The sequence below is a fragment of the Protofrankia sp. CiP1_Cm_nod3 genome, assembly GCF_982290655.1.
This window is the reverse complement of record NZ_CEVIVD010000001.1, coordinates 79605-122475: the sequence shown is the minus strand read 5'-3', so window position 1 is coordinate 122475 and position 42871 is coordinate 79605. Positions and strand designations below refer to the sequence as shown.

Genomic DNA, 42871 nt, shown 5'->3' with positions numbered 1-42871 from the left:
CCGGCCCAACCGGTACGGCGGGGACCACCGCGACGAACCAGGCGTCGCGTGTCCCCGCCGCGTTCCCGCCGGGCTTCCGCCGGCGGGGATCGTTCCTACCGGACGAGCTCGGCGGGTACGTCGATGTGGCGAGAACGTACGTACTCGCCGAAGCCCTTCGCCTGCGGGTCGGGGCGGGTCGCCGAGGCGACCCCCTCCCCCAGCAGCCCGACGACGACGAAGTTGAGCGCGCGCAGGTTCGCCAGCTCGTACCTGTGCACCTGAAGGCCGGCGGCCTCCGGGACCAGCTCGACGAACTTCCGTGTGGTCAGCTCGGCGGCGAGCCAGGCGTAGGTGGCGTCGTCCCGGGCCCAGATGCCCACGTTCGCGTTGCCGCCCTTGTCCCCGGAGCGGGCGCCGGCCAGCCGCCCGAGCGGGACCCGCACCCGTCCGCCCGTGCCCGCCGCGGGGGTGGCTGTCGCGCCCACCGGCTCCTCCTGCGCGGCCGGGGGCTGCGGCGCCGACGGGCTGTGCTCGATGACGAGCTCGGAGCCGTCATCGAGCACGACACGCTGGGTGACGACATCCCGGGAGACGAGCGCGGGCCAGTAGACGCCGTACGCGCTCTCGCCGGTGGGCGGTGTCGTGGTGTGGAAGCCGGCGTAGCCCCCCAGCGGGAGGGCCATGGTCGCGTTCGAGAAGGAGCGCCCGACGCGTGCCGGGTCCCGGTCCTTGACCGTGACCTGCAGGTGCGCGGCCGCCAGCGCGTTGGTCTCGGCGTTGTCGTGGTCGAAACGCAGCAGCCGCACGTCGACGGCGTCGAAGGAGTCCTCGCCGCCGAGGATGTCGAACAGCTCCTGGCGGGCCCAGGCGGCCTTCTCCTCGATGTCGAGACCGGTGATGACCAGGGTCATCGTGTTGCGGTAGCCGCCGAGGTAGTTCACGGCGACCTTCAGCTTGTCCGACGGGGCGCTGCCGCGGGTGCCGCTCAGCAGCACCCGGTCCGGGCCCTGCTGCGTCAGCTCGGCGGTGTCGAAGTGGGCGACGACGTCGGGGTTGGCGTACGCGGGGCCGGCGATCTCGTAGAGCAGCTGGGCCGTGACCGTGCCGACCGAGACCAGGCCGCCGGTGTCGGCGTGCTTGGTGATGACGCTGCTGCCGTCGGCGGCCACCTCCGCGATGGGGAACCCCGGGTAGCGCCGGTCGGTGACCTCCGACAGGAACGCGTAGTTGCCGCCGCAGGCCTGCGGGCCGCACTCGATCACATGGCCGGCCGCGACCGCTCCGGCGAGCTGGTCCCAGTCGGTGCGTTCCCAGCCGTGCCACCAGGCCGCGGGGCCGACCACGAGGGACGCGTCGGTCACCCGGGGTGTCACGACGATGTCGGCGCCCGCCTCCAGCGCGGCGGCGATGCCCCAGCCGCCGAGGTAGGCGTTGGCGGTCACCGGCTGCACACCCAGCTCGGCGAGCTTGCGCCCGGTGTCTATGTTGACGAACGGCTCGCCGGCCGCCTGCAGCTCGTCGATGCGGCCCACGAGATCGTCACCGGTGACGTAGGCGACGCGGGGGGACAGGCCGAGGCGCGCGGCGAGCTCGGCCACCTTCTCGGCCAGCCCCTGGGGGTTGAGGCCGCCGGCGTTGGCGACGATCCTGATGCCGCGCTCCAGGCTGGTGGCGAGCACCTGCTCGAGCTGGGTGAGGAAGGTGCGGGCGTACCCGGCCCCGGGGTCACGGCGCCGGGCCTTCCACAGGATCAGCATCGTCAGCTCGGCGAGGTAGTCGCCGGTCAGCACGTCGATCGGGCCGCCGTCGACCATCTGCTTCGCGGCGTCGATACGGTCCCCGTAGAAACCCGAGCAGTTGGCGATGCGCACCGGACGCCGCGGTGCGCCCGGCGTGGCCGGCGTGGCCGGTACAGCCGGTGTGGTCACGTGCGGCACCATCCTTCCTGCAAGGTCGACGCGGGGGCCGACGAGAGGGCCGGCGAGAGAGCCGGACCGATGAGGGGGGCCGCGGTCACGGCTTCTCCCCGCCGCGGGGACGCCCGGGGCCCGGCGGCCCGGCGAAGACCTGGGCGATCTCGAGGAAGCGGGCCGCGGTGGCCCCGGTGGCCCGCAGGCCGAGGTCCGCGTGGTGGCGGCGCTGGGTGACCAGCAGGCAGAAGTCGAGCGCCGGGCCGGTGATGACATCGGCCGCCTCCGGCGGCCCCCACTGCCAGAGCGAGCCGTCGGGGGCGGTGAGGCTGACCCGGACCGGGCTGTCGGGCGGGGGCAGCTGCCGCACGGCGAAGCTCCAGCGGATCGTGGCGACGCCGAGGTGCGCGATGTGGCGCAGCCGGGCGGTCGGCTCGCGCCGCGCCCCCAGGGCGTCGGCGACGTCCTGCCCGTGCGCCCAGGTCTCCATCAGCCGGGCGGTGGCGGAGCTCGGGGCGCTCATCGGCGGGCCGAACCAGCGCAGCTTCGTCCCGGGCTCGACCGCCCCCAGCGTGTCCAGCAGGGCGCCGCGCGCCTGCTCGAACCAGGTGAGCAGCTCACCGCCGGAACGGTCCCGGTACCACCGGGCGACGTGCGCGGCGAAGTCGTCACCGAGATCGGTCAGCTTCTTCGCCTCGGCGTCGAAGCGGTCCGGGTCGGTCGCGGCGAGCACTGTCACGTCGTCGAAGTACGCCAGGTGGCTGACCTGGTCCTTGATGTCCCAGCCGGCGGCCGGTGTCGGCGTGCGCCAGCCGGGCTCGTCAAGGCCGCGCAGCAGAGCCGTCAGTTCCTCGGTCTCGGCTGCCAGGTCGGCCAGCAGCGGGCCGATGTCGGCGGCCATCAGCGCCCGCTCCGGGCCGGCGGGCGCCGCCAGGCCACCGGCCCGTCCGGGGCGTGGGTGACGGGTGCCGTCATGGCTGCTCACCGTCGGCGGCGAGCACGGCCAGGACATGGCCGCCGTCGACGGTCTGGCCCTGGCGCGCGTTGATCTCCACCACGACGCCGTCCTGGGGCGCGGTCACCGTGTGCTCCATCTTCATCGCTTCCAGGACCAGCACCACGTCACCGGTGGTGACGGTCGCGCCCTCCTCCACGACGACGCGGACGACCGTGCCCGGCATGGGCGCGACCAGCGAGCCCGGGGCGACGTTCGCGCCCGGCTCGACGAACCGCGGAACCTCCCGCGCCACGGTCGAGGCGCCGCGGCCGTCGAGGTGGAAGACCGCCCCGTCACGGGTCACGTACACGGTCGCGCGGACATCGTCGACGGTGATGTCGACCAGGCCGGTGTCGACGCGGTGGACCAGCGCCTCCAGCGGGCGGCCGTCCACGCTGGCCTTGACCCGGTCGCCGTACTGGCGGTAGCGGACCTCGATCGCCTTGCCGGCCACCTCCAGCACGGTGCGCTGGGGCTCGGTCGGGACGTTGCGCCACCCCGGCGGCAGGGTCGGCAGCACCGCGTTCGCCCGGCGCCGGGTGGCGGCGGTGAGGGCGGCCGCCAGCAGATGGGTCGCGAGGACGTCGTCGGGCAGGGGCGGGGTGCTCAGCGCCACCGGGTCGTGGCGGTTGAGGTACCCGGTGTCGATGGCGCCGGCGCGGAACTCCTCCTCCCGCAGGATGCCCACCAGCAGCTCACGGTTGGTGGTCACGCCGTCCACCCGGGTGCGGGCGAGGGCCCGGCCGAGGCGGCGGATGGCGTCCGCCCGGGTCGGGCCATAGGCGATGATCTTGGCGAGCATCGGGTCGTAGTGCACGCCGATCACCGACCCGTCGGTGATCCCGCTGTCGACGCGGATGCCCGTGAGCGCCGGCACCTCGAAGCGGTGCACCGTCCCGGTCGCCGGCAGGAAGCCGGCCGGGACGTCCTCGGCGTACAGCCGGACCTCGATGGCGTGCCCGTTGATGCGCGCCTGGCGCAGCTCGTCGGGCAGGGGCGCGCCCTCGGCGACCAGCAGCTGGGCGCGGACCAGGTCGAGGCCGGTGATCTCCTCGGTGACCGGGTGCTCGACCTGCAGCCGGGTGTTCACCTCGAGGAAGAAGAACTGCCCCTGCTGGTCGAGGACGAACTCCACCGTCCCGGCGCCGACGTAGCCGATCGCGTTCGCGGCGGCGACCGCGGCCGAGCCGAGGCGCTCGCGCAGCTCGTCGTCGACGGCGACCGAGGGCGCCTCCTCGATGATCTTCTGGTAGCGGCGCTGGATGGAGCACTCCCGCTCGAACAGGTGCACCGCGTTGCCGTGCTGGTCGGCGAAGATCTGCACCTCGATGTGCCGGGGGCGCTCGACGTAGTGCTCCAGGAACACCGTCGCGTTGCCGAACGCCGAGGCCGCCTCGCGCTGCGCGCCGGCGACCGCCTCCGCGAGCTCGTCGACCTGGCGGACGATGCGCATGCCGCGCCCGCCACCGCCGTAGGCGGCCTTGACCAGCAGCGGGAACGCCAGGTCCGCGGCGGCCTGGGCGAGCTGGCCGCCGTCGGCGAGCAGGTCGGAGTCGATGACCAGGCCGGGCAGGACGGGCACGCCGGCCTTGTCCATCAGCTCCTTCGCCCTGGTCTTCGACCCCATCGCGTCGATGGCGTCCGGGGGCGGCCCGATGAAGGTGATGCCGGCGGCGGCGCAGGCCCGGGCGAAGTCGGCGTTCTCCGACAGGAAGCCGTAGCCGGGGTGGATCGCGTCGGCCCCGGTGCGCTGGGCGGCGGCGATCACCAGGTCGCCGCGCAGGTACGTCTCGGTCGGGGTCGCGCCGGGCAGCCGGACCGCCTCGTCGGCCTCGCGGGCGAACGGGGCGTCGGCGTCCGGGTCGGAGAAGACCGCGACCGTGGCGATGTCCAGCTCGTGGGCGGTGCGGATGATCCTCGAGGCGATCTCACCGCGGTTGGCAATCAGCAGTTTGGTGACCACAACACTCACATCCTGAAGACGCCGTAGCCGCGGCGCCCCTCGATCGGGCCCGAATGAGCGGCGGACAGGGCGATACCGAGCACGGTGCGGGTGTCACGGGGGTCGAGGACACCGTCGTCGTAGAGCTTGCCACTCATGAAGAACGAGTGTGACTCGGCGCTGATCTGGCCTTCGATCTCCTCGCGGCGCCGGTCGTCGGCCTCCTGGTCGAACGGCCGGCCGGCCGCGGCGGCCGCGGCCTTGCCGACGATCGACAGCACGCCGGCGAGCTGGGCGGCGCCCATGACGGCGCACTTGGCGCCCACCCAGGCGAACATCAGCCGCGGGTCGTACGCCCGGCCGGACATGCCGTAGTTGCCGGCGCCGAACGAGGCGGCCATGTTGACGGTCAGGTGCGGTACGCGGCTGTTGGTGACGGCGTTGATCATCTTGGCGCCGTCCTTGATGATGCCGCCCTGCTCGTAGGCCGCGCCGACCATGTAGCCGGTGGTGTTCTGCAGGAACACCAGCGGCGTGTCGGCCTGGTTGGCCAGCAGGATGAACTCCGAGGCCTTCTTGGCCTCCTCGCTGAACAGCACGCCGTTGGCATTGGCCAGCACCCCGACCGGGAAGCCGTGGATGGAGGCCCAGCCGGTCACGATGCTCGTGCCGTAGTCCGGCTTGTACTCACCGAAACGGGAGCCGTCGACGACCCGGGCGAGCACCTCGCGTGGGTCGAAGGGGACACGGAAGTCCGACGGCGCGATCCCGAGCAGTTCCTCGGGGTCGTAGAGGGGCGGGTCGGCCGGCAGGCTCGGGCCGGGGCCGAGCTTCCGCCAGTTGATCTCGGAGAGGATGCGCCGGCCGATGCGGATCGCGTCCTGCTCGTCGACGGCGAAGTGGTCGGCGAGCCCGGAGACCCGGGCGTGCATCGCGGCACCGCCGAGGTCCTCGTCGTTCGACTCCTCGCCGGTGGCCATCTTCACCAGCGGGGGGCCGCCGAGGAACACCTTGGCCTGCTGGTCCACGAGCACGGTGTAGTCACACATGCCCGGTACGTACGCACCGCCCGCGGTGGAGTTGCCGAAGACGAGCGCGATGGTCGGAATGCCCAGCGCCGAGAGCTCGGACAGGTCGTGGAAGATCTTCCCGGCCTGGACGAACAGGTCGGCCTGGTTCGGCAGGTCGGCGCCGCCGGACTCGACGAGGTTCACCACCGGCAGCCGGTTGCGCCGGGCGATCTCGAGCGCGCGCAGCGTCTTCTTCAACGAGTAGGGGTTCATCGCGCCGCCGCGCACGGTCGGATCATGTCCGAGGATCACGACCTCGACACCGGAGACCACTCCGATGCCGGTGACGACGCTTGCCCCGACAGCGAACTCACTGCCCCAGGCGGCGAGTGTGGACAGTTCCAGGAACGGGGCGTCGCGGTCGAGCAACAGCTCGATCCGCTCACGTACCAGCAGCCGGCCCCTGTCGTGGTGCCGCTGCCGGTAACGTTCTCCACCGCCTGCCCGCGCGAGATCCAACTGGTCGTCGAGCTCGGCCAGAAACTTCAGCTGGGCCGCACGGTTGGTGCGGTACAGCTCCGAGGCGGTGTCGAGGCGGGACCGCAATGGGGTGCCTTCGACTGCCCTGGGGTGGGTGGCGACGATCGTCATGTACATCCCCTCAGTACGACCGAGGAAGGCCGAGGCTGTGCTGCGCGACGTAATTGAGAATCATTTCCCGGTTGACCGGCGCGATGCGCAGAATTCGGGCCAGCCCCCACAGCGGCACCAGACCGTACTCGACGGACATGCCGTTACCACCATGGGTCTGAATAGCCTGGTCCACCGCGGCGAGCGCGGCCTCCGCGGCGGCGTACTTCGCTATGTTCGACGGTTCTCCCGCAGGCAGGCCCTGGTCGTGCGCCCAGGCGGCCTTGCGGGTCATCAGTGCGGCGAGATCGGTTTCGATCTTCGCTTTCGCCAGCGGATGCGAGATCCCCTGGTAGGTACCGATCGGCTGGTCCCACACCTGCCGGTTGCGCGCGTAGTCGACGGCCCTGCCCAGCGCGTACCGGGCGATTCCCACGCACAGCGCGGCGCCGGTGATCCGCTCCGGGTTCAGGCCGTGGAAGACCTGCCGGAACCCGTCCCCCTCGTCGCCGACAAGCGCCTCGGAGGCAACCCGGGCGTTGTCGAAGAAGAGGGTGAACTGCCGCTCGGGAACCTGCGCGGCAACCGGCAGCGGGTGGGCGGTCAGACCGGGAGTACCGGTCGGCACGACGAACAGCGACAGGCGGGCCCGGCCGCTGGCCTCGTCGGTGCCGGTACGGGCCACCACCAGTACGGCGGCGGCGTCGTCAAAACCGGAAATGTAGTACTTCTGGCCGGTGAGGAGCCAGTCGTCGCCATCCCGGACGGCCCGGGTCGAGATCCGGTGGGTGTTCGAGCCCGCGTCGGGCTCGGTGATGGCAAAGACGATCTTGTGTGCGCCCGAGGACAGGCCCGGCAGCCAGCGCTCCTTCTGGCCGGCGCTGCCGAAACGGGCGATCACCTCGCCGGAGATCGCCGACGAGACGAGCAGGAGCAGCAGCGGGCAGCCCGCCGCCGCGCTCTCCTCGCAGACGGCGGCGAGCTCCACGATGCCGCCGCCCCCGCCGCCGTACTCCTCGGGGAGGTTCACGCCTATGAAGCCCGCTTCGGCAAGCGCCGCCCATATCTCACTGGTCGGCTTTCTGGCCTGCGAACGCTCGGTGTAGTAGGTGCCACCGAACGGTTTGGAGATCGCCGCGACCGTCTCCCGCAGAGCCCGCAGCTCCGCGTCCTCACCGAAGTCCACACCGTCTCCAAGGATTGTTCGTCAGCTCGTGGCCAGGAGCAGCGTGGTCATATCCCCTGGGTCACGGACTCGTCGGCCGCCGCCACTCGCCAGCCTTCCCCGGGCAGATGTTGTGACGGGCACGAGCTTTCCCGGTAACGCCGATAGTACGTGGACCGGGAGCGGCCGACCGCGACACAGGCCGCTGTCACACCGATCTGCGGCACCAGCACGGCCATTGCGTCCGCTATCAGCCGTTCTGCTTCTGTGAGAAGGCCGGTGTACCGACGTCGCTGGGCGCGCTCCTGGACAACGTCGCCAAGAGCGCGTGCAGTTTTCCCTGGACGTCGATCACGAGCCGGGCCTTCGCCAGCTCCTTCTCCAGTCGCCCGTTCTTCGCCCGCAGTTCGGCCAGCTCGGTGTCCCGGACATCCGCCGGCGGCCGGCCGATCGGCCGGGACAGCTCCGCCAGCGCACCGGCGTCCCGGGCCCGGCGCCACACCGCGATGTGCGCGGCGTAGAGCTGCTCCCGGCGCAGAATGGCGCCCTTCGCACCCGGTGATGTCGCCGCCTCGTACTCCGCCAGGATCGCCAGTTTGTAATCGGCGCTGAACGAGCGCTTACGCGCCCTCCCCTGCTCCCGCGGACCAGGCTGCCCCACCTGGTCACCATCAGGCAGCCGGCCGTCATCGACTGCATCCGGCCTGATGCTCAGCCCCACGGACACCGACATCCACTCCTTCCATCCTGGCTTCGTTTCCCCTCAAAGGCTTCCCGCAGAGGCTTCCCTCGAAGGCTTCCCTCAAAGGCTTCCAGCCGCGCGACACAGGCTGCGGCACGAAAAACATCACGGACATGTGCCGCCGTACTGCCCGGCGGCACGGCGTCCTGCTGTACGCATGACGGCGCTGTCACACGTACAGCGGTCTTCTTCTACACTGCCGGTCTCCCCTATTCGTACGACGCGCCCGCGGCCGCCGCCCGTACCAGGGACTCCGGCGGGGTGAACCGCTCGCCGTAACGCTCGGCCAGCTCGTTCGCCCGCGCCACGAACCCGGCTGTCCCGCCCTTGTACTGGTTGATGTACTGGAACACCCCACCGGTCCACGAGGGGAAACCGATGCCGAACAACGAGCCGATGTTGGCATCGGGTATCGAGGTGATGACACCCTCGTCCCGCGCGCGGACGGCCTCCAGCGTCTCGGCGAACAGCAGCCGCTCCTTGAGATCCTCGAACGGGATCGCGCGGCCCGGCACCCGGAACGCCTCATGAAGGCCCGGCCACAGTCCCTGCCGGCGGCCGGAGCCGTCGTATTCGTAGAAACCGGCGCCGCCGGAACGGCCCGGCCGCCCGAACTCGTCGATCAGCCGGTCGATGACCGCCTCCGCCGCGTGCTCCTTCCAGACCCCGCCGGCGGCCTCGACCGCGGCCCTGGCCTCCTGGCGGATCTTCCTCGGCAGGGTCAGCGTGAGCTCGTCGATGAGCTGCAGCGCGCCGGCGGGATAGCCGGCCTGCAACGCGGCCTGCTCGATGCTGGCGGGCGCGATGCCGTCACCGACGGCCGCGACCGCCTCGTTGAGGAAGGCGATGATGACCCGGCTGGTGAAGAACCCACGGCTGTCGTTGACGACGATGGGCGTCTTGCGGATCTGCTGCACGAAGTCGAAGACCCTGGCCAGGGTGCGCTCCGAGGTGCGCTCACCCTTGATGATCTCGACCAGGGCCATCCGGTCGACCGGCGAGAAGAAGTGGATGCCGATGAAGTCCTCCGGCCGCTGGACCCCCTGCGCCAGCAGGGTGATCGGCAGGGTCGAGGTGTTCGACCCGAGGACCGCGTCCGGGTCGACGATCTCCTCGATCTCGCCGAAGACCTTGTGCTTGAGCTCGGCGCTCTCGAAGACCGCCTCGACGACGAAGTCGACCCCGGCGAAGTCGGCCGGGTCCTCCGTCGGCAGGATGCGGCCGAGTACCGCGTCCGCCTGCTCCTGCGAGGTCTTCCCCTTGGCCACCGCCCTGGAGAGGGTCTTCTCCACACCGGCCTTGCCACGCTCGGCGGCGGCGAGGCTGACGTCCTTGAGGACCACCTCGATCCCGGCCTTCGCCGCCGCGTAGGCGATGCCCGCGCCCATCATCCCGGCCCCGAGGACACCGACCTTGCGCGCCTGGAAGCGGTCGAACCCGGCCGGCCGGCTGCCACCGGCCTTGATGTGCTGGGTGTCGAAGAAGAACGCCTGGATCAGGTTCTTGGCCACCTGGCCGGTGGCCAGGTGGATCAGGTACCGGGTCTCGATCAGCGACGCCGTGTCGACGTCGACCTGCGCGCCCTCCACGGCGGCGGCGACGATGGCCCGCGGCGCCTGCAGCGGCGAGCCGCCGAGCTGGGCGCGCAGCTTGGCCGTCAGGCTGGGCAGGACTGGCGCCAGCGACGGGGAGTCCGGCGCCCCACCGGGGATCTGGAAGCCCTTGACGTCCCACGGCTGACGCGCCTCGGGGTTCTTCTGGATCCATTCCTTGGCCCGGGGGAGCAGCTCGGGGATGCTCGCCACGACCTCGTCGACCAGGCCGGCCTCGAGGGCGTCGGCCGGGCTGAACCGGGTGCCGGGCAGCAGCACCTTGTTCAGGGCGTCGACGACGCCGAGGGTGCGCACGGTCCGTACCACCCCGCCGCAGCCGGGCAGCAGCCCGAGCCCGACCTCGGGCAGGCCGATCTGGTTGCCCGGGACGTCGGCGGCGATCCGGTGGTGGGTGGCCAGCCCGAGCTCGAGGCCGCCGCCGAGGGCGGCGCCGTTGAAGGCGGCCACGACCGGCCGGTCGAAGGTCTCCAGGGCGCGCAGCAGCCCCTTGATCCGGTTGAGGTGCGCCGTGAACTCCGCGGCGTCCTCCTTGCGCAGCGCCTTGAGCTCGTTGAGGTTGCCGCCGGCGAAGAAGGTCTTCTTCGCGGACGTGAGAACGACGCCGGTGATCGTCTCCTTCTCCCGCCCGAGCCTGTCGACGGCCGCCTGCAACGACTCGACGAAGTCCCGGTTGAGGGTGTTCGCCGAAGCCTGCGGGTCATCCAGGGTCAGCACGACGACGCCGTCGGGGTCCTGCGCCCACTGGATGGTTTCTGTGTACGCCATAGTCGGTCCACCCGTATCCGTCGACATGATCACACGCGCTCGATGATCGTGGCCACGCCCATACCGCCGCCGATGCACAGCGTGATGAGCCCTCGGCGCTGCTCCCTGCGCTCGAGCTCGTCGAGCACGGTGGAGACCAGCATCCCGCCGGTGGCACCGAGCGGGTGCCCCATCGCGATCGCCCCGCCGTTGACGTTCACGTTCTCCTCGGGGATCTTCAGATCCCTGACCCACTTGAGCACCACCGACGCGAAGGCCTCGTTGAGCTCGAAGATGTCGATGTCGTCCAGGGTCAGCCCGGCGGTGGCAAGCACCTTCTCCGTCGCCGGCTTCGGCCCGGTCAGCATGATGGTCGGGTCGGAGCCGCTGATCGCGGTGGCGACGACCCTGCCGCGCGGTGTCAGGCCGAGGTCCCGGCCCGCCTGCTCGCTGCCGATGAGCAACAGCGACGCGCCGTCGACGATGCCCGAGGAGTTCCCCCCGGTGTGGACGTGGTTGATCTTCTCGACCTCGTGGTACTTCTGCAGCGCGACGGCGTCGAACCCGCCCGAGCGGCCGAGCCCCTCGAAGGACGGCTTCAGCGCGCCGAGGGACTCCACCGTCGAGCTGGGCCGGCGGTGCTCGTCGTGGTCGAGGATCACGACGCCGTTGACATCCCTGACCGGTACCACCGAGCGCGCGAAGTAGCCGTTGCGCCAGGCCGTGTCCGCGAGCTCCTGCGAGCGCACGGCGTACGCGTCCACGTCCTCGCGGCTGAAGCCCTCGATGGTGGCGATCAGGTCGGCGCCGATGCCCTGCGGGACGAAGTAGTGGTCGTAGGTCGTGACCGGGTCGTTGAACAGCGGGCCGCCGTCGGAGAGGATCCCCACCCGCGACATCGACTCGACGCCACCGGCGAGGACCAGCCGGTCCCAGCCCGAGCGTACCTTCTGGGCCGCGATGTTGGTCGCTTCCAGGCCCGAGGCGCAGAAACGGTTGACCTGTATCCCGCCCACCGTGTCCGGCAGGCCGGCGGCGATCGCCGCCGCCTTCGCGATGTCACCGCCCTGGTCCCCGATCGGGGAGACAACCCCCAGGACCACGTCGTCGACGTAGGCCGGGTCCAGCTGCGGAAGCCGCTGCTTGACCTCGTCGATGAGGCCTACTACGAGGTCCAGCGGCTTCGTGCCATGCAGCGCCCCTTTCTTTCCCTTTCCTCGAGGGGTCCGAACCGCCTCGTAGATGTACGCCTCGGCTGACACGATCAGGTTCCCTTCCTGGGATGTCGCCGGCACCGCCGACGGCAGTCACGCGTGCCGGCCTGCGCCGGCCGGGCCCGCCGTCGGCACCGGCGCGCGGTGCCGACGGGGCGCCGGCACCGCGCTGGTTCCTTCAGGCCCGTCACTTATGCGGGCGGCGTCCCGAGTACCAGGGCGAACGCCGCCCGGTTCTCCAGCCCGCCGCTGCGGTCGACCGTGATGTACTTCTGCTCGGTGTAGGCGTCGAGCGCGTTCGGGCCGCCCTCGCGTCCCAGACCGCTCTGCTTGTAGCCACCGAACGGGTAGGCCGGGTTGATCACGTGCCAGTCGTTGACGTAGACCATGCCGGCTTCCAGCTGCCGGGCCACCTCCAGCGCCCGGGACTCGTCACGCCCCCACACGCCGGCCGACAGGCCGTAGTTCGTGTCGTTGGCGATCTTGACGGCCTCGTCCACGGAGTCGTAGGTCAGCACCGTCAGCACCGGGCCGAAGACCTCTTCGCGGGCGATGCGCTGGTCGTTGGTGACGTCCGTGACGATGGTCGGCTCCACCCAGTTCCCGACGGCGAACTCCGGCCCCTGCGGCACCCCGCCGCCGAGCGCGATGGTGGCTCCCTCGGCCCGGGCGGACTCGATGTAGCCCAGGACGCGGTCCCGCTGCCGCTTGCTGATCAGCGGGCCGACGTCGGTGGCGAGGTCCAGCGGGTTGCCGAGCTTGAGGGTCTTCGCCCGCTCCACCAGCCTGGTGAGGAACTGCTCCTTCAGGCTGTTCGGCACCAGCAGCCTGGTTCCCGCCTCGCAGGCCTGCCCGTTGTTGGCCAGGGCCGCGAACAGCGCCCCGTCGACGGCCAGCGGCACGTCCGCGTCGTCGAGGACGATGTTCGGCCCCTTGCCGCCGAGCTCGAGGGTGACCCGCTTGACCGTGTCGGCGGACTTGCCCAGGATGCTCTTGCCCACCTCGGTGGAGCCGGTGAAGGCCACCTTGCGGACGTCCGGGTGGCCGCTGAGGTGGGCGCCCACCGGGTCGCCGTCGCCGGTGACGATGTTCAGCACGCCCTTGGGCAGGCCGGCGGCCTCGAACTCCTTGACCAGCTCGAGCGCCACCAGCGGCGAGTGCTCGTCGGGCTTGAGCACGACGGTGTTGCCCGCGGCCAGCGCCGGGCCGACCTTCCAGACGATGACCAGCAGCGGGATGTTCCACGGCACGATCGCGGCCACCACGCCCAGCGGCTCGCGGCGCAGCACGCCCACGGCCGGGAGCGGCCCGATCTCCGGCCCGCTCTTCTCGAACTCGTAGGTCGTCGCGAGGTCGGCGATATAGCGCAGCTGGGCGATGGACAGGCCGAGGTGCAGGGCCCCGGTGACGCGGATCGTCGCGCCGTTCTCCCGGGTCTGCAGGGCCGCCAGCTCCTGGAGACGCTTCTCCAGGTTGTCCGCGACCGCGTGCAGCAGCGCGGCGCGCTCCTGCGGCGGGGTGCGCCGCCACTGCCCCGCCTCGTGCGCGGCCCTGGCGGCGGCGACCGCCCGGTCGACGTCGCCGGTCCCGCCCTTGGCGACCGTCGCCACCAGCTCGTCCGTCGCGGGACTGCGAATCTCGTACTTCTCGGCGGAGTCGACCCACTCTCCGTCGATGAACAACCCGTAATGCGGTACGGACACCTTGTCCTCCTTTGGACGCGGATGGCTTGCGATGACGACCGGCCAGGCTAGTCCAGCGACCGGATGCGCCGATACCTGCTCCGGTAGTAGAGGAGCGGATCGCGCTCCCCGGGGGTCTGGAGGGACTCCACGTGGCAGGTGACGATGTGGTGGTCACCGCCGTCGTAGACGGTGGCGATCCGGGCACCGATGTGGGCGACGGCGCTGTCCAGCGCCGGCGCGCCGTTGGGCAGCAGCGTCCAGCCGACACCGGCGAACTTGTCCGTGCCGCTGCGCGCGAACCCGTTGCTGAGCTCGTCCTGCCCCTCGCTCAGAATGTTGATGCACAGGTTTCCCGCCGCCGCCACCGCGGGCCAGGACGTGGACGACTTGGCCGGGCAGAACAGCACCAGCGGTGGCTGCAGGGACAGCGACGTGAACGACTGGCAGGTCAGGCCGGCCGGCTGGTCCCCGGCGACCGCCGTCACAACGACGACCCCGCTCGCGAAGCGTGAAAGGACCTCGCGAAAATGGGCGGGGTCCACCAGGGGAGCCTCCGGGGCGGGATGGCCGGTACGGCTTTGAGAACTCATCGTCATTCCCATGGCTTAGGGGCTCTTCCTCGTCTCGCGCCGATCGGTCCGGCGTTCGTCCTGGTCACGGGGCCAGGGCGAACGCCGGCCGGCGGGCGGTGGAATTACCCGATCTGACGGGCCCGACCGGCCCAGTAGGGCGCGCGAATCGTTTTCTTGTCGACCTTCCCGGCCGGGTTGACCGGCAGTTGGTCGGTGAACTCTATCGATTTGGGCGCGGGCACACTGCCCAGCTCGCGCTTGACGTGGTTTATCAGCTCGCTCTCGTCGGCCTGCTGCCCGGACCGGGTGACCACGACGGCGTGCACGGCCTCGCCCCACTTCGGGTGCGGGATACCGAAAACAGCCGCCTGGGCGACCGCCGGATGGGTCAGCAGCACGTCCTCCACCTGCCGCGGGAAGACGTTGAAGCCACCGCTGACCACCAGGTCCTTCTTGCGGTCGACGATGTAGAGGAAGCCGTCCTCGTCGAAGTAGCCGATGTCCCCGGTGTGCACCCAGCCGTCGCGCAGCGCCTCCGAGTTACGCGAGGCGTCGACGTAGGTGAGCATCTGGCCGAGCTGCTTGGAGGTGACCTCGCCGACCTCGCCGACGGGCAGCGGGCGGTCGTCGTCGTCCTGGATGGTCACCGCCACGTACGGCAGGGGCCGCCCGGCCGACGCCAGCCGCTTGATGTCCTGCTCGGTGTCCACCCGGTGGTCCTGCTTGCGCAGGCTGGAGACGTACCCCGGCTCGGTGCCGGCGTAGGCCTGGATGAAGATCGGGCCGAACACGTCGAGCGCCTCACGCAGCCGCTCCGGAGCGATCGGGGCACCCGCGTAGACGATGGTGTTGAGCGACGAGAGGTCGAACTTCTTCCGGTCCGGGTGGTCGAGCAGCAGGTAGATGATGGTCGGGACCAGGGCCGTGGCCGTCACCTTCTCCTTCTCGATCCTCTCGAGCAGGGTGTTGACGTCCAGCCCCGGCAGCATCACGTTCGTGCCGCCGCGCAGGAAGGTCGGCAGCACGAAGATCTGGGTGAAGTGGGTCAGCGGAGCGCCGTGGGCGAAGATCTCACCGGGCCGGATGTCACCGATCTCCAGGCCGGCGGTGATGCTGTAGTGCGCCCAGGTGAAGTGGGAGTTGATCACACCCTTCGGCTCACCGGTGCTGCCGGAGGTGAACAGCACGTATGCCTCGTCGTGCTCGTCGATCTCCACCGAGGGGGGCGTGTCCGGCTGCGCCTCGAAGTGCTTCGCGTAGTCGAGGACACCGGCGACGGTCGTCTCCGCGGGCCCGCGGCCGTCGTCGAGCCGGATGACGTGGCGCAGCTCGGGCAGCCCGGCCACCACCTCGGCGACGGTCGAGTCGAACTGCGCGTGGTAGATGAGCGTGGTCGCGTCGGCCTGCTTCAGGTTGCTGCGGTGGCCGGCGGCGGCGGCCCGGGTGGGCAGCTGCACCAGCACCGCTCCGGCCTTCCAGATGCCGTGCTGGCTCGGGATGAACTCCAGGACGTTGGGCAGGAGCAGGCCGACCCGCTCCCCCTTGCCTACCCCTAACGCGATGAGCCCGTTCGCGACCCGGTTGGCCCACTGCTGTGTCTGCCGGTATGTCAGCCGGCGATCACCATCGATGATCGCCGTTGAGTCGGCGTAATACAGGGTGACCCGGTCGAAAACCGTTGGCAGCGTGCCCCACATGCGTGCTCTACCTCCACTTTCTGGAAATGCCGTCCGCTGCCGCCGGTAGCAGCAGGTCCTGGGCCTGCTGGTATTCGCGGGCAAGCCGCTCCGCCAGCTTCGGGATGTCGAGAACCTCGTCGATGCCGGACACCGAGTGGCCAGCCGCCCAGACGTTGCGCTGGGCGAGCAGCCGGTCCTGGGCGAAACCGGGAGAAGCCTCGCCGGCCGCCCCGGCGGGTGGGGCCGGCGTGATGTCCTGAGCCTCAAGCCAGCTTCTGAGTACGTTGGCCTGCAAGCCGCTGACCTGCACCGATGTGGTGACGTCATCGAGGGTGGCCTCGACGACGGCCTGCCGGTACGCATCGGAGGCCAGGCTCTCGGTGGTGGCGATGAACCGGGTGCCGAGATAGGCCAGGTCGGCGCCGGCGGCGCGGGCGGCCAGCACGCTGTAGCCGTCGCTGATGCCGCCGGCCAGGACCAGGATCCCGTCGTAGTCACTCCGCAGGGCCCGTACGAAGGAGAGCGGGTTGGCCCACCCGGTCTGCCCACCGGCGCCGGCGGACAGCAGCACCAGGCCGTCCACCCCGGCTTCGATCGCCTTGTGGGCATGGCGTATGCTCGCCACGTCCGCCAGCACCAGGATGCCGGCGTCGTGCAGCGGCCCGACCACCGCCGAGGGCGAGCCGACGCTGGTGATGACGATCTCCGGGCGGTGCCGCAGCAGGCTGTCCAGGTCGCTGGCGAGCCGCGCGTTGGAACGGTGCACGACGAGGTTGGCACCCACCGGAGCGGCCGGCGCGGACTCGTCGGCCCTTGTCGCCGCTGTGATGCGCGCCAGCCATTCGTCCAGCTCATCGGCGCTTTTCGCGTTGTGGGTGGGGAAAGTGCCGATGATACCGTTCACGGCGGCGGCGATCACAAGATCGGGGCCTGACACGTCGGTCATCGGCGCCGCCACCGCCGGCAGCCTCAGCCGTTGGTGCCATTCGTGCGGTAATGTCACCGGTACCTCCACGATCGGCGAAGCGCTGTCAACTCCGGCCCGCCTGTTCAGGCCGAAGAAGCGGGGTCGGCATCCTTCTCCCAGGAGTGCGTCGTGGGGGCCGGCGACCCGATCCGCTGAAATACCGGGGCGTCGTTCCAGGTGGTCGGCTCACCGTCAATTCTGCCGTCGGTGCCGGTCAGCCGCCAGGCTTGGTCCCGGCAGGCCTGATCCCGGGCGGGGGGATTCTCGCCGCCGGTTGACGGGTCCTGGTATCCACTGCCGCTGCCCTGGTATCCGCTGCCCTGGTATCCGGCACGATGCCCACCGTCCTGCCGCCACAGGACCGTCACGGACGGTGACTCGTTCCCCCTGGTGGTCGTGACCGCCTCAAGAACCTCGAAGCGAGCGCCTTCCGGACCGCTGTCGGTGTCCCGCTCCGGGTACGCGGCCAGCCGCTCACGAAGGCCGGCGGCGCCGGCGGCCGGGCCGTGCTCCGAACCGGCCGTCCAGTCCCCGTCGTACCGAACGTCGTCCGTGTACAGCGAGATCGCCACGTCGGTGTCACTCGTGATCCCCCGCGCCCACTGTTCGGCCTGTTCGGTGACTCGGCTCATCGACGCACTCCGTTCCGATCCCGGTTGGCCCGACCAGGGCCAGGCGACGGTCACACCCACGAGCGCCAGGCCGGCAAAGCCGGGACAGGCCGGCTCCGCCGGGCCGAGGGGCACGATCAAGCTTTTCCTGCGTACCGCGGTCCCGGAAAATCCGGGAAAGCTCAAGAAAGAGACTGTCGGCCCGATCGGCGGGTAGGTGTCCCACACGGTAGAACCAGTTCGTGGCCGGCGCCTCATCCCCCGGGGGTAAAGACGGTGCTCCTTCGGGTGAACCGGTGCCGCTTCGCCTGAACCAGCAGGCCGGCGGCGGTCCCAGCGCCAGGATAACCCGGTCACGGACGATCATCCGCCGGTCGGCGGCTGCCGGCTTACCGTACGCGGGTAATGACGGCGGGGGCGATAATGACGGAAGCCGTGGAAGCCGCGGTGGCGGACCGTGGCCGGGCCCGGACGACACGTGCCCGGCCAGGCCCCCGATCCCCCGGAGAGGAGGTGGTTCCCACCGGGTGTCACCCCGTCGAAGGGCAGAATCTCTCCCGCAGGGAGATTCCAGCCGGCGGTGGCTCGATTATGCTCACAACGGCTTCGCAAGCACATGGTCGTCGATGGTTGGGAGTGAGTTGCGGTATGGGGAAGCACGATGTGGAAATAACCCCGGCCGAACAAGCCGAGGTGATACAGATAGCCCGTTCGGTGGCGAAGCACTTTGCCGAGGCCGGCGCACGGGCTGATGCCGAGAACCGCTTTCCGACCGAGCTCGTGCCGATCTACAAGGAGAGCGGCCTGCCCGCTCTGGCCGTCCCGAAGAAGTACGGCGGCCTCGGCGCGGACATCTGGACCACCACCTTGGTGTCCAGGGAGCTCGCCAAGGGCGACCCGGCCATCGCGCTGGCGTTCAACATGCACCAGACCATGATCGGTATCTTCCGTGGCCTGCTGAACGAGGAGACCCGGCAGCGGGTCTTCGCCGAGGTCGTCAACGAGCGCAAGATCGTCTGCGGGCCCTTCAGCGAGGACCGGGCCGGGCTGACCGGTCTCGCCGACACCGTGGCGGTCCCCGACGGTGAGGGCGGCTGGCACGTCAGCGGCAAGAAGACCTGGGCCACCCTCTGCCTGGGGGCCGACATCGTCGCCTTCAACGCCACCGTCACCGATCCCTCCGGGGAGCTGCCCGAGGACTTCCAGGAGCACGCGTCCCGCGAGGCCGTCTTCGTCATCCCGATCGACACGCCCGGGATCAGCATCATCGAGACCTGGGACACCCTGGGCATGCGCGCGACCGGCACCCACACCCTCGTCTTCGACAAGGTCTACGTGCCGGCCTCGGCGTACGGCGGCAACTTCCGTAACGGCCTCTTCGGCGAGTTCGAGTGGGCGTCGCTGAGCTTCTCCGGCGTCTACCTCGGCCTCGCGGAGAAGGCCTACGCCGAGACCCGGGAGATCCTCAAGAAGAAGTCCCTCGGCGCGACGCAGGAGGGCAAGGACGTCGCCCTGAAGGGGATCGGCTACGTCCAGTACGGGCTTGGCAAGGTTCTGCTGGAGACGGAGACGGCGGCCCGGGCGCTGGAGACGACCGCCCGGATCCTCATCGAGGGCCGTGACGCCGAGTGGAACCCGATCGCGCGGGCGGCGTTCGTCGACGTCACCAAGGTCACCGCGACCGAGACGGCGATCAAGGTGACGGACGCCGCGCTCCGCCTGGTCGGCGGCTCGGCCTTCCGGCGCGGGCACGTCCTGGAGCGGCTCTACCGGGACGCCCGTGGCGGACCGTTCCACCCGCTGACCACCGACCAGGCCTACGACCTGCTCGGCCGGTCCGAGCTCGGCCTGCTCGGCTGAGCATCGGCCAGGCCCACGGCTCTGCTCGGCACTGCGTACCCGCGGGGACCGCGGCTGCTCCGGCCGCGGTCCCCATCGAGGGGCGGGGCTGTCGGCCGGGAGCCGTGATCTCCGCCGAGGCCCGCCACCCGAGATCCGCCACCTGAGGTCTGCCAGCGTGGCCGGAGACAGGGCCGACCGTCCACGGCACAAGAAAAACAGTACGCACCGTAGCAGTTCGCTGCGGTGCGTACTGTTGTGTCGGCCGATTCTCAAGCCTCGATCTCACGCATGGTCATCCCCAGGGAGCCCGCGATCGCCTGGGATCGGTTCACCGCGCCGAGCTTGCGCAGGATGTGCTTCACATGCGACTTCACGGTCTCCTCCGCGATGACCAGGGTCTCCGCGATGACGCTGTTCGTGGCGCCCGCCACCATCAGCTCCAGGACCTCCGACTCCCGCGCGGTGAGGTCCCCGCCGGGGTGCGCGGTGGCGACCAGGGCGGGCCGCGCGCCGTCGCCGGGCATGGCTCCGGTGCCCGCGTACCGGGAGAGATCGATACCCGCGTCGCAGAAGTCGTTCATCATCTCCACCGCCGACGACAGGATCTCCCGCACGTGGTTGCGCTGGGTACGCAGGCGCTCGGTCAGTACAGCCCGTTCGTAGACATGGCTGAAGCCGTCCGCGAACATCCAGAGAACATCCCGGTCGACGTCGTCCACGCGGCGTGAGGACGGATGGTGGTCCGCGTGCAGGAAGCCCACGACCTCCGGCCCGCGCATCACCGGGGCGACGACGTAGGACTTGGAACGCCCGGACTCCACGATGATCGGCCGGTAGACGGGCGCGTTCGCGGTGTCGTACACGACCGCGGGCCGGCAGTCGGTCAGCAGCCCGGTCTCGGGCGTCATGCCCTCCAGCGGGATCGGCCGGTCGATCCAGCGCGCGAACCACGACTCGTCACCGTTGCCGAAATAGGCCATCCACGGATGCCAGGCGCCGTTCTCCACCCGGGAGAGCACCGCGCGCCCGAAACCGCACCGCTGGACGAGCTCCCCGCACACCTGGTCGAGCAGGTCGGCCGAGTTCGGCAGCGTCCGCAGGCGCTGCAGCCCCGCGGCGCAGTCGGCAAACCGGCGGGTGCACAGGTTCAGGTCATGCTGGTAGAGGTCGAACGAGAGCTCCTGGAGATCCAGGATGAGATGGCACAGCTGCAGGCTGGTGTCGCTGCCCGCGGCGGTGATGCCGTCGGTGGCCCGCAGCCGGTCGATGCAGCGCCCGGCCAGGGTCGCGACGACCTCGGTCGACGTCCCCAGATCGTCGGGGATGACGGACGCCGTCGGCTCCGCGTGGAGGGCGGCCCGCACCTCGCCGTGCACGAGATCGAGGCGGGCCGCGAGATCGCGTTGGCGGCGCCGCCATCCTCGGACGCCGGTGGGTGCCGGGAACATGCTGGGCTTCCGGTCCGGGTCGGCGGTCATAAGGCGCGGTCCTGACTGCGCGCGAGGTACAGGTACCGGGCGATCGCCTCGGCGCGGTTCGACGCGCGCAGTTTGCGCAGGATGTGCTTCACATGCGATTTCACCGTGGTTTCGGAGACGGTCAGGCGGTCGGCGATCTGTGCGTTGGTCGCGCCGCTGGCCAGCAGGGCGAGCACCTCCCGCTCCCGCGGGGTCAGCCCGTCCGGGAGCCGGGGTGCGGATGCCGCGAGCATGCCGGGCAGCGACACCGGCGGCTTGGACTCGGTCGCCGGGATGCTCTGCCGCGCGAGCCGGACCGGGGCCGCGCTGAGCCCTTCGGTCATCATCCGGGCGGTGCAGAACGCCTTGGCGATCCGTTCCCGTTGCAGGGCGAGACGCTCGAGCAGCACCGTGCGCTCGAGAATCAGGCCGAAGCCGTCGGCGAAGATCTGGATACGCTCCCGGTCGTAGCCGGTGAGGCGGCGCCCGGAGGAATAGGTGTCCGCGTGCAGGTAACCGACGACCGAGCCACTTGCCAGGACCGGCGCGACGACGTACTCCCGGGTCTGGGACACCTCGACCAACGGGCGGAAGAGCCGGGGCTCGGACTGCGCCTGCTGGATCAGCGCGGGCACCTTGCGCCGGACGAGCTCGGCCTCGGGCATGGCGGAGGTCAGCGGAATCCGCAGGTCCTGGATGAAGTCCCGGAACGCCACGTTGACCGCGCTGTCGGCGTCGGTCGTGACGTGCAGCTCGGCGGGCAGCCAGGTCGAGCCGCGTAGGCTGGAGATCATCGCCCGGTCGAATCCACCGGCCGCGCACAGGGCGGCCGGAGCGGACGCGATGGCCTCCGCGGAAGTCGTGGCCCGGCGTATCCGGGCGAGCTCCTCCCTGATGCGGCTCAGCACCCGGAACGGCATACCGAACATGTGTGCACGCAGGTCGTTCTGCACGGCGCCGAGTTCGGCGAGCAGCGCGCCGGCCCGGGCCGCCTCCCCGCCCCGGACCGCCGCGTCGATGGATTCACCGTCGATCCGCTCGAGCCTGGCCGTGAGCGCCGCGGCCGAGCGGCTGCCGGGCTCGACCGGAGCCGCGTCCACCGCCGTGTGCAATGCCATGACCAGCTTCTTCTGGCGAATCTGAAGATCCGCCTGTGCTAACGCAGTGGTGGAATATGGTGACGCCACTGTCCCTTGTCCTCCACGTCCGAAGTGGACCGATCGCGACGACGGCGCGGCCCCCGGGGCCCAGCGCCCCTCGCGGGGGCCGGCCAACAGCTCCAGAGACCGGATCTATGTGTTGCCATATTTACTTCGGACAGAACGTAGGTGATTCAGGTCACTTCGTCAAGACTTCTCCGAATACGGCTCCCGGGCCGGCTCCGGGCCGGCTCCGGGCCGTCGGCGCGCCCGCCCGCGGCCGCCCGCCCACAGCGGCCGCGGGCAGCACATCATCGGTTGTGCAGGATACGGGCAGCTACCATGTGGAGTCTTTCCGTAATATCCGGCTGGCTTCGCAGATGAGCTGTGCGCGCAACGTCGTTGACCACCATCAACACGGCGTGGATACGGAAAAGCGCCGCGGTCCGGTCCAGGTCCGGGCGGGTGGCCGCCATCAGGGACACCCATTCCGCGACGTAGTCGTGCTGCGCCTTGCGAATTCTGTGACGATTCCAGTACGGAAGGTTCATGACCTCGGCGACCAGCACGTTGACGAGGTCGGTGTGCGCCATCGCGAAGTCGATGTAGGCCGCCACCACGTTCTCCAGGCCGCCCTGGGGGGTCGTGGCGGCCGCCAGCGCCCGGGCGAGGCCCAGCTGCAGGGACTCGGCCGCGCGCGCGACGATCGCCATCAGCAGGTCGGCCTTGCTGGCGAAGTGCCGGTAGACCCCGGCGCTGGTCACCCCGACCCCGGCGCCGACCTCCTCCATGGTCACCGTCTGGTAGCCACGGGTGCTGAACAACCGGGCCGCCGCCACCAGCAGCGCCTCCCGCCGCCCCCGCGGTGACAGCCCCGTCTCGGTGGTGGCCGGATCCGCGGCCGGCCGCCCGGACACGCCGGCGATGTCCACGGTGCACACCGACAGGGCCATCCCCCGCAGCAGGGCGGCCATCGCCTCCGGGGCGGCCGGGACCCGGTGGTAGGAGGGGCTGGTGAGCACGGCGAGCGCGCACCATGCCAGCAGTTCCGCGTCGTCCCGGCTCAGTTCCTCACGCGCGTCGTTCAGGGCGACGACGAAGCCCGCCAGGAAGGCGAAGAACCGCTCCCGCATCCGCTGCCGCTGCTCGTCGTCGAGATGGCGGCTCTCCCGGCTCCACAGCACCCCGAGGTCGCGCCGCCGGCCCGCCGTCTCGGCCAGGTCCTGCACCATGGCCGTGAGCTGGCCGCCGTGATGCCGGTCGACGGCGGCCGCCGCCAGGTCGAAGCTGTCGGTCAGCGCGCACACCAGCAGCTCCTCCTTGCTGCGGAAGTGCCGGTAGAGCGCGCCGGCGGTGATCCCGACCGCGCTGGCGATGTCCTCGGTGCTCACGTTGTGATAACCGAAACGGTAGAACAGCTCACTGGCAGCGGTGATGATCTGAGCTCTGCGGTTGCGTGGACGCGGAGTTCTCGTGATCGTACCTCTGCCGCCACGCTCGCTCACTGCCCGCTCCCACCCTGCCGTCTCACGCGGATACCGCTCCTGCCCGGGCTCCCCCACCGCCGGTGGCTGACGGCGCGATCCGACGGCAACGCCCCCGGCCGGGCCCCCGGCCAGGCGCCCGGCCCGTGTCCGGGGAGCGCCGCGTGCCACTTCACGCACCGCCTCGCGCATCGCCGGACGAGGTGGAGTTGTTGACCCATTAAGTTACTCCTGATTTACTTCTTGCCATCGGAGCCAACTCTCCACGAGCGGCCACCCCTCCACCGTCTTCTGATCACAACGCCAGCCCTCCGCCCCGTCCACCGGGGCTCCGGCCGGCATCCCGCGGCCGGGCGGGCCAGCCAGGAGAAAAACGATCTTCTCCGGTACCGGCGGCCGGCCGGCGGTAGGCAGCCGGACCGTCAGGGCGGCAGCCGGCCCGGGCGGGGCGCGTCGGCCCCGTGAGCAGGTGTGAAACAGCCGCCGTGACGATCAGGAGGAGCTGACGGTGCTGGTCGACGGATTCATCGGTGGCGGTTCCTCGGACGGGACCAGCGGCGCGGATATCGCCGGTATCTCGGCCCAGGTCGCGGAGGCCGAACGGATCGGGTACGACGGGGTGTGGGCGACCGAGGTCGGCCGCGACCCTTTCTTGCCATTGCTGCTGGCCGCGGACCGCTCACCACGGCTGCAAATCGGTACCGCCATAGCCGTGGCATTCGCCCGCAACCCGATGACCATGGCGTCGACAGCGAACGACCTCCAGACATTCAGTGCCGGCCGGTTCGTGCTGGGGCTGGGCTCTCAGATCAAACCACATATTCAGCGCCGTTTCAGCATGCCGTGGTCCGCGCCGACCGAGCGGATGCGGGAGTTCGTCCTGGCCATGCGGGCAATATGGCGTAGCTGGCACCATGGGGAGCCACTCGACTTCCGCGGCGACATATACCAGCACACATTGATGACGCCGCTGTTCAATCCCGGGCCCAGCCCCTACGGCCCGCCACCGGTCCTGATAGCCGCGGTCGGGACGAAGATGGCCTCGGTCGCCGCCGAGGTCGCCGACGGCATACTCGTGCACTCTTTCACCACCGAACGCTATCTGCGGGAGGTCACCCTCCCCGCCGTCGAATCGGTGCTCCGTGACAACGGCCGGCAACGGGAACAGTTCACCCTCTCCTACCCGGGGCTGGTGGCCACCGGGGTCGACGAGAAAAGCTACGACGATGCCGTGCGGACGGTGCGCGAGCGCATCGCCTTCTACGGGGCCACCCCGGCCTACCGCGGTGTCCTGGACCTGCACGGCTGGGGCGACCTGCACACGGAGCTGCACCGGCTGTCCAGGCAGAACGAGTGGGACGTCATGACCAAGCTCGTGGACGACACCGTGCTGCACACGTTCGCGGTGGTGGGTGAGCCGGCGGCGGTCGTCACGGAGCTCCGGCGCCGCTTCGACGACCTGATCAACCGGTTCACCCTGTTCGTGCCCTACCCGCTGGCCGACGAGGCCCGCCAGATCATCGTGGCCGGGCTCCAGCGGGACTGAGCCGCGGCGGCCGTCGTGGGCTGCCGCGGGCCGGCCGCGGGTTGTCGTGGGCTGACCGCGGGCCCGCAGGGGCACGCCCGCGGTCAGCCGGGGAGAACCTGCCCGGCCACGGCGAGCACGACGAAGACGATCGCGATGATCGTGCAGGAGCGGGCGCCCCGGCGCAGGGAACGCTCCTTTTTCGCCCGTCCCTCCGGCGAGAGGGAGGCGGGCACGAGGGCGGCGGCGTTGCGCTGCCCCCACCGTCCGATGGCGAAGAACGCGGCGGCGAACGCGAGCTGCACCAGCACCGCGGCGATCATCATGTCGAGCCGGTCATCATGTCGAGCCGGTCATCGTGCCGCGGGGAGGGACAGCGGCGGCGGGGCCGTCAGCGACGGAGGGGCGGCTGCGGGCGGCAGGGACAGCAGGGACGGCGACAGTGGCGCCGCGGGCGCCGGGCCGCTGGTCACGCCTGGCCGCGGGAGCACCGCGGAGCCGTCGGACGGCGGCGCGTCGGGATCCGCGGGCCGGTAGTCGTCGGCGTACTCCACGTCCGCCGCCCTGATCCGGTCGGCGAGCCATGCCCGCCAGACCGCGAGCGCGCGCTCCGAGCGCAGCGCGTCCCGTACCTGGTCCCTGACCTGCTCGAAAGACGGCTGGCTGGCCGGCCTGTCCTCGAGAACCTGGCCGACGTTCCAGCCGGAACGGGTCTGCACCGGGCCGAACACGGAGCCCACCGGGGCGGCGAAGGCGGCCTTGGCGTACTCGGCGTCCAGCTGCGGGGCGGTGACGAATCCCAGATCTCCCTGGCTGCCCCGGGTCGACTCGTCCAGTGACGTCTCACCGGCGAGGGCGGCGAAGTCCGCGCCGTCCCTGGCGCGCCGCACCACCTGGTCGGCCTCCTCCCTGGTGGCGACCACGATGTTGCGCAGACGACGCTGCGCGGGGACGGCGAAGTCCGTCCGGTGGCCCTCGTAGTACGCGGGCAGCTGGTTGTCGGTGACGGCCGCGGCCGCGGGCGCCGTCACATCCTGGAACAGCCGGGCCGTGCGCTGTTGGCGTCCGACCTCGTCGAGGACGTCGTTCTCGGACACCTTCAGCTTGGCCAGCAGGTCGGTGAAGGCACGCTGCCCGTCCGCCCCCGGCCCCATCTGCTCGTCGATCATCTTGGTGAGGGTGTCCCGGGCCGCCTTGTCCGCGATGACGATCTGGCGCTCGGCGGCGGCCCTGTCCATGATCATGCTCACCGCGACCGCTTTGGCGACGTCCCGCCGGAACTGCTCCAGCTCGCTGCCGCCGACCGGCTCGCGGATCCCGTAGAGCGCGCCGAGGACCTCGACCCGGGCCTGCAGCTGGTCCCTGGTCACCACGGTGCCGCCCACGCGGAAGGCGGCGTTGCCGGGCAGGCCGGTCACCAGCGGCACGATGAGCAGCGCGAGCCCGGCGACGACCAGCGGTACCAGCAGCACCAGGACCGTGCGCACCCATGACCGGCCCAGCGGGCCCGGTAGCGCCCTCATACCTTCACCTCCGTCCGCGCCGCGCTGGACGTGCCGTCCGGCGGCGGCGCGCCATGCTCGCTGCCGGTCCCCGGCGCGCCGCGCCCGTCGTCCGGCACATCCGTTCCCGCCACGGCATCCGTTCCCGCCACGGCATCCGTTCCCGCCACGGCATCCGGCGGCGCCGCGCCGCCCGCGCTGTCGGCCCGCGGCCCGGCCGCCGGCCGGACGGGGAACAGCCGGACGACGACGAACGCCGCCAGCAGCGACAGGCCGACCGTGGCCGCCAGGAAGATACCGAACTGCCGGATGAGCGACAGACCGGACGCCGCCAGCGCGAGGTAGCCGGCGGACGCGGCCAGCGCCGCCACCGCCACCGACCGGCGCAGGTGTGGCGACCGGCGCGCGTACCCCTGGCCGAGCAGCACGCTGAACTCGCACGCGGTGGCGGTGGCCAGCGAGCCCAGGGAGACGGTCAACGGGGTGAGCGCGACGCCGCACACCCACGCCCCGGCCAGTCCCCACCCGGTGGCCAGCACCGCGGCCAGCACGGCACGCGCCGCGTCGGAACGTCGCGGCAGGCCTACCAGCAGCACCAGCCCCGCCGCAACGATCCCGATCAGGCTTGCCGGGTAGCGGTCGCCGGACACCAGCTCGTACCCGCGCGCGGCCACCACCGGCAGCCCGACCAGCTCGGCGGTCAGCCCCTCCGGCGGTCGGGGCAGCGCGGCCCGCACGTTCCGCAGCAGGTCCTGCTGGCGCGCGACGTCCTGCAGCTCGACACCGAAGCTGATCACCGCCTGGCGGCCGTCGTTGCGCACGACCGCGGTGGCAAGGTAGCGCGGGAGCTGCCCGAGCCCGGCCGTGATCTGGTCGGGTGTCGGCGAGTCGCCCAGGAAGGCGAGCAGGCCGGGCAGGCTCACGATGGGGTGCAGGTCGCCCCCGAACCGGCGGATGGTGGTGTCCTCGACCTGCCGCATCCAGGCCAGCGCCTGCGGTGTGATCACGTTCGTGCCGCTGACCAGGATCTGGACCTCGCCGGCCGATCCGAGCACCTCCTCGGCGTGCTGCGCGTCGGCCAGCGTGGACACGCCGTCGGCGAGCCGGTCCGGCCGGGCCTCGATGTCGAGGAACGCCAGCGCCGACCAGCCCGCCGCGGCGACGGCGACGAGCATGACCAGCACGGCGGCCCGGCGCGCCCGCGACATCGCCGGCAGCGGCCTGTCCGCACCCGCCTCCTGGCCCATCTCATGCTGGCTCACCGCATGCCCCACCGCGGCGGGCGCGGCCCAGCGCCGGGTGAGGAAGCCCAGCCCGACGGCGAGCAGGACGCCGGCCGCGAGCGCCCATCCGAGGTCCCGGACGAACGGCACCGGCGAGAGCCCCAGCGAGGCGAAGCCCGCGGCGCTGGCCAGTGCCGCCACGACCACCCGCCGCGGCTCGGCGCCCCGGATCAGGTAGGCGGGGAAGTCGCTGCCGATCCCGACCAGGATGGGCAGGAAGGCCACGACGCCGAGGGAGAGCGGGTGTCCCAGCCAGCCGAGGGCCGCGAGGGTGAGCGCTGTCGCGCCGAGCGTCGCGGTCAGCGGCAGCAGCCGGTGGCGGCGGCGCACCCAGGGCACCAGCAGGTAACAGGCGGCGATCAGCCCGAGGGCCAGCCCGCCGAGCAGCGGGATCTCGCGCCGCACCTGCCCGCCGAGATCGGCGGCGATCGCGGGCATGCCGGTGACGGTCAGCCTGCTCGTGCGCAGCCCGGCGCTGCCGGCGACCTGCCGCACGGCGGCCACCAGCCGCTCGGTTCCCGCCTGGTCCAGCCCCTCCCGGGGACGGACCAGGACGGCGGCGGCGTTCGGCGACGGCACCACGAACCGCCACTGCTGGCGGGGGGAGCCGTCCTGGTCGAACACCACGGCGTTGACGAAGGACGGGTTGCGCAGTGTGGGCAGGCCGGCGGGCAGGCCACGCACGAGCAGGCTGCCGTAGCGCAGGTCGTACTCGGCGACGGCCGCGTCCGCGGCCTGGGTGGCCTCGGCGTCGGAGCGGCCGGCGGCGCGCGCCTGCTCCTCGGCCTCGGCCCGCAGGGCGTCCCGTCTGCCGGAAATGGTCGCGAGCAGGTTCTGCGCCGCACCGGCGATCTGGTTCAGTATGGTCCCCGGGCCGTAGACCACGGCGACGTCGGGCAGCCGCGCCAGGCTGCCCTCCAGCGCCACCAGCTTGGGGATCTCCTCGGCGCCCAGCAGCTCACGCGCGCCCGCGGACTCCGCGAGGATGACGACCGGGTCGCCGCCGAAGGAACGCGCGGACTCCTCCAACGCGCGCTGTGCCGGGTCCCCGGCGGGCAGGAAGGACGCCGTCGTGGTGTCCGACTCGACGCGGGTGAGCCCCACCCCCGTCGCCAGCGCCACGAGCAGCACGACGGCGAGCCAGGCGCAGGCCCGCGCGGACGGGCGCCGGCGCGGCCGCGCCGGCAGCCACCGCGGCCCCCGGGCCGGGGACGGCAGCCGGCGCGGCACGCCCGGCCGGCGCGGGGGACGGCTCCCCCGCGCCGGCGAGCGCCGGATGGCGGGCCTGCGGACCCTCATTCGGGGTCTTGCTCCACCCGCGGGTACGGACCGGTGAACGGCCCGGGCTTCGCGCCCGTGCCTGGTGCCGGGAACGGGTTGGTGTAGGTCAGGATGTGGTACGGGACGGGTGTCTGGAGGGACTGGTCACTGACCAGCGGGATCAGCCGCAGGTAGTGGGCCCCGGACTCGTCGGTGTACTGCAGGACCGCGTTGAAGTTGGCCAGGTAGGCCGCCAGCTCGGGCCCGTAGGGCTTGATGTACGACAGCATCGGGTTGACGTCCTTCAGGAGCGTCTGCGCCGGTGGGATCGCGCCGCGGACATCACTGCCCAGGGTGGGCACGCGGGTGAGGGTGTCGGGTGCCAGGTCCAGCGCGCCCGACAGCGGGGGCAGCAGCCCGTGCAGGTCCGCCGTGGTGTCGGGCAGCTGCTGCAGCGCCTCGCTCAGCAGCGGCGAGGCCGTCCTCAGGTCGGAGGCGACCGGTGCCAGTGCCCCGGCGAGCTTCGTCAGGGTGCCCGACGCGGTCCTGGCGCTGTCGAGCACGCCGGGTGTCTGCCGCAGCACGTCCTCGACGGCCTGCTGCTGGCCGGCGGTGGCCTGGGTCAGCCGGTTGGCGTTGTCCACCAGGGCGGCGATCTGCCCCTGCCCGGTGTCGAGGGCCCGCAGCACGACGGCGGTCTGCTGCGCCAGCGCCTTGAGGTCCTCGGACTGGGCCGCGATGGCGTCCAGGGCGGTGTGCCCCTCCCGGCCGATGTCGCCCAGCCCGTCGAGGGCCGCGGAGACGTCCTGCTGACGGCCCTCGGTGCCCTGCCCCAGCGACCGCAGCAGGGCGCCCAGCTCCGTGCGGCTGTCCGTGTCCAGGCTGGCGAGCACGTCGCGCAGCTGCGTGCTGGGCTTCACCGCGCCGGCGGGGATGGTGCTGCCGGAGGGCAGCACCCGGCCGTCACCGTCGGTGATGTCCAGGTAGCCCTCGCCGACGAGGGAACGTTCGCCGAGGCGCACGCTCACCCCCTCGTGCAGCGGGGCGGCCTTCTTGTCCAGCGAGAACGCGACCCGCAGCCCGTCCGGCCGCCGGGTGACCTCGCGGACCTGGCCGACCTGCACGCCCGCGATCTGCACCCGGCTCGCCTTCACCAGGTTGTCGATGTCCGTGAACACCGCGGAGGAGGTGTACTCACCACCCTCGACCAGCGGGATCCGCGCACCGGTCCCGCGGAACAGGAAGATGAGGATCCCGAGGCTCCCGGCGAGGAACAGCAGGACGGTGACCAGCCGGCCCAACGTCCCGGTCAGTGCTCTCATCGGCTCTGGCCTCCCTGCCGTGTGCCGGTGGCGGTACCGGTGGCGGTGCTGCCGGTGGGCAGGCCGTTCTCCGGTCCGGGGAAGTAGCCGTTCGGCGGCTGCTTCGGCAGTACCCCGGCGGCGGGCAGCGGCACGACCAGGTGCCCGCGGATGATGCTGCCCTGGGCGTCCCCCGCGCCGAACACCGACGAGGTGTTGTACACGAACGCCTGGATGTCGCCGAGGTAGGACACCACCGTCCGGGTGTCGCGGTCGAGGTTACGGGTGATCGGCCGGAAGTTGAGCAGCGAGCTGTCGATCTCGTCGGCCATCGGGCGCAGGTCGGCGACCACCGGCCGGGCCTTGCTGACCACCGGCTTCGCCGAGTCGACGGTGCGCCCCAGCTCGTCGACGGTGCTTTCCAGCCGTTCCAGCGTCTGCGGCAGCTCGCCGGAGGCGCGGTGGAGGTTGTCCAGCGTCGGGTCGAGCTGTTCGGTCAGCTCCTGGGTGCTGGTCAGCGTCCTGCGGAGCTGGTCGGTCAGGCCGGGCAGCTGCGCGATGCTGTCGCGCAGCTGCCCGTCGTTGCCCGCCAGCGTCCCCAGCGTCTGCTGGGTCGCCGTCGCGAGCTGGGCGACCCGCTGGTCGTTGCCGCCGACCGCGGTGGAGATCTGCGACAGCGCGGTCACGAGCTGGCTGATCTTCTCCCGGCGGGTCTGCAGCGCCTCGACCACCGGCTGCAGCTGGGTGATCGTGCCGTCCGTCGCGGCCAGGCCGGCGGGCAGCTCCTTCTCGGACCGCGCCAGCGCGACGTCGGACTCGACGAGCAGGTCGGTGAGGGCCAGCTGGGTGCGCTCGTCAAGATGGCCGAGCACCTCGTCGGCCTGCACCGGCCGGGACGTCTGCTTCAGCGGGATGAGCCCGCCGGAACGCAGCGCCCGGCCGGGCGGCCCCCCGGGGTTGATCTCCACCGACATCTCGTTGAGCGCGTTCTTCGGGCGCAGCACCGCGCGGGCGTTGTCGTACACGGTGTGCCCGGGCTCGATCTCCAGCGTGAGGATGGCCGTCGCGTGGTCGCTGACCGACCAGTCCGCGATCTTCCCGACCTTCACGCCCGCGATCGTGACCTGGTTGGAGCTCGTCGGGTTCACGCCGGGCACCGAGGCGAACTCGGCCTTGACGACCGACCGTTTCGCCCACGGTGGCGTCGAGCTCAGCCGGGACTGGATGATCACGGCTGCCACCAGGCCGAGCACGATGAGGACCGTCACCGCGGTCACGTCACGGCCCAGCCCGGGCACCGTCCTGATCCGCTCCCAGCGGCGACGCAGGGATGCGCTCATGGGAAACTCCTCGACACCAGCGGAAGGTCCAGCGAGGTCACCAGCTTGCCGAGCGCGCCCGCGTCAGGCCCCGCCGCCGGCGGTGGGATCAGGCCCGGCGCGCCCTGCCTGGTGCCTTCCTGCGGCCCCAGGGGCTGCTGCAGGCCGAGGGACTCCAGGTACTGCTCCAGCGGCAGCACCGTCGCGGTCCCGCCGACGGAGTTGACCCCGACCCCGGCCATCAGCCGGCCCGCCGCGCCGTTGCTGTCATGGAACTTGAAGACGTCGTCACCGTGGGAGAACCAGTAGCCGAGCTCCTGGTACAGCAGGTGATCGTTGCCGCCGCCCTTGTAGACCCCGGTGCCGTGCCACGGGGCGAGCACCGTCTGGACGATCGGCCCGTTGAGCCGCTCCAGCACCGGCCCGCGCACGTCGGTCAGGACCCCGTTGGCGTCCTGCGCGGTGGGCACCAGCCGGTCGACCAGCGGCCGGGCGTCCTGCAGGAGGATCCGCAGGTCGGTCGCTACCGGCAGGGTGCGCTCCAGCACCGGGTCGAGCTTGGCCAGCACCGGGTCGAGCTGGCGGGCCGCCGGCCGGAACGCCTGCGCGGTCGTGGTCAGCTTGTCCAGGGTGGGGTCGAGGTCGGCGAGGCCGGCGCGGGTGGTCTGCAGCGTCTGCGGCAGGTCCGCCACCGTCTGGGCCAGCGGCCGGCGCTCGTCCGCGAGCGCCGACGAGGTCGTCGCCAGCGAGGTGATGATCGAGTCGAGCTGGCCGTCCTGCTTGGTCAGGGCCGCCGCCGTGTGCTGCAGGCCGGTGACCACCCCGGTCAGGTCGGTGTCCGGACGGGTGCCGCGGGCGGCGCTGAGCACCACCCCGGCCGGTTCGAGGGTGTCCGGCGCGTCCGTGATGATCTTACGCAGCTCCTCCTGCCCGTCGTTGCGCAGCGTCGCGTCCAGCCGCTCGACCGTGCGCGGGATGGACTTCTGCGCGTCCGGCGTGATGGCGCTGAGGACCTGGTCGAGCTCGACCGGCACGCTGGTGCGCTCCACCGGGATCGTCCGCCCGGCGCCGAAGCCGCCGCCCGGCCCCCCGTGGGTGAGCTCGACGTAGTAGGCGCCACCCACCAGCAGCGTGGGCCGCACCGCCGCGGACGGCTGGTCCCCGAGCTTCCGCAGCACCGATCCGTCGATCTTCATCGACACCAGGGCGGTGTGCCGGTCGGTCTCCTTCACGCCCGTGACGTCTCCGACCTTGACGCCGGAGACCTTCACGACGCTCTTGAACGGTTCGAGCTTGTAGTCCCGCGCGAACTCCGCCTTGACCGTCTCACCGGAGCCCACCGTGATCAGGATGCGGGCCCGGTTGAAGGCGAAGAAACCGACCAGGGCCAGCACGGCCAGCACCACCAGGCCGAGCACCTTGGTGGGTATCCGCTGTCCGAGATGGGCGAGGCTCGCCCGCTGACGCCGCAGCACACTCATCGGGCCGTCCCCCCCACCAGCGGGATACCCGCCGGAAGCCCCTGCGCGCGGTCCTGTGACGCCTGACCGGGCCGGGGGTACTGGTTCAGATAGAAGTTCCCGGACGGCAGCAGACCGCTGGTCACGGTCCCCAGACCGGGGTTGAGCCCCAGCCGGGCGTAGCGGATCCCCGGCGCGGGCCCCTCGGAGACGAAGCTCTGGCCGCGGACGAACAGCTGCCCGATCTCCGGCGCGTACGGCGCCAGCACCCGCAGCGGGGTGAGCAGGTCACCGACCGCCTGCCGCACCGGCGGCGCCAGCGGACGGGCGTCCGCGACCGTGCGGGTCAGGTCCTCGACGGCGGGGATGGCCTGCTTCGCCACCGGGGGAACCTTGCCCGCGACCGGCACCCCCTCCACCAGCACGCCGCGCAGGTCGGCTTCTGACGCGCCCAGCGCTTCCGCACCCGGCTCGAGGTCACGCACCGCCGAGGCGGTGTCGGCCAGCGGCGCGTTCAGCGAGTCCAGCGCCTGCCTGGCTGTGTCCAGCGTGCCCGGCAGCCGCTGCAGGGTGGCGGTCAGCGGCTTGTTCCCGTCCACCGACACCGCCCGCAACGTCTGGTCGGACTGGTTGACGAGGGATGCGATCTGCTGCTGCCGGTCGTCGAGCCGGCCGGCCAGCCGGTCGAGGTCCGTCAGCAGCGTGGGCAGGTCCGTCTGGTCGGACGCGAGCGCCTGGGAGACGGTGCCGATGTCCTCCAGCAGGCTGGGCGCGCTCTTCAGCAGGTCCTGCAGGTCGTCGCTGTGCCCGGCCAGCCCGCCGCCGAGAGCGCGCACCGTCCGGGTGGCCGCGTCCCGGGTCGGCTGGTCGAGCACGTCGAGCAGCTGGTAGAGGTCGGCCGAGTTGACGTTGCGGGTCGCCGCGATGGTCTGGTCGCCGAGCTTGCCGGCCGCCGAGGTACCCAGGTTGAGCTCGACGAACTTCGTCGCCAGCGCCGAGACGTCCCAGATCTCCGCGTGCGCGTCCCGGTAGACGTCGACGTTGCCGTCGAGCTGCATGGTCACCACCGCGGTGCCGTTGACGTAGTCGATCGCGCTGACCCGCCCGACGCGCTTGCTCATCTCCCGGACGCCGTCGTTGACCCGCAGCGAGTGGACGTTGTCGAACGACGCGCGCACCGTCGTCGTCGGCGCGAACGGCAGCCCGCTCTGTGCCTTGAAGGTCAGGTACAGGATCACCGCCAGGACGGCCAGCACGATGCCGCCGGCGCGGAAGGAGCGCGTCCGTGCGCGGAACTCCGGCGTTGTCATGACAGCACTCCCCCCAGCAGCTGCCCCAGCAGCGAGTTCTCCTGCCGTTCGGTCAGCCCGGTCGCGCTGCCGCCGGCAGCCGGGGCGGACGTGCCACCGCCGGCGGTGGCCGGCGCGGCGGCACCGGTCCGCCCGCCGTTGGCGGGCGCGGACGCCGCCGGCGCGTTGGTCTTGCCCGGCAGCGGCAGCTCCGGCGGCGCGGGCAGCGGCAGGCTGGGGACCGGCGCGTCCGGCAGCCCGGGCACGAGCCCGCCGACGGTCTGCCCCAGGACCTTCGGCGACAGCGGGAGCATCGCCTTGAAGTAGTGGCTGATGGCGTCGTAGTCACTGGTCGCCATCGACCAGCCCTTGACGAACTCCATCAGGTTCGTCAGCCGCAGGCTCAGCGCCTGTTCCGAGAGCGTCCGCGCCGACACCGACACCCCGAGCAGGTCCGGCGTGGCCGGGCGCAGTGCCTTCACCAGCGGCGCCGCCTCGTCCAGCAGCGTGCTGGCCCGGTCGAGGACCGGCGGCAGGGAGGCCAGCGCGGGGTCGGCTGCGTCGGCGAACCGGTGCAGCTCACCGGTGATGTCGCTGAGGTCGTCGGTGACCGGGCGCAGCGACGCCAGCGTGCGGGTCGCCGGGTCGGCGACACCGGCCAGCTGCGCGAGCGTGCCGCGCGCACTGGCTATGGTCCCCGGCAGGCGGACGAGGGAGTCCTGCAGGGCCTTGCGGTTGGCCGCCACGGTCGCGAGCGTGTCCGTGGCCGACCCGACCAGCCGGTCGAGGCTCTGCCCGTTGTCGGTGGCCAGCCCGTTCGCCACCGGCTGGGCGTCGTCCACCAGCTTGGTCAGCAGCTCGTTCTGCTGGTCGAGGATCGCGGCGAGGTCCTTGGCCTGTGTCATCGCCGGCTCCAGCGCGGTGATCGCGTCCGCGGCCTGCTTGCCCTGCCCCTTCAGGCCCTCGCCGGTGCTGGTCAGCAGCGCGCCGAGGGCGGAGGCGGTCGGCGTGTCCACCGCGTTGAGCACGTCCTGCAGGTCCACCACCCGGTTGGTCTGGGTCTGTGGGATCACCAGGGGCTCGGGGAGCACCGGCGCCGACGGCGACCCGCGCTCCAGCAGGATGAACCGTTCACCGAGCAGGTCCTGCGTGGTGATGGTCACCTGCACGTCCTTGTGCAGCGGCAGCACGCTGCGGTCCACCTTCATGCGTACCCGCGCCCGGCCGCCGGCCAGGCTGATGGACTGCACCGTGCCGACGTCCACCCCGGACGCCTTGACCGTGTTGCCGGGCACCAGCGGGCTGGCGTCGTCGAACATCGCGGTCACCTCGACGGCGTCGTCGTCCCCCGAGGTCCACACGACGATGCCCGCTACCAGTGCCACCGCCGCCACCAGCGCGATGACCACGGGCCGTCTGCGGCCCGATCCACCGGCGCTCATCGGATCCCGCTCCCGGTCGCGTCCGTCCAGGGCTGGTCGACCGGATCCCCGGGATACGGCTCGGGGTCACGGCGCGACCCCGGTGGCTGCACCACGCTCTCGTCGATCATGTTGGTGCCCGGGGCGAGCAGGCCTGCCCACAGGTGCCCCTGCCCGTCGTACGGGGCGAAGGCCTGGCCCCAGTTGTGCAACATCCCTATCCCTTCAGGGGTGTATGGGCGTAGGAAGGCGACCGCGGGCTGCAGGCTGTTCACCAGCTGCGTGACGGGCGGGACGACCTCGTGGGAGTTGTCGAGCAGACCGGGCGTCTCCCGCAGCAGCGCCTGCGCCGACACCACCGTGGGACGCAGCTGGGCGAGGCTGGGGCGCAGCTCGGTGAGCACCGGGCTGAGGTTCTTCGCCACCGACGGCAGCCTGCCGGTCGCCGGCCGGAGGTCCTGCAGCAGCGCGATGGTCGGCTCCCCCGCCTTGGGGACCCGGTCCAGGGTGCCCTTCGCGGTCTGCAGCGTCGACGGCAGCTCCTTGAGGCCCTCGGAGAGCTGCTGCTGCTGGTTCGCGACCGCACCGGTCACGCTGGTCAGGTCGCTCACCACCGAGGCGAGCTGCTGGCGGTGGTCGGCGCCTATCGCCATCATCTGCTGGAGCTGGGTGACCAGCTCGCGGATGGCCGGGCCGTCACGCCCGACCGCCTGCAGGATCTCCCCGAGCGCCTGCACGCTGGAGCCGGCGCTCCTGATCGTCGCGTTGAGGTCCGGCTCCCGGCCGTCCACCGTGTGGTTCAGCTCGGTCAGCAGCGAGTTGACCCTGTCCCGGGTCGGCTTGTCCAGCGCGGCGAGGACCTGGTCGACCTCGATCTGCTTGGACTCGCTCTCGATGATGCCGTGCTCCGGGATCCGCGCGTTCGCGGCCGGCCCCGGATACAGCGTCAGCATGCGTTCGCCGATGGCGGAGTTCCATTCCACCCGCGAGGTGGTGCCGTCATGCAGGGGTGCGTACTTGCCGGCCAGGGAGACGGTGACGACCGCCTTGCCGTTCTTGGCCTCCAGGCTCCTGACCGACCCCGCGCTGAAACCGTTGATCCACACCGGTGAGCCGTTGGCGAGCTGCGCCGCCGACGGCATCACCACTGTCACTTCGTAGCCCTCGTCGGTGCGCCAGAGCAGGCTGCCGCCGACGACGGCGGCAGCCACCAACGCCGCGATGACGACCAGTCGTCGGGATATCATTCAGTCCATCCCCAGGGGGCCCACCGAGTCACCGGACAGGAACTGGCGGACGAAGGGCAGCTCGGAGTTGAACGCCTCTTCGGTCTCGCCGTAGTGAACGAGCTTCCCCTTCCACACCACGCCCACGTAGTCGCTTACCTTGCGCGCGGTCCGGATGTCGTGGGTGACCAGTATGTAGGTACCGCCGTGCTCCGCGTGCAGCTTGAGGATCAGGTCGTTCAGCAGGCTCGTACGCACCGGGTCCAGACCCGAGTCCGGCTCGTCGAACATGACGACGCTCGGGTTGAGCACCAGCGCGCGGGCGAAACCCGCGCGCTTCTTCATACCACCGGAGACCTCGCCCGGAGCCTTGTTGACGGCCCGTGTCAGACCGACTTCCTCCAGCCGTTCCATCACGATCTTGCGAATTTCCGTCTCGCTCTTGTTCGTGTGCTTGCGCAGCGGGAAGGCGACGTTGTCGTAGATGTTCATCGAGCCGAACAGCGCGCCGTCCTGGAACAGGACGCCGAACCGCTTGCGGATCTCCTGCCGCTCCCGCTCGGAGACGCTCCAGATGTCCTGCCCGAACACGACGACCTCTCCGTGGTCGGGCTCGAGCAGGCCCACGATGTGCTTCAGCAGCACACTCTTACCGGTACCGGAGGGGCCGAGGACTGTGGTGATGGCGTTGTCCGCGAAGTCCAGGTTGAGCCCGGTCAGCACGTGGAACGAGCCGAACGCCTTTTTCACGTTGCGGATCTGCACGCTGTGGGTGAGATCCGGCTCGTGGCCCGGCGGGTCCGGCTCACTCACCGACAGCCACGGATCGACGTTCCCGCCTACGAGGTCGTCACTCGTGGACATTCACCGCTCCTTTCCTCCAGGAATCCCGGGCGTAAGAGAACCCGGCGCGCGTCGCCGCCGGCCGGTCGGGCCATGTCTGACGGGTGCTGGTCGAGGTGGGCGCCACCCACACGGTCGGGCATCTGCCGGACCGCCCTAGAACCCGATGGGCGCGCGTGTCAGCGACCCGAAGAACATCTGCTGGAACACCGCCCCGATCACGCTGACGATGACCAGATTGATCACCATGGACTTCGCCGTGTTCTTGCCGACCCCGACCGGACCGCCACTGGCCGTGTACCCGTAGTAGCAGCCGACGAGGACAATCATGATTCCCATCGTCGCGCCCATGAGCAGCGACAGCAGCAGGTCCTGCTGGGTCTGGAAGGCCCAGAAGACGGAGAGGTACCCGCCCGCGGACACGCTGTGGAACACGTGCACGTTCAGCACGTAGTTGACGTAGTACATGATCCCGGTGCCCGCGACGAACATGAACGGCGTGACGATGACGACCGCGAGCAGCCGGGTGCTGATGAGATACGAGTGCGAGTCGAGGCCCATGACCTCCAGCGCGTCTATCTCCTCGCTGATCCGCATCGAGCCGAGCTCGGCGACCAGCCCGCAGGCGACCTTCGCCGAGAGGATCCATCCCCACATCTCGGGGGCGACCGTGTAGTCACCGGTCGAGGTGAACACCGCCGTGTAACCGCCGGCGCCCAGCTGGCTGAGGAGATAGTGGCCTTCCAGCGAGATCTCCGCGGCCAGCATCGCCATCATGAACCAGATGATCCCGGAACTGGACAGAATCATGATCCCGGCCTGGCGCAGCACCTCGGAGCCGTAGTGCCGCACACCCGGCAGACGACGCACGGAGGCGACCGCGAACCTGGCGATCTCACCGAGGTCGTTCACCAGCGACTGGTCACTGCTGTAGGAGCCGAAACCACCGCCACCGCTGCTTACCGGCTCCGGCGCGGCCTCTTTCCGCTCGTCGGTCACGGTCATCGTCGGACGCCTCTCACCGGTTCGCCAGCATGTCGGGGTTCAGGCCGAGCATCGTCGCGTTCACCACGAAGTTGATCACCCACACGGCGGCGAAGCACAGCACCACCGCCTCGTTGACGGCCCGCCCGACGCCCTCCGACCCACCGCGCACGGTGAGCCCCTTCTGCGCGCAGACGATGCCGATGAACAGGCCGGTGAGCGTGGACTTGATCAGAACGCCGACCAGTTCAGGGGCGGTCAGGCTCGCTAGGAAGCTGCCGAAGTAGCCACCGGCGGACGTCGTGCCGAGCACGGTCGCGGAGATCATGGCCATGATGATGCCGAGCGCGCTACCGATGATCGTGAAGGCCACCGTCATGATCGTGATGGCGAGCACCCGGGGGAGCACCAGCATCCGCGTCGCGTCGACCCCGAGCACCTTCAGCGCGTCGAGCTCCTCCCGGATACGCCGGGCGCCGAGGTCCGCGGTCATGGCCGTGCCCATCACGCCCGCGACCGCCATCCCGGTGCAGAACGGCGAGATCTCCCGGAGACTCGCCATCACGAAGTAGGTGCCTATCCGGCTCTGCCCACCGAGCAGGCTGAGCAGGTCGTACGCGTAGTTCGCGATGAGGAACGTGAAGCCGCCGACCGCGAGGCTGCACGGCAGCCAGCAGAAGCGCAGCATCGCGTACATCTCGTCGCGGGTGCTCCCCCAGTACCCGTGTGGCTGGCGTACCGCCGTGGTCGTCAGCTGCGCGAGTAACTGCCCGCTCTGCCCGACGTCGATGGCCACGCGCTGAAGGAGCGGTGGAAGCCTCGTCATAACACTCGCGGCGAGGGGACGGGAACGTGAGCGGTGATGGCTGGGCCCGGTCGCAACCTGGTGCGTCATCTGTCTCCCTGCATCAGCTCGGCGGTGCATCGTGCTCGCGGGCCCACCGTGCCGTCGTCAACGGGTTCCCGTTGCTTTCAGGCACTCACCGGAGTACGGAACCTCGCCGTACCAGATTCACCAGACGGATTGGATCTTTATTGGCCCATGAACCTATTCCAGCGGGAGCATGGTCGCGACATCCCCGGGGAGGAATTGACCTACCCGTTGGGGTGGGACAGGGGGAAAGCACACCCTACCAGGGGGGCTCGGCCCCACCACCCCCGGATGCACCATGACAGCAGATGTCCGGGCGATGCCCTGACACCACCCCGACGACACCCCGACGACACCCCGCCACCTGCGTCTCCCCTGCGAACACCCGTCCTGGCACCGCCGGCTGAACGGCGCCGGGACAGGTGATGAGACGGGTGACGGGACGGGATGACGGTGCCAAAAAATCACACGGCACCGTAAATGACAATCAACAAATAAACAACAATCACTATTGTTGACAAAACTGCTGAATATGTCGACGGCCCGGAAGCGGGTACCCGGATAACAGCCGGAACGCCGGCTCCCCGGCCGGCGGGGAGAACGGGCCGTAAAGCCCGCGCCGGACCGGGAAGCGGCCTGGCAGCCGGCCCGCGCGCCGGCACGCGGATGATTCGGCACCCGGCTCCCACGGCCGCTGCGGCCGATGCCGCGGCTCGTCACGCGCCGTCGGCAGTCACCCCATAGAAGGGCGGAACTTCTCCGCAAGAGAGATTCCACTGACGGGCGGAGCGGACTACTTTCAGGATTCGCTGTCCCCGGACGGACGGCGGGCTCCGGCGGAGGACGCCGCGGCGTCGGCACGACACCGGCTGAACAGACCGATGCGTACGAAAGCACGGTCGCCAGCCAGGCAGGCAGGAGGGCTCATCGGTCATGGCGCTTCGACTGACCGCGCGCAGGACCGCCGGCAACGGGAAGGCCGAAGGCCACGACCAGGACGCGGAGGGCGGCACCACCATCCGGCAGGAACGGGAGCCGGTAGAGGTACAGGACCAGGAACGGGAGCCGGTAGAGGTAGCGGACCAGGCCCCGGGCCAGCCCGCTGGCCACCCCGGGGCCGGTGAGAACCCGGCGCGGCCCGGCGGCCCCACCGGCGGCCGGCGGCGGGCGCGCCGGGCCCGCCGGGACGACCCGGCGCCCCGTTATCCCCGGGTGCGCCTGATCGCGGGATTCGCGCTCGCGGGCCTGCTCGCCGTCGCCCTGGCCGCGTCCGCCTGGCAGGGTGCGCGCTGGTGGAGCCAGGCGAGATCCAGCGACAACGCGAAGGCGGCGTTCACGGCCGACCGCGATGCCGCGACAGCCGCCGGGCAGAACAGCATGGTCATATTCAACACGGTGGACTACCGTCAGCCGGCGGAAGGCCTGGACCGCTGGGCCAACGCCTCGACAGGCCCGCTTCAGGAGAAGGTCCAGCAGGAACGGGCGGAGATCACCAAAACGATCATCGACACCAGGACCGTCAGCACCGCGCGGCTCATCCAGGGCGGCCTCGTCGCGTTCGACCGTGGCGCCGGCACCGCCAAGGTGATCGCGGTCATCGAGATCCGCTCGGTCCCCGAAGGACAGCCGGCCACCACCGAGCGCACCCGCCTGACCGGCGAGGTGACACGGACAGCCGGCGGCTGGAAGCTCAGCTCCATCCAGACGCTCCCGGCGGGGACATGACATCACCCGGCCGCTCAATGATCATAAGGACGCCCCTGTGACATCCGCTCACCGTTCCCGGACCGGCAGGGCCAGCACGCATCCGTCCGCACCGGGGCGGCGGTCGTCTCATCGACAGCGGCACGACAGCGACAGCGACGGCAATGCCGGCCTCACGGCCGGCCACGACGTCGACCATGACGTCGACCCCGCTGTCGATCACAAGGCCGGGGAGGGCGTGCCGGACGCTTCAGCCGTGTCCGGTGTGGCCACACCGGAGCTGGCCACATCGGAGCTGGCCACCTCCGAGCTGGCCACATCCGGGACGCCCGGCGTGTCCAGTGCGCCTGACGCGTCCGAGGCGGCCGCCGTCCCCGAGGCGTCCCCCCACGGGAAGAGCCCCGGCGGAGAGGACCAGGACGGGCCCGCCCTGGAGACGGCCACCGGTGGGCCGGGCGCACCCGGTGGCGGCGGGCGGCGGCGGCTGCCCGCGCCCGCCGTTCCCACGCTCGCCCGCGTCCAGGTCCTCGTGGCTCTCGTGGCGGGCCTGGCGGCCGCGGTCACGGCGGCCGTCGCGCTGGGCGTGCACGCGGACCGGGCCGGCCGTCATCCCATGTCGACCAATGACGCCTTTGTCGACTCCGCCGCCACGACAGCCCTGCTCCAGGACATCGGCAAGGTCGTGGAGACGGTCTTCACGGTCAACCCGGGCAACGTCGCCACCACCGAGCAGGCCGCCAAGGACTCCCTGACCGGACGCGCGACCGACCAGTACGAACAGCTCTACCGGCCGCTGTTGCAGCAGGCCCCGACCCGGGGGGTCACCGTCACCACGACCGTCCGCGCCATCGGCGTGACAGCGCTCAACGGCAGCCGCGCGGACGTGCTGGTGCTGGCCGACCAGGCCGCGAAGAGCGCGTCGGCGCAGCAGTCCAACTCCTCCGGCCCGGCACACCTCGGCCTTATCCTGGAGAACCAGGCCGGCCACTGGAAGATCTCAAGCATCGAGATCCTGTAACCGCCCGGCGGGCGCGTGGTCGCACCCTCCCCCACGTGCCCGCCGCGCCGGAACAACCCCACCCGACGAACCCCGGTCTCCGACAGCCGCGCCCCGTCACAGCTTTGTCACCGCGTTGTCGTCACCCTGTCGCCGCGCTGTCGCCGGCTTGGCCACCGGCCGATGGCGGGGCACCGTCAGCTGCCGGCTCATCCGCGGGACGCGGCGCTGGAGCAGCCTATTATTGAACCGTGGCAAAAAACGCCGCCGGGGGCGAGGGACGGACGGCGACCACGCCGAAGGCTGCGACCACGCCGAAGTCCTCGCGCACCCGCGGCCGGCTGCTGGACGCGGCCGCGGAGGTGCTCAGCCGCAAGGGCTTCAGCGGGACCAGGCTGTCGGACATCGCCGCACAGGCACGTGTGCAGGCACCGGCGATCTACTACTACTACCCGTCGCGCGAGGACCTCATCGAGGAGGTCATGTTCGTCGGCGCGGCGG

At 71.0% G+C, this 42871-nt stretch carries 33 protein-coding genes; 5 read left to right on the top strand and 28 right to left on the bottom strand.

What is annotated here, in order from left to right:
• Positions 1-95 precede the first annotated feature (95 nt).
• The 13 genes from AC5LUJ_RS00505 to AC5LUJ_RS00445 form a co-directional block, all read right to left on the bottom strand.
• A complete protein-coding gene (locus AC5LUJ_RS00505; RefSeq protein ID WP_445548351.1) occupies positions 96-1922 on the bottom strand; it encodes an acyclic terpene utilization AtuA family protein in 1827 nt (608 codons plus the stop codon).
• 73 nt (positions 1923-1995) lie between these two features.
• Positions 1996-2877, bottom strand: a complete 882-nt coding sequence (locus tag AC5LUJ_RS00500) for a TIGR03084 family metal-binding protein (RefSeq protein ID WP_250282569.1) — start codon at positions 2875-2877, stop codon at positions 1996-1998.
• Complete coding sequence (locus AC5LUJ_RS00495; RefSeq protein ID WP_250282571.1) at positions 2864-4852, bottom strand: ATP-binding protein; 1989 nt, start codon at positions 4850-4852, stop codon at positions 2864-2866. The genes AC5LUJ_RS00500 and AC5LUJ_RS00495 overlap by 14 nt, the downstream gene beginning before the upstream one ends.
• Before the next feature lie 5 nt (positions 4853-4857).
• Complete coding sequence (locus AC5LUJ_RS00490) at positions 4858-6492, bottom strand: acyl-CoA carboxylase subunit beta (RefSeq protein WP_250282573.1); 1635 nt, start codon at positions 6490-6492, stop codon at positions 4858-4860.
• Positions 6493-6502: 10 nt separating this feature from the next.
• Positions 6503-7657 carry an acyl-CoA dehydrogenase family protein gene (locus AC5LUJ_RS00485; protein ID WP_250282575.1) on the bottom strand — a complete coding sequence of 385 codons (1155 nt, stop codon included), beginning with the start codon at positions 7655-7657 and terminating at the stop codon, positions 6503-6505.
• A gap of 229 nt (positions 7658-7886) precedes the next feature.
• Positions 7887-8297 carry a hypothetical protein gene (locus tag AC5LUJ_RS00480; protein ID WP_250282577.1) on the bottom strand — a complete coding sequence of 137 codons (411 nt, stop codon included), beginning with the start codon at positions 8295-8297 and terminating at the stop codon, positions 7887-7889.
• 290 nt (positions 8298-8587) lie between these two features.
• Complete coding sequence (locus tag AC5LUJ_RS00475) at positions 8588-10756, bottom strand: 3-hydroxyacyl-CoA dehydrogenase NAD-binding domain-containing protein (protein WP_250282578.1); 2169 nt, start codon at positions 10754-10756, stop codon at positions 8588-8590.
• A gap of 29 nt (positions 10757-10785) precedes the next feature.
• Complete coding sequence (locus AC5LUJ_RS00470; protein ID WP_250282580.1) at positions 10786-11997, bottom strand: acetyl-CoA C-acetyltransferase; 1212 nt, start codon at positions 11995-11997, stop codon at positions 10786-10788.
• A gap of 143 nt (positions 11998-12140) precedes the next feature.
• Positions 12141-13652, bottom strand: coding sequence for an aldehyde dehydrogenase family protein (locus AC5LUJ_RS00465; RefSeq protein ID WP_250282582.1), 1512 nt, complete (start codon positions 13650-13652; stop codon positions 12141-12143).
• Positions 13653-13699: 47 nt separating this feature from the next.
• Positions 13700-14224, bottom strand: coding sequence for a flavin reductase family protein (locus AC5LUJ_RS00460; RefSeq protein ID WP_250282584.1), 525 nt, complete (start codon positions 14222-14224; stop codon positions 13700-13702).
• Positions 14225-14328: 104 nt separating this feature from the next.
• Entirely contained in the window at positions 14329-15903 is a 1575-nt protein-coding gene (locus tag AC5LUJ_RS00455; RefSeq protein ID WP_250291064.1) for an AMP-binding protein, read from the bottom strand.
• A 7-nt stretch (positions 15904-15910) separates the two neighbouring features.
• Positions 15911-16843, bottom strand: coding sequence for an NAD(P)H-dependent flavin oxidoreductase (locus tag AC5LUJ_RS00450; RefSeq protein WP_493464319.1), 933 nt, complete (start codon positions 16841-16843; stop codon positions 15911-15913).
• A 92-nt stretch (positions 16844-16935) separates the two neighbouring features.
• A complete protein-coding gene (locus AC5LUJ_RS00445; RefSeq protein WP_493464300.1) occupies positions 16936-17484 on the bottom strand; it encodes a hypothetical protein in 549 nt (182 codons plus the stop codon).
• Positions 17485-18111: 627 nt separating this feature from the next.
• Between AC5LUJ_RS00445 and AC5LUJ_RS00440 the strand changes: the two genes are divergently transcribed.
• On the top strand, positions 18112-19323 hold the full coding sequence (locus AC5LUJ_RS00440; protein ID WP_250282593.1) for an acyl-CoA dehydrogenase family protein: 1212 nt from the start codon (positions 18112-18114) through the stop codon (positions 19321-19323).
• Between the two features lie 251 nt (positions 19324-19574).
• On the opposite strand, the gene AC5LUJ_RS00435 is transcribed toward AC5LUJ_RS00440, so the two are convergent.
• The 3 genes from AC5LUJ_RS00435 to AC5LUJ_RS00425 all read right to left on the bottom strand — a co-directional run bounded on the left by AC5LUJ_RS00435 (position 19575) and on the right by AC5LUJ_RS00425 (position 23406).
• Positions 19575-20783, bottom strand: a complete 1209-nt coding sequence (locus tag AC5LUJ_RS00435; RefSeq protein WP_250291060.1) for a response regulator transcription factor — start codon at positions 20781-20783, stop codon at positions 19575-19577.
• Positions 20780-21880: a helix-turn-helix transcriptional regulator gene (locus AC5LUJ_RS00430; protein ID WP_250286335.1), complete on the bottom strand. Its 1101-nt coding sequence runs from the start codon at positions 21878-21880 to the stop codon at positions 20780-20782. Before AC5LUJ_RS00430 ends, AC5LUJ_RS00435 begins: the two co-directional genes overlap by 4 nt.
• A 332-nt stretch (positions 21881-22212) precedes the next feature.
• Positions 22213-23406, bottom strand: coding sequence for a TetR/AcrR family transcriptional regulator (locus AC5LUJ_RS00425; RefSeq protein ID WP_250286333.1), 1194 nt, complete (start codon positions 23404-23406; stop codon positions 22213-22215).
• A gap of 487 nt (positions 23407-23893) precedes the next feature.
• On the opposite strand from AC5LUJ_RS00425, the gene AC5LUJ_RS00420 reads away from it, so the two are divergent.
• Positions 23894-24931 carry a TIGR03617 family F420-dependent LLM class oxidoreductase gene (locus tag AC5LUJ_RS00420; RefSeq protein WP_250286331.1) on the top strand — a complete coding sequence of 346 codons (1038 nt, stop codon included), beginning with the start codon at positions 23894-23896 and terminating at the stop codon, positions 24929-24931.
• An 83-nt stretch (positions 24932-25014) separates the two neighbouring features.
• Here the strand turns inward: AC5LUJ_RS00420 and AC5LUJ_RS00415 are convergent, their stop codons facing one another.
• From AC5LUJ_RS00415 to AC5LUJ_RS00360, 12 genes are all read right to left on the bottom strand, one after another.
• Positions 25015-25236, bottom strand: a complete 222-nt coding sequence (locus AC5LUJ_RS00415; protein ID WP_250286329.1) for a hypothetical protein — start codon at positions 25234-25236, stop codon at positions 25015-25017.
• Between the two features lie 27 nt (positions 25237-25263).
• The gene (locus tag AC5LUJ_RS00410) at positions 25264-26433 is read right to left on the bottom strand and encodes a peptidylprolyl isomerase (protein WP_250286327.1); all 1170 of its coding nucleotides are present in this window, start codon (positions 26431-26433) and stop codon (positions 25264-25266) included.
• Positions 26430-28994 carry an RND transporter family protein gene (locus tag AC5LUJ_RS00405; RefSeq protein ID WP_493464299.1) on the bottom strand — a complete coding sequence of 855 codons (2565 nt, stop codon included), beginning with the start codon at positions 28992-28994 and terminating at the stop codon, positions 26430-26432. Before AC5LUJ_RS00405 ends, AC5LUJ_RS00410 begins: the two co-directional genes overlap by 4 nt.
• Positions 28991-30277, bottom strand: a complete 1287-nt coding sequence (locus AC5LUJ_RS00400; protein WP_250287115.1) for an MlaD family protein — start codon at positions 30275-30277, stop codon at positions 28991-28993. The genes AC5LUJ_RS00405 and AC5LUJ_RS00400 overlap by 4 nt, the downstream gene beginning before the upstream one ends.
• Entirely contained in the window at positions 30274-31596 is a 1323-nt protein-coding gene (locus AC5LUJ_RS00395; RefSeq protein WP_250287116.1) for an MlaD family protein, read from the bottom strand. Before AC5LUJ_RS00395 ends, AC5LUJ_RS00400 begins: the two co-directional genes overlap by 4 nt.
• Positions 31593-33056: an MlaD family protein gene (locus tag AC5LUJ_RS00390; RefSeq protein WP_250287117.1), complete on the bottom strand. Its 1464-nt coding sequence runs from the start codon at positions 33054-33056 to the stop codon at positions 31593-31595. The genes AC5LUJ_RS00395 and AC5LUJ_RS00390 overlap by 4 nt, the downstream gene beginning before the upstream one ends.
• The gene (locus AC5LUJ_RS00385; RefSeq protein ID WP_250291053.1) at positions 33053-34345 is read right to left on the bottom strand and encodes an MlaD family protein; all 1293 of its coding nucleotides are present in this window, start codon (positions 34343-34345) and stop codon (positions 33053-33055) included. Before AC5LUJ_RS00385 ends, AC5LUJ_RS00390 begins: the two co-directional genes overlap by 4 nt.
• Complete coding sequence (locus AC5LUJ_RS00380) at positions 34342-35766, bottom strand: MlaD family protein (RefSeq protein ID WP_493464298.1); 1425 nt, start codon at positions 35764-35766, stop codon at positions 34342-34344. The genes AC5LUJ_RS00385 and AC5LUJ_RS00380 overlap by 4 nt, the downstream gene beginning before the upstream one ends.
• Positions 35763-36992 carry an MCE family protein gene (locus AC5LUJ_RS00375; protein WP_250285452.1) on the bottom strand — a complete coding sequence of 410 codons (1230 nt, stop codon included), beginning with the start codon at positions 36990-36992 and terminating at the stop codon, positions 35763-35765. The genes AC5LUJ_RS00380 and AC5LUJ_RS00375 overlap by 4 nt, the downstream gene beginning before the upstream one ends.
• Positions 36993-37835: an ABC transporter ATP-binding protein gene (locus AC5LUJ_RS00370; protein WP_250285453.1), complete on the bottom strand. Its 843-nt coding sequence runs from the start codon at positions 37833-37835 to the stop codon at positions 36993-36995. It lies immediately after the preceding gene.
• A 135-nt stretch (positions 37836-37970) separates the two neighbouring features.
• Positions 37971-38819 (bottom strand): ABC transporter permease, encoded by an 849-nt coding sequence (locus AC5LUJ_RS00365; protein ID WP_250285454.1) that lies wholly within the window; start codon positions 38817-38819, stop codon positions 37971-37973.
• A gap of 13 nt (positions 38820-38832) precedes the next feature.
• Positions 38833-39624: an ABC transporter permease gene (locus tag AC5LUJ_RS00360; protein ID WP_250285455.1), complete on the bottom strand. Its 792-nt coding sequence runs from the start codon at positions 39622-39624 to the stop codon at positions 38833-38835.
• A gap of 978 nt (positions 39625-40602) precedes the next feature.
• On the opposite strand from AC5LUJ_RS00360, the gene AC5LUJ_RS00355 reads away from it, so the two are divergent.
• The 3 genes from AC5LUJ_RS00355 to AC5LUJ_RS00345 all read left to right on the top strand — a co-directional run.
• A complete protein-coding gene (locus AC5LUJ_RS00355) occupies positions 40603-41394 on the top strand; it encodes a hypothetical protein (RefSeq protein ID WP_250285456.1) in 792 nt (263 codons plus the stop codon).
• 37 nt (positions 41395-41431) lie between these two features.
• Positions 41432-42391 (top strand): hypothetical protein, encoded by a 960-nt coding sequence (locus AC5LUJ_RS00350; protein WP_250291023.1) that lies wholly within the window; start codon positions 41432-41434, stop codon positions 42389-42391.
• A gap of 230 nt (positions 42392-42621) precedes the next feature.
• Positions 42622-42871, top strand: a 250-nt coding sequence (locus AC5LUJ_RS00345; RefSeq protein WP_493464297.1) for a TetR family transcriptional regulator, incomplete at its 3' end; no start/stop codon positions are given.

What these genes read in the sequence shown, in the direction of transcription:
- AC5LUJ_RS00405 (WP_493464299.1), bottom strand. Translation starts at nt 28,994, where the DNA reads ATGAGGGTCCGCAGGCCCGCCATCCGGCGCTCGCCGGCGCGGGGGAGC.
- AC5LUJ_RS00440 (WP_250282593.1), top strand. Translation starts at nt 18,112, where the DNA reads ATGGGGAAGCACGATGTGGAAATAACCCCGGCCGAACAAGCCGAGGTG.
- AC5LUJ_RS00505 (WP_445548351.1), bottom strand. Translation starts at nt 1,922, where the DNA reads ATGGTGCCGCACGTGACCACACCGGCTGTACCGGCCACGCCGGCCACG.
- AC5LUJ_RS00390 (WP_250287117.1), bottom strand. Translation starts at nt 33,056, where the DNA reads ATGAGTGTGCTGCGGCGTCAGCGGGCGAGCCTCGCCCATCTCGGACAG.
- AC5LUJ_RS00360 (WP_250285455.1), bottom strand. Translation starts at nt 39,624, where the DNA reads ATGACGAGGCTTCCACCGCTCCTTCAGCGCGTGGCCATCGACGTCGGG.
- AC5LUJ_RS00370 (WP_250285453.1), bottom strand. Translation starts at nt 37,835, where the DNA reads ATGTCCACGAGTGACGACCTCGTAGGCGGGAACGTCGATCCGTGGCTG.
- AC5LUJ_RS00455 (WP_250291064.1), bottom strand. Translation starts at nt 15,903, where the DNA reads ATGTGGGGCACGCTGCCAACGGTTTTCGACCGGGTCACCCTGTATTAC.
- AC5LUJ_RS00435 (WP_250291060.1), bottom strand. Translation starts at nt 20,783, where the DNA reads ATGACCGCCGACCCGGACCGGAAGCCCAGCATGTTCCCGGCACCCACC.
- AC5LUJ_RS00410 (WP_250286327.1), bottom strand. Translation starts at nt 26,433, where the DNA reads ATGAGGGCGCTACCGGGCCCGCTGGGCCGGTCATGGGTGCGCACGGTC.
- AC5LUJ_RS00365 (WP_250285454.1), bottom strand. Translation starts at nt 38,819, where the DNA reads ATGACCGTGACCGACGAGCGGAAAGAGGCCGCGCCGGAGCCGGTAAGC.
- AC5LUJ_RS00385 (WP_250291053.1), bottom strand. Translation starts at nt 34,345, where the DNA reads ATGACAACGCCGGAGTTCCGCGCACGGACGCGCTCCTTCCGCGCCGGC.
- AC5LUJ_RS00490 (WP_250282573.1), bottom strand. Translation starts at nt 6,492, where the DNA reads ATGACGATCGTCGCCACCCACCCCAGGGCAGTCGAAGGCACCCCATTG.
- AC5LUJ_RS00415 (WP_250286329.1), bottom strand. Translation starts at nt 25,236, where the DNA reads ATGATGATCGCCGCGGTGCTGGTGCAGCTCGCGTTCGCCGCCGCGTTC.
- AC5LUJ_RS00395 (WP_250287116.1), bottom strand. Translation starts at nt 31,596, where the DNA reads ATGAGCGCATCCCTGCGTCGCCGCTGGGAGCGGATCAGGACGGTGCCC.
- AC5LUJ_RS00475 (WP_250282578.1), bottom strand. Translation starts at nt 10,756, where the DNA reads ATGGCGTACACAGAAACCATCCAGTGGGCGCAGGACCCCGACGGCGTC.
- AC5LUJ_RS00380 (WP_493464298.1), bottom strand. Translation starts at nt 35,766, where the DNA reads ATGAGCGCCGGTGGATCGGGCCGCAGACGGCCCGTGGTCATCGCGCTG.
- AC5LUJ_RS00400 (WP_250287115.1), bottom strand. Translation starts at nt 30,277, where the DNA reads ATGAGAGCACTGACCGGGACGTTGGGCCGGCTGGTCACCGTCCTGCTG.
- AC5LUJ_RS00445 (WP_493464300.1), bottom strand. Translation starts at nt 17,484, where the DNA reads ATGAGCCGAGTCACCGAACAGGCCGAACAGTGGGCGCGGGGGATCACG.
- AC5LUJ_RS00355 (WP_250285456.1), top strand. Translation starts at nt 40,603, where the DNA reads ATGGCGCTTCGACTGACCGCGCGCAGGACCGCCGGCAACGGGAAGGCC.
- AC5LUJ_RS00460 (WP_250282584.1), bottom strand. Translation starts at nt 14,224, where the DNA reads ATGAGTTCTCAAAGCCGTACCGGCCATCCCGCCCCGGAGGCTCCCCTG.
- AC5LUJ_RS00375 (WP_250285452.1), bottom strand. Translation starts at nt 36,992, where the DNA reads ATGATATCCCGACGACTGGTCGTCATCGCGGCGTTGGTGGCTGCCGCC.
- AC5LUJ_RS00430 (WP_250286335.1), bottom strand. Translation starts at nt 21,880, where the DNA reads ATGGCATTGCACACGGCGGTGGACGCGGCTCCGGTCGAGCCCGGCAGC.